The organism is Nocardiopsis suaedae (assembly GCF_027706745.1).
In the GTDB taxonomy this organism is placed as follows: Bacteria; Actinomycetota; Actinomycetes; order Streptosporangiales; family Streptosporangiaceae; genus Nocardiopsis_A; species Nocardiopsis_A suaedae.
In genome coordinates this window covers 1-55463 of record NZ_JAQFWP010000023.1, presented here as the reverse complement: position 1 = coordinate 55463, position 55463 = coordinate 1, and the positions used below count along the sequence as shown (strand labels likewise).

Here is a 55463-nt window from a genome sequence, read left to right as displayed (position 1 = left end):
CTCATCTCGTCCTCCTTGACCCTTCGGCCGACCCTTCGGTCCCTCCGGCTCCTTTGGGCGTACCCGGACCCGGGGGGCGCCATGTCCCCCGGCGGCCCCACCGGCCCCGGACCCCTGCCCTCCAGGCGTTCCGGCGCGAACCGTCGCACCCCGGCGATACGCTTCCGACGACCACGGGGAAAGCGAGGCCCGAGATGCGCAACAACTATGCGGGGACCTGTACCGCCTGCGGGTCCTCCGTCGCCGCCCGGGAGGGCGAGGCGCTCAAGGAGGACGGGCGCTGGCGCGTCTACTGCGCCGACCACGCACCGCGCCCGGCCGCGCCCCCGCGCGGGGACCACCCGGGCTGGCACTCCGGCGCCCTCGCCGGGTACGACTGCGAGACCTCCGCCCCCGACCCGCGCACCGCCTTCCTGGTCTCGGCGGCCCTGGTCGCCCCGGACGGGACGGCCCGCACCTGGCTGGTCGACCCGGGCCCGCGCGAGATCCCGCCGGAGGCGGTCGAGGTGCACGGCATCACCACCGAGCGCGCCCGCGCCGAGGGCCTGCCCGCGGAGAAGGTGCTGCCCGAGATCGCCGGTGCCCTCACCGGGCACCTGGCGGCCGGGCACGGCCTGGCCGTCTTCAACGCCCCCTTCGACCTGGGGGTGCTCTCCGCCGAGCTGCGCCGCCTGGGGCTGCCCACGCTCGCCGAGCGGCTGGCCGGGCGGGTCGGCCCGATCATCGACCCGCTGGTGATCGACCGCGGCGCCGACCCCTACCGCAAGGGCCGCCGCACCCTCGGCGACCTGTGCGCCTTCTACGAGGTGGAGCTGAACGGCGCGCACACCGCCGAGGGGGACGCGGCCGCCTGCCTGGCGCTGGCCCGCGAGATCGGCGCCCGCCGCCCGGCGGTCGCCGGACTCCCGCTGCCCGAGCTGCACGAGCGGCAGGTCGGCTGGGCCCAGGAGCACGCGCGGGGACTGCAGGAGTGGCTGGACCGCACCCGCCCCGGGCACGGCCGGACCATCGACGGCACCTGGCCCGAGAGCCTGTAGGGGGCCTCCGCCGGTCCGGGGCGGACGCCCCTGACCGGCGACGACTGTTCGAAAAGTAACAAACGCCTTCCCCGGGGCTTTATTTACCGTTCACCTCTGAGCCTGGTACGGGTGTGCCCGGCCGCACGGACCCGTGTCCGCCGGCCGCACCCGGCGTCAGCACCGCCCCCCCCCCGAAGGCGGGGCCGATTCGCCTGCCCTGAAGCCGTCAGAGTAAGGAGGCGGCGCGCCTGCTCCAGGAGCGTCGGATGGAACTGTGGCGATAGACAACGGCAACGGCCCCACCACGGGGGAGATCAGCACCGAGGACCTGCTCTGGGAGCCGCCGGAGCGCTCCCGGGCCGACCTCAAGCCCAAGACCGACCGGATCGTGTTCGGCGTCGCGGCGGTCCTCTCCATCGCGTTCCTCGTCTGGGGCGTGGTGAACAAGGACTCGCTGAAGGGCATCTCGGCCGGGGCGCTCCAGGCGCTCATGCACAACGGCGGCTGGGTCTTCGTCCTCGCCGCCTCGGTGTTCGTGGTGTTCGCCCTGTGGCTGGCGTTCAGCCGCTACGGCAACATCCGGCTGGGGCGCGACGACGAGGAGCCCGAGTTCCGGACGGTCTCCTGGATCTCCATGATGTTCGGCGCGGGCATGGGCATCGGCATGGTGTTCTACGGCGTCGGCGAGCCCTTGGGGCACTTCCTCACCTCTCCCCCGGGGACGGAGGGCGCCTCGACCGGCGCCGCGGTGGGGCACGCGATGTCCACCACCCTCTTCCACTGGACCCTGCACCCCTGGGCGATCTACGCGGTGGTGGGCCTGGCGATCGCCTACGGCACCTTCCGCCGCGGCCGCGGCCAGCTCATCAGCGCCGCCTTCACCCCGCTGATCGGCGAGCGGCACGCCAACGGCGCCCTGGGCCGCCTGATCGACGTCTTCGCCCTGTTCGCCACCCTCTTCGGCACCGCCGCCTCGCTGGGCCTGGGCACCCTGCAGATCGCCGAGGGCCTGCGCCAGATCGGCTGGATCGGAGAGCCGACCGAGCCCGTCCTGCTCGCCATCATCGGCGTGCTGCTGCTGTGCTTCCTGGCCTCGGCCGTGTCCGGCGTGGCCAAGGGCATCCAGTGGCTGTCCAACACCAACCTGGTGCTGGCGCTGGCCGTCCTGGTCTTCCTGCTGGCCACCGGGGCGACGGTGTTCGTGTTCAACCTGATCCCGACCTCCCTGGGCGCCTACTTCCAGGACTTCTTCGCCAACGCCGGGCGCACCGCCGACACCGCGAAGGGCGCCGAGGAGTGGCTGTCCGGGTGGACGATCTTCTACTGGGCCTGGTGGATCTCCTGGTCCCCGTTCGTGGGCATGTTCATCGCCCGGATCAGCCGCGGGCGCACCATCCGCGAGTTCGTCGGCGGCGTCATCCTGGTGCCCAGCGCCCTGAGCCTGGTCTGGTTCGCCGTGATGGGCGGCAACGCGCTCTTCCTGCAGATGAACGGCACCGACCTGTCGGCGGCCGGCGACACCGAGGCGCAGCTGTTCGGGCTGCTCAAGGAGTTCCCGGCGTTCACCTTCGTGGCCCTGGTGGTGATGGTGCTGATCGGCATCTTCTTCATCACCGGCGCCGACTCGGCGTCGATCATCATGGGCACCATGTCCCAGCGCGGCGCGATCCAGCCCCAGCGGCCGATCACCGTCTTCTGGGGCCTGATGATGGGCGGCGTGGCCGCGACCATGATGCTGGCCGGGGGCAGTGACGCGCTCAGCGGGCTGCAGACGCTCACGATCATCGTCGCCGCGCCGTTCACGCTGATCCTGCTGCTGCTGTGCGTGGCTCTCGTGCGCGACCTGCGGCGCGACCCGATGGTGCTGCGCTCGGCCAAGGCCGAGGAGGTGGTCACCGCCGCCGTGGTGGCCGGGGCCCAGGACCACGACGGCGACTTCCAGCTGGAGATCTCCGCCGCCGAGGACCCCTCCGCTCCGGAGGGCTCCGGGGACGGCGCCCCCGAGGGGGCGGGCCGCGCCTGACCCGCGCGGGTCAGGCGCGCAGGCCGATGGTCGCGCTGGCGCGGCGGCGGTCCGTGGGCATCCACTCCATGGGGACGAGCTCCGACAGGAACCCGTACCCCTGGCCCGCGGCGCCGCCGCGCACCCCGCCCCACCAGGCGGCCACGTCGGCCCAGCCGGGGGCGGACAGGGACCCGCCGGTGTGCTGGACCGACAGCGCGGCGCACAGGTTGGCGAAACGCAGCCGGCGCTCCAGCGGCCAGGCGGCCAGGGTGCCGACGATGAACGCGGCGCCGAACACGTCGCCCGCGCCGGTGGTGTCCACGCCCTCCAGCACCACGCCCTCGGCCTCCGCGGTCTCCCCGGTGGTCTGGTCCACCGCCAGCGCCCCGCGGGGCCCATCGGTGACCACCGCCACCGGCACCCGCTCGGCCAGCGCGGACAGCGCCGATGCGGGGCTTCCGGTGCGGGTGTAGGACATCGCCTCGATGGCGTTGGGCATGAACGCGTAGCACTGGTCGAGCTGGTCCAGCACCGACGAGCACCAGGTCTGGCTGTCGTCCCACCCGACGTCGGCGAAGATCCGGGCGCCGCCCTCGGCCTGGCGCGACGCCCACTCCGGCACCGGCCCGCCGGGGTTCAGCCCCACGAAGGCGGCCCGCGCCTGCGGCAGCGCCTCGGCCAGCCGCTCGACCGGCTCGGGCGGCGGGTGCTCGTGGGTGACCATGCCCCGGTCGCCCTTCCAGGCCAGCGACACCGTGAACGGCGAGTGCCAGTCGGGGAAGCGCTTGGACGCGCTCAGGTCCACCTTCTCCTGGCGCTCCAGGGTCTCCCAGGAGAAGTCGCCGTAGACGTCCTCCCCGAAGGCGGCGGCCACGGCCGTGCGCAGCCCCAGCCGCGAGGCGGCCACGGCCAGGTTGGCCACGCCGCCGGGGCACGACCCCATCCCCTGCGCCCCGACCTCGGTCCCCGGCGCGGGCGGGGCGGTCAACCCGGTCAGGACGATGTCGAAGAACACCGTCCCGCTCAGCGCGAGGTCGATCGCGGGGCCCTCCCCTTCGGGCCCCCGCTCTCCGGCCAGGACGTCCCTCCGCTCGCCGACGAGCGGCAGGGATTCGAGCGCGCGGCTCTGCTCCTCCATGTGCTCCTCCAATCGGCCATGGAGTGTGTGCCAGCAGGTTATGCACTCCGGGCCGAGGTGTCGCGCCGGAATCGGCCGCGCCGTTCGCGCCGGATCGGCGCCGGGTCCACGGGCCGTCGCACCTGATCCCCCTGTGGCGCCTGATCCCCCTGTGTCGGCCGTGTGGCGCCGATACGCTGGCGGCGTGCGTCTGACGATCCTCGGAGGGGGAGGATTCCGCGTCCCCCTCGTCTACCGTGCCCTGCTGGCCGACGTCCTGCGGGGCGACCCGGTCGTCACCGAGGTGGCGCTGCACGACACCGACCGCGGCCGCCTCGACGCGGTCTCGGCCGTGCTCGCCGCCCAGCGTGAGAAGTCCGGCGCCGACGTTCCGGTGCACACGACCACCGACCGCGCCGCCGCCCTGGACGGGGCGGGTACGGTGTTCTCGGCCATGCGGGTCGGCGGGATGCGGGGCCGCGTCCTGGACGAGCGCATCGCCCTCGACGCCGGTGTGCTGGGGCAGGAGACGGTCGGTGCGGGCGGGATCTCCTATGGGCTGCGCACCCTTCCCGAGGCGCTCGCCGCCGCGCACGACGTGGCCGAGCACGCCCCGGACGCCTGGCTGGTGAACTTCACCAACCCCGCGGGGCTGGTGACCGAGGCGATGGCGGGCGTCCTGGGCGACCGCGTGGTGGGCATCTGCGACTCCCCTGTGGGGCTGGGACGCCGCGCGGCCCGCGCGCTGGGGCTGGACCCGGCGGACGTGCACGTCGACTACGCCGGGCTGAACCACCTGGGGTGGGTGCGGGGCCTGCGTTCGGGAGGGCGCGACCTGCTGCCCGACCTGCTCGCCGACGCCCGCGCGCTGGAGTCCTTCGAGGAGGGGCGGCTCTTCGGCGCCGAATGGATCCGCGCCGTCGGTGCCCTGCCCAACGAATACCTGCACTACTACTACCTCGCCCGTGAGGCGCTCCAGGAGGCGAAGGCGGCCCCGCGCACCCGCGGGGAGCAGATCGTCGAACAGCAGCAGCGGTTCTACGACGAGGCTGGGGAGCGGCCTGCGGACGCCTACGAGCTGTGGGACCGCACCCGCCTGGAGCGGGAGCGCACCTACATGGCCGACAACCGCCGCGCCGCGGGCGGCTTCGAGCGCGAGACCGAGGACCTCGACGGCGGCGGCTACGAGGAGGTCGCCCTGGCCGTCATGCGCGCCGTCGCCCGGGACGAGCCCACCCGCCTGATCGTCAACACGCGCGGCCACGGCGCCCTGCCGGGGATCGCCCCCGACGCCGTGGTGGAGCTGCCCTGCATGGTCGACGGCTCGGGCGCCCACCCCCTCGCCGCCGCACCGCTCACCGGCCACCAGGAAGGGCTGGTCCGGTCGGTCAAGGCCGTCGAACGCGACGTGATCGAGGCGGTCCGCACGGGATCCCGCACGGCCGCCCTGCGCGCATTCGCCACCCACCCTCTGGTGGACTCGGTGGAGGCGGCCCGCACACTCCTGGAGGAATACACCCGGGCCTTCCCGGAGCTGCAGCGAGTGCTGGCGCACGACTGACAGCACCGCACCGCCACAGAGCCGCAGAGTGCCGCATACCTGGAAAGGCAGGCCGATGGACGAGGTCCGCATCGTTCGCTCGCTCGACGAGGAGGACGCCGAGCGCGTCCTGGCGCTGGCCGAAGAGGCCCACGCGCTGGACGGCGCCGAGGCGCTGTCCGAGCAGACGGTGCTGCGGGTGCGGCATGGGTCGCCCGAGGGCACCGCCCGCTTCCACCTGCTCGACGAGGAGGGCGACCTGGCGGGGTTCGCCTTCGCCGAGAAGTCCGCCGACGAGCCCGACTCGGCCGAGCTGCTGGTGGCGCCGGGACGCCGCCGCCGCGGCCACGGGACCGCCCTGGCCCGCTCGCTGCGCGCCGACGCGGGGGCCGCCGGGGTGCGGGTCTGGGCGCACGGCCGCCTGCCCGCCGCCCAGGGCCTGGCCGAGGCGCTGGGCTGGCACCGGGCGCGGGGCCTGCTCAAGATGCGGCTGCGGCTGCGCGGCGGGGACGGCGCCCCCGTCGGCCTGCCCGAGCCGAAGCCGTCCGGCGCCGTCGCCGACGGGGTGCGGGTGCGCGCCTTCCGCCCCGGTGAGGACGAGGCGGCGTTGGTGCGCAGCCACGCCGCGGCCTTCGCCGACCACCCCGAGCAGGGCGGGGTGACGCTGGAGGACCTGCGCCAGCGCCAGGCCGAACCGTGGTTCGACGCCGAGGGCTTCTTCGTCGCCGAGGAGACCGGCGGACCGGCGGCGCGGGGCGCGCAGGAGGCGCAGGACGCCGGAGAGGGCCGCATCGCCGGGTTCCACTGGACCAAGGTGCACGCCGACGGCGCGGGCCTGACCGACGGTGAACCGGTCGGCGAGGTGTACGTGGTCGGGGTCGCCCCCTCCTGGCAGGGCACCGGCCTCGGCCGCCTGCTGACCCTCGCCGGGGTCCGGTACCTGCGCGACCGCGGCCTGCCCTGGGTGCTGCTCTACGTCGACGAGGACAACCGGGCCGCCGTGCGCCTCTACGAGACCCTCGGATTCGAGGTCTGGGACGGCGACGTCATGTACGCCCCCGGCGACTGAGCGCACCGCCGCACTGGTCACCACGGCGCGCACAAGGGGGGCGCGCCGTGGTTAACCTCACGTCCACGCTATTTCCCACTGGCTTTCCGCCAGTCTCGTCCCCCCGTTCACCCTCTGTTCACCCTCGCTGGGACCGCTGGTCACCTCGCCTCCCTAACGTCGCATTTGGCGAGGTCAGCGGAGCTTTGAGCGTCGATCCGGACAATCCCCCCCGACGGACGACCGCGGAACTCGCCCACGGATGACGGTTCGGACGTCCAGAGGAAGGACACCGGGGCTGTGAAGCTCTTCAAGTACCGCCGGTTCGCGGGCTACACCGGCATCGCACTGGCCGGCACGATGGCCCTGGCCGCCTGCGGCAGTGACCAGGCCGTCGACCCCGAGAACGGCGGAGGGGCGGCCTCGGCCGGCTCCGCCGAGTGCGTCGACGGCGGCGGAACCCTCTCCGGAGCCGGCGCGAGCTCCCAGGAGAACGCGATGGCCACCTGGAAGGCGGCCTACGAGGGCGCCTGCGAGGGCACCACCGTCCAGTACGACTCGGTCGGCTCGGGCGCGGGCCGCTCCCAGTTCATCGACGGGGCCGTCTCCTTCGCCGGGTCCGACGCGGCGCTGGACGAGAAGGAGACCGAGCAGGCCGTCGAGCGGTGCAACGGCGCCGAGGTGGTCAACCTCCCCGCCTACATCTCCCCCATCGCCCTGATCTACAAGCTCGACGGGGTGGACAGCCTCAACCTGTCGCCGGAGACCATCGCCGGGATCTTCAACCAGGAGATCACCACCTGGAACGATGACGCGATCGCCGAGGACAACCCGGACGCGGACCTGCCCGACACCCCCATCGTCCCGGTGAACCGCTCCGACGAGTCCGGCACCACCGAGAACTTCGTCGCCTACCTCTCCGAGGCCGCCGGCGACGCCTGGCCGCACGAGGTCAGCGGCAACTGGCCGATCGAGCCGGGCGAGGCCGCCCAGGGCTCCTCCGGCGTGGTCTCGGCCGTGGAGGGCGGCCAGGGCACCATCGGCTACGTCGACGCCTCGCACGTCGGTGAGCTGAGCACCGCCGCGGTCGGCGTCGGCGACGGGTACGTCGAGTACAGCCCCGAGTCGGCCGCCGCCATCGTGGAGGCATCGCCGGAGCGCGAGGCCAACTCCGACAACGACCACGCGATCGAGCTGGACTACACCACCGACGACACCAGCGCCTACCCGATCGTGCTCGTCTCCTACGAGGTCGCCTGCATGGTCTACCCGGACCAGAGCGAGGCCGACCTGGTCAAGAGCTACCTGTCCTACGTGGTCAGCGAAGAGGGCCAGAACGCCGTCGCCGAGGAGGCCGGGTCCGCCCCGATCACCGAGGGCACCCGCGAGTCCCTCCAGGGAACGATCGACCAGATCTCCGCGGAGTCCTGATTCCGCAGAGCAGGGCCGCCTCAGGGTGGGGAGGGCGCCGCACCGGCGCCGTCCCCGCCCTTGGCGTGCGCGTACCCACCGATCCGGTCCGCACGGGTGTGCGGCGCGCCGCGTCGGGATGTGGTCGAAGCGCCCCCGGCGGCACCCCAGAATGTAGTCGGCCCTGTCATGGCATGTACCGAGGACAACCCATGTTCGCCCGGGGGCGGACCGTGACCCATTTCGACCGGAGTCTCACATGACCACCACGGACCCGTCAGCGACGGCGCCCCCGCAGAACCGGGGCAAGCGCCGTGTCGGCGACGTCGTCTTCGCCAATACCGCCCGCGGGTCGGGGATCCTGATCCTGGCGATCCTGGCGGGGGTGGCGGCCTTCCTGATCATCCAGTCCTCCGACTCGTTGGCCGCCAACACCGCCAACTTCTTCACCACCGAGTCCTGGGAAGCCAACACCCGTGAGAACCCGGCCTTCGGTGTCGCGGCACTGGCCTTCGGCACGGTGCTGGCGGCGACCATCGCGCTGGTGATCGCCACCCCGGTCGCGATCGGCATCGCGCTGTTCATCGTCTACTACGCGCCGCGCCGCATCGCCGCCGTCCTGGGGTACATGGTCGACCTGCTGGCGGCCATCCCCAGCGTGGTCTACGGCCTGTGGGGCATCGGCTACCTCGTCTTCGAGCTCCAGGGCTTCTACGACGGGCTCAACACCTACCTGGGCTGGATCCCGCTGTTCGCCGGGCCGGTCTCGACCACCGGCCGCACGATGCTCAGCGCCGGCATCGTGCTCGCGGTGATGATCCTGCCGATCATCACCGCCATGTCGCGCGACGTGTTCAAGCAGGTCCCCCAGGGGCACCAGGAGGCCGCCCTGGCGATGGGCGCCACCCGCTGGGAGATGATCCGCATGGCGGTGCTGCCCTTCGGCCGCCCCGGCGTCATCGGCGGCGCCATGCTGGGCCTGGGCCGCGCCCTGGGCGAGACCATGGCGGTGGCCATGATCCTCTCCCCTGCGCTGGTGATCTCGCCGTTCCTGCTGCAGAGCGGCAACCAGACCATCGCGGCGCACATCGCGCTGCAGTACCCCGAGGCCACCGGGTACGGCGTCTCCGCCCTGATCGCCGCGGGCCTGGTGCTGTTCGCCATCACCCTGGTCGTCAACATGGGCGCCCGGTTCGTCGTCGCGCGGCGCAAGGAGTTCTCCTAAATGACCACCACGACCCGACCGCAGTCCACCGGCTCGGCCGGTGACGGGCCGCAGGCCCAGCGCTCGATCCGCGGCGGCTCGCTGCCGCGCTACGCTCCCCCCGCGGTGCTGGCGGTCAGCGCGCTCGTCGCCTCCGGCGCCCTGTTCGCCCTCGGCTCCTTCCACCTGGTGACCGCCGGGCTGATCACCGCCGCGCTGTACGCCGTGGTGGTCGGCGCCGCCTCGGCCACCGTGGAGAACTCCCGCAAGGCCAAGGACCGCCTGGTCACCGCGGTGGTCTACATCTGCTTCGGCACCGCCATGCTGCCGCTGGTGTCGCTGCTGGCCACCGTGGTGCTGGAGGGGATCACCCGGCTCGACGGCTACTTCCTCACCGTCTCCATGAACGGCGTGACGCCGAGCATGGACGCCGGGGGCGTCTACCACGCCATCGTCGGCACCGTGGCCATCACCGGGCTGGCGGCGCTGATCTCCATCCCGATCGGCCTGTTCACCGCGATCTACCTGGTGGAGTACGGGCGGGGCAGGCTCGCCAAGGCGATCACCTTCTTCGTGGACGTGATGACCGGCATCCCCTCCATCGTGGCCGGCCTGTTCGTGGTCGCGCTGTGGATGGCGCTCTTCGGCCCCGGGGAGACCAACGGCGCGGCCGGCGCCGTCGCGCTGTCGGTGCTGATGATCCCGGTGGTGGTGCGCTCCAGCGAGGAGATGCTGCGGCTGGTGCCGCAGGAGCTGCGGGAGGCCTCCTACGCGCTGGGCGTGCCCAAGTGGCTGACCATCGTGAAGGTGGTCCTGCCCACCGCCGTGGCCGGTCTGACCACGGGAATCATGCTGGCCCTGGCCCGTGTTATCGGGGAGACGGCACCCCTGGTGCTCACCGCCGGGTCCTCGGCGGTGGCGATCAACTGGAACCTGTTCAACGGGCAGATGATGAGCCTGCCGGTGTTCATCTACTCGCAGGTGCGCATGGGAGGGGCGGTCAACATGGAGCGCGCCTGGGCCGCGGCGCTGACGCTGATCGCCATCGTCATGCTGCTGTTCCTGGCCGCGCGCCTGATCTCCCGGCTGTTCGCACCCAAACTCGGCCGCTGACCGGCACGACGACCCACCGACACCCGCTAGAGACACCTGAGGACTACCAGTGGCCAAACGAATCGACGTCTCCGGTCTGCACGTCTACTACGGCGACTTCCTCGCGGTCGAGGACGTCTCCATGACCATCGAGCCCCGGTCGGTGACGGCCTTCATCGGGTCGTCGGGCTGCGGCAAGTCGACGTTCCTGCGCACCCTCAACCGCATGCACGAGGTCACCCCCAACGCGCGCGTCGACGGCAAGGTGATGCTCGACGACATGGACATCTACGGCGCCGACGTGGACCCGGTCGAGGTCCGGCGCGAGGTGGGCATGGTCTTCCAGAAGGCCAACCCCTTCCCCACCATGTCCATCTACGACAACGTGATCGCCGGGGCCAAGCTCAACAACAAGCGCATGGGCAAGTCCGCCGCCGACGACCTGGTGGAGCGCTCGCTGCGCGGGGCCAACCTCTGGGAGGAGGTCAAGGACCGGCTCGGCAAGCCCGGGGCGGGCCTGTCCGGCGGCCAGCAGCAGCGGCTGTGCATCGCCCGGGCCACCGCGGTGGAGCCCAGCGTGCTGCTCATGGACGAGCCCTGCTCGGCCCTGGACCCCATCTCCACGCTGGCGATCGAGGACCTCATCCACAAGCTCAAGGAGGAGTACACGATCGTCATCGTCACCCACAACATGCAGCAGGCGGCGCGGGTGAGCGACCGGACGGCGTTCTTCAACCTGGCCGGCACCGGCAAGCCCGGCAGGCTGATCGAGATGGGCGAGACCAACAAGATCTTCACCAAGCCGGACGAGCAGGAGACCGAGAACTACATCACCGGCCGCTTCGGCTGAGCACCGGGCGCCCGGCGAGGGCGGCGGGGGCCGAGCCCCCGCCGCCCTTTTCTCATTCCGGAACCGGCGGGATCCCGTCCGCGTGAATGCGTTACCCAGGCGAAATAGGGCGGGGATATCTTCCCCGGCCCCACTCGGAGAAAACATCCCCACTTCACAGCCCCGGAACTCCGGTTCGGAACACCGTCGGCACGGAGTGTGAAGAAGGACACACCCATCGCACCGCCGGCCACCGCGGGCGCACCCTCACCCAGCACACCGCCCTGACCAGGTTGTTCACGGACCGCGACCGCCCGATAATTTAGTGCGACATTCAACGATCCGGGCGCCATACGGTAGACAATGACGGCACGCACGCCCGCCACCTGCCATCTTTACCGGATTTCAATGCACGCACACCGGCCGGCGGGCGCGTAATCGGGCCGTAATGCGAACACGGCCATTCGTTGCTACATTCTGCAGTGTTCCTCGCAATCACAAGTTGGAAGGGAACACCAATGAACCGCGTTATCCTCGCGGGTTCCGTCCTCGCCTGCGCGACCGCCTTCACGGCGCTCTTCCCGGCCACCGCCGGGGCCGCCGAGGCCGGAGCCGGCGATCCCTCCGGCGCCGTCCAGTGCCAGGGCGAGCAGTCCTGGCCCGAGCTGACGGGCGCCGACGCCCACACGGCCGAGCGCGTGATCGAGCGGGAGAACCCCCGCGTGAACGCCGTCCTCCTGCCGGAGGGCTCGTACGTGACCATGGACTTCCGGTGCGACCGGGTCCGCGTCTTCTACCTAGGCGAGGATCCCGCACCACTGATCGTCTCGCGCGCTCCGCAGGTCGGATAGCGCGCAGCAGAGCCGGACCGCCGGGCGCCGCCACCGGACGACCGCGCCCCACTCCCCGGGGCCGCGGGGATGGCGCCGAGGCGGTCCCGTCCCGCCGCACGGGGTGCGGGCCGTACGGCGGGACACGCGGCCCGCGCCGCGCGTGGACCTGTGGGAGCGTCCGCGCGGCGCGGGCCGCACTCCGTCGTCGGCCCCGGGAGGGGTCAGGACTTCTTGACCGCGATGGTCTCCACCGTGTTGGCCACGTGCTCGAAGGCGTCGGCGGCGGCCTCCAGCTCCTCCACCACGTCCTTGAGCTTCATCACCGTCAGCGCGTCGTATCCGCCGTCGAACAGGTGCGCCAGGAGCCGCCGGTAGATCTGGTCGGCCTGGTTCTCCAGCTGGTTGATCTCGATCCAGTAGCGCGCCAGGTCCTTCATGGTGCGCAGCCGGGGCATCGCCTCGGCGGTCAGCTCCGCCGCCCGCTCCAGCACCTCGACCTGGTCGATGATGCCCTTGGGCAGCCGCTCCAGCCGGTACAGGCCGATCAGGTCGACCGCGGCGTCCATCGCGTCCATCACGTCGTCCAGCGACGAGGCGAGCTTGTAGATGTCCTCCCGGTCGAAGGGCGTGGCGGAGCGGCCGTTGAGCCGCCGCATGATGGCGTGGGTGCGCTCATCCCCGGCGTGCTCGCAGGCGCGCATCTTCTCGCCGATCGCGTCGCGGTCGCCACCGTCGCCGATCAGCTCGGCCAGCAGCCGCGCCCCGATGACCAGGTTGTTCGCGGAGTCGGCGAACATCTCGTAGTAGCTGTCATCACGCGGTGTCAGGCGCAGGCGCACATTTGACTCCCGAAGTGCGGGTGGGTCGTCCGTAGGGATGGTACGGGGATCATTCGGACAAATTGGTCGCACTGTCGGCACGGGCACGTTCGCGGATCGCACGCCGGGCGACCCTCCCCGGCTGCGGGTTCATCCTAACCGCCCCGCTTCGCCCGTTACCTGGTCCGGGGCGGTGCCCGCCCCCGGCCGGTACCCGAACGGAAGATTCGCGAACAGGACATGAATCACAGGAGAACACCAGAGTGCGCACGGCCCGGCACCCCCTCTCCACTCGTGGGACGCCCGGTGTTCACCGGGGCGACGCGACGAGTTCCGCCACTGGACAGTTTCCAGGGAGGGCGCTGACAGGGCAACCACCCTGGCGAGGGCGATTACCCTTCCCCCATGCCCTCCCGCCCGACCGCCGCCCAGCGCCGCCAGGCCGCACTGCGCGAGGCGCTCGGCGCCCAGCGCGCCGCCCTCGGCCTGCCGCCCTACGACGGATCCGACCGCCCCGAGGCCACCTTGTGGGCCTGCATGGACGCGGTGCTGGAGGCCTACGCCCGGGGCGCGGCTCCGGTGCGGGCCGCCGTGCGGGCCGCCGTGCGCGGCACTCTGGACGAGCTCAGCGCCCGGGCGCCCGGGCACAGCCTGGAGGTGCGGGTGCCGCCGTTCGGCGCGGTCCAGGTCATCGAGGGGCCGCGGCACACCCGAGGGACGCCCCCGGGGGTCGTGGAGACCGGCCCGCGCACCTGGCTGGAGCTGGCCGCAGGGCTCCGGGAGTGGGACGCGGCGGTCGCCGGGCACGCGGTCGCGGCCAGCGGCGAACGCGCCGACCTGGCGGCGTTCCTGCCGCTGAGGGGCGCCGAATGAACCCCGGGTGGCACGTGGGGCCCAGGCAGGCACTAAGCTGAAAGCGTGTCGCAACCCGACGGCCGGCTCAGCATGGACCTCGACCCGTTCGAGCGCCCCGCACAGGACGAATGCGGTGTGTTCGGTGTCTGGGCACCCGGCGAAGAAGTCAGCAAGCTCACCTATTTCGGCCTCTACGCACTCCAGCACCGCGGCCAGGAGTCCGCGGGCATCGCCCTGAGCGACGGCGAGCGCATCGTCGTCTACAAGGACATGGGCCTGGTCTCCCAGGTCTTCGACGAGTCGACCCTGGAGTCGCTCAAGGGCCACCTCGCGATCGGGCACTGCCGGTACTCCACGACCGGCTCCCCCGTGTGGGAGAACGCCCAGCCGACGTTCTACACGGCCCGCGACGGCGGCCTGGCCCTGGGCCACAACGGCAACCTGATCAACACGCCCGAGCTGGCGGCCATGCTGCCGAACGACCGGCTCGGCGCCAGCACCGACACCGAGGTGCTCACCAACCTGCTCGCCCAGGGCGGGGGCCGCACCACCGAGGAGGCGGCGCTCGAGCTGCTCCCCACGGTCCAGGGCGCGTTCTCGCTGGTGTTCATGGACGAGAACACCCTGTACGCCGCCCGCGACCCGCAGGGCATCCGCCCCTTCGTGCTGGGACGCCTGGGCAACGGCTGGGCCGTGGCCAGCGAGACCGCCGCGCTCGACATCGTCGGCGCCACCTTCGTGCGCGAGATCGAGCCGGGCGAGATGCTCACCATCGACGAGCGGGGCGTGCGCTCCATGCGCTTCGCCTCCGCCGAGCCCAAGGGCTGCCTGTTCGAGTACGTCTACCTGGCCCGCCCGGACACCACCATCGCCGGGCGCAACGTCAACACCACCCGGGTGGAGGTCGGCCGCCGCCTGGCCGAGGAGCACCCGGCCGAGGCCGACCTGGTCATCCCCGTGCCCGAGTCGGGCACCCCCGCCGCGGTCGGCTACGCCCGCGGCAGCGGGATCCCCTTCGCCCAGGGGCTGGTGAAGAACTCCTACGTGGGCCGGACCTTCATCCAGCCCAGCCAGACCCTGCGCGAGCTCGGGATCCGCCTCAAGCTCAACCCCCTGCGCGACGTCATCGAGGGCAAGCGCCTGGTCGTGGTGGACGACTCCATCGTGCGCGGGAACACCCAGCGCGCGCTGGTGCGCATGCTGCGCGAGGCCGGGGCCGCCGAGGTGCACGTGCGCATCTCCAGTCCCCCGGTGATGTGGCCCTGCTACTACGGCGTGGACTTCGCCAGCAAGGCCGAGCTGATCGCGGGCAACCTGAGCACCGAGGAGATCCGCGCCTCGATCGGCGCCGACTCCCTGGGCTTCATCGGCCTGGACGAGCTGGTCGCCGCCACCGAGGTGGCCAAGGACCGGCTCTGCCGCGCCTGCTTCGACGGGGTGTACCCGATCGAGGTGGACGAGGCCTCCCGCGGCAAGTACCTGCTGGAGAAGGCCTGCGGCGCGCCCAAGGCGGGCTCGCCGGCCTGAGCGGCCGACCGCGCACGGGCCCGCGGCGGGTCCGGCGCGCACCGCCCCCGTTGACGACCTTGAGAGGTATTCCCGTGGCACAGGGCGCCGACCCCGCCGGGTCCCCGTCGGCCTACGCCGCCGCCGGCGTCGACATCGCCGCCGGAGAGCGCGCGGTCGACCTGATGAAGCGGCACGTGGCGCGCACGGCCCGGCCCGAGCAGATGGCCGACGCCAGCGGCTTCGCCGGGCTGTTCCGGCTGGACGTGTCCAAGTACACCGCCCCGGTGCTGGCCACCTCGACCGACGGCGTCGGCACGAAGGTGATGCTCGCCCAGGAGCTGGACGCACACGGCACCATCGGGCAGGACCTGGTGGCCATGGTGGTGGACGACCTGGTGGTCGCCGGGGCCGAACCGCTCTACATGACCGACTACATCGCCGTGGGCAAGGTGGTCCCCGAGCGCGTCGCCGAGATCGTCGGCGGCATCGCCGAGGGCTGCGCCCGGGCCGGGTGCGCGCTCATCGGCGGCGAGACCGCCGAGCACCCGGGGGCGATGGGGCCGGGCGAGTACGACCTGGCCGGGGCCGCCACCGGCGTGGTGGAGGCCGACGCCGTCCTGGGCCCGGACCGGGTGCGCCCGGGCGACGCCGTGATCGCGATGGCCTCCTCCGGCCCGCACTCCAACGGCTACTCGCTGATCCGCCGGGTGGTGGACACCGCCGGGCTGGACCTGCGCGCGCACGTCCCCGCGTTCGGCCGCACCCTCGGCGAGGAGCTGCTGGAGCCCACCCGCATCTACGCCAAGGACTGCCTGGAGCTGGCCGAGCGGGTCGGGGTGCACGCCTTCGCGCACATCACCGGCGGCGGGCTGGCCGCCAACCTGGAGCGCTCGCTTCCGCCCACCGCCGACGCCGACGTGGACCGCTCCACCTGGGCTCCGCAGCCGGTGTTCGGCCTGATCGCCGATGAGGGCGGCGTCGAGCGCGCGGACATGGAGTCCGCCTTCAACATGGGCGTGGGCATGGCGGCCCTGGTCGACGGCGCCGACGCCGACGCGGCGCTGGAGCTGCTGGCCGACCGGGGCGTGCCCGCCTGGCGCGCCGGGACCGTGACGGAGGGGTCGGGCCGGGTGCGCATGCACGGGTCCTACCGGGAGCACGCGTGAGGGGCGCTCCCCTCGGGGAGCGCCCCTCCTGCGCTTCCGCAGACAGGCATGGCCGGAACGACCCACCGGAGCGGCTCGGCCCGGCTATGCCTGTCTGCGCGCCCGTACGCCCGTGCGCGCGGGCTGCTAGCGGACGTCCTCTGAGCGGCCGGACCCCTCATCCGAGGGACCGTCGGGCGAGGAGTACCGCTCCGCCAGATCGGCGTAGCGCTCGACCAGGTCGTCGTAAGGCTCTTGATCCGGGCCCCCCGCCGAATCCGACGGCGCCCCGTTCTCGTCCTCAGCGACACCCAGCTCCGACCGCAGCCGATCGAGGTCGGTCCCGCCGGTGCTGTACTTCAGCCTCCGAGCGACCTTCTGCTGCTTGGCCTTGGCTCGGCCGCGCCCCATTGGCTCGACCCCCTCAACGAATGGGTAAACCCCAGATCACTAGCAAAACCGCAATGCCGGGCTGACGACCGTCAGCGCACTGACGACTGGCGCCAGCTTACGTACGGATACAACCGTACCCGGTTTACAACCGACCTGCCTACGCCGCCCACGCCTAACGGACGCGATACCGCACACGGGCCGCCCGGGGACGGGTGCCCCGCCGCCGTGTCGTATGCCAGGATGCGATCGTGCTGCCCTACACCGCCTATCTCCGCGTATACCAGCCCTTGGAGGCGTTTCCCAGCGCAGAGCGCGCGTACTGGAAGGAGTACGCCGATTCCGCGGACCGGCCGCGCAGGGTCGAGGCGCTGGCGGCCGAGCACCGGGACAGCCTGCGGCGGCTGGCGTCGGCGCCGCCGGTCCCCGCCCCCCGGGCCGAGAGCGGCGACGCCTACGTGCGGCGGATGGGCGGGCGCACCTACATCTGCCCGTGGCAGACCCGGCTGCGCTCCTGGCTGGGGCTGCGCGAGTTCCGCGACGCGACCCCGGCCCGGCTGCGCCCGGCCTATCTCCCCGACAGCGTGTGCGAGGACGCCGACGAGGCCTTCCGCCGCTGGCGCGAGCGCGGTGAACCGCTGCGCACCCGCATCCTGACGAGCACCTGGACGGTCCCGCTGCCGTGGTTCGCGCCGTTCGCCCCCGAGGAGCGGTGCCTGATGCTGGACCGGGGCGCGGACTCGGTCGCGGCGCCGCCGCGGGTCCTGCTGTACGTGACCGAGGTGGCGCGCGCCCGTGAGCGTCTGGAGCGCGTGGTGGGGGTGCTGCAGGAGCACGTGGGCGACAGCGCCCCGCTGGCCGGCGCCGAGCGGCTGGAGGACTGGCTGGCGGCGGTGGCGCACCCGGAGGCGCTGCTCGAGCTGGACTACGGCGGCCTGGTGTACCTGCTCGACGACGAGGCGCTGCGCGAGGACGAGTCGGTCGCCGAGATCGACGCCGCCGTGAACGGGCTGGACAACGGCGAGGACGAGCTGGCGGTGGCGATGTACCAGCGGGTCACCGGGCGCTGGAAGGCGGTCCAGGCCCTGGAGCACGCCAACTAGCCCCCGGCCCGAGCCGGACCCCCGTCGATCGCGGCGGACCGGGGGCATCGCGGAGGGCAACGGACGGTCACGTGTCGGCACGGTCCGCGTGTGATTCCGGCGCGTCCGAACATGAGATTCCCTCGCGTCCGGGACCCCGCGCCACGCCCGGGGGCAACCTGGTGTACCAGGTTTCTCACGCAGTGCCACTAATTTCTTCGCACGTCAGGCCAGGTCAAGCCGGGGCGAGCTTCCCAAGTCGGCATCATCGCCGACGAAAGTGGGCATACCAGTCGATAGACAACCACATAGACTGTGTCCAACCGGTCACCGAGCGCACTCTCGGTAACCGGGAGTCCGTGCCACGCGGAGGATCCGGGCATGCCGCAAGGGGGCGGTCGATGGGAGTAGACCTGGACACCGGTCACCGGCCCCTTCCCCGAGCCGACCCGGCCCCCAGGGCACGACCTGCGGACATCCCCCGCGGCGGCCCGACTCGGAGGGGTTAGCGCACGGTCCGCCGTAGCACTTTCGGTCCGCCGGATCGAGAAAAACAGGGCCGGAGAACGAAGTTTTGACCGAATACGCCACATGCCACTAAACGTGTCGCTAGAATCACTCAGCGTGACGCAGCACTTGGGCGACTTTGGGGCCTCCCATCAGACCAAGTCGCGTTAAGTGGCTGTGCAATCACCTCGGGTGATGCCAATATAGACCTAGAGGGCAATATTGGACATCCGGGCCAGGTGCCAGGATTAAGGCTCAGGATCGGCACACAGATCCAGGAGGAGAGGCCGTACACATGTCAACTCGCACGCCCGAGGCGGAGCCCCTGTTGACCCCTGCCGAGGTCGCCACCATGTTCCGCGTGGACCCCAAGACCGTCACGCGCTGGGCCAAGGCCGGCAAGCTGACCTCGATTCGGACGCTGGGCGGCCACCGCCGATACCGCGAGACGGAAGTGCGGGCGCTTCTGGCCGGGATCCCCAGCCAGCGCTCGGAGTGATCTCCCCGGCTCGTGCCGCATCCGGGGGGAGTAGGCCAGTCCCCGGGGAGGCGCACCGCCTCCCCGGACGACGCGTAGCGGGCCGCCGCCACGGCGGCCCGCTTCCGTGTTCCCCCGGCCCCTGATCCCGGGACGCCCTGGCCCGGCCCTCCCGGGATCAGGGGCCGGGTCACGGCGTCGCCGCGATCATCCCCGCCAGGACCGGGGCGCGCCGCTCGGCCTCCTCCAGGCCGATGGAGGCGGGCACATCGGCCGCCGGCCGCCCGTCCTCCAGCACCACCATCCGGTCGGCCATGCGCCGCGCCACCCGCAGGTCGTGGGTGACCATCACCAGGGTCCGGCCGTGCGCCTCGGCCTGCAGCAGGTCCAGGACGCGCTCCTGGGCCAGAACGTCCAGGCCGCTCGTGGGCTCGTCGGCCAGCAGCACCGACGGACGCACCGCCAGCGCCCGGGCCAGGGCCACCCGCTGCCGCTCGCCCCCGGAGAGGCCGGTGGGGCGCCGCCCGGCGAGAGCCGGGTCCAGGCCGACCCGCTCCAGCAGCTCGGCGACGCGTACGGCGGCCTCCCGCCGCCCCGTCCCGGCGGGGAGCGCGTCGGCGACCGCCCGCCCCGCCGTGTGCCGGGGGTCGAAGGAGCTGAGCGCGTCCTGGGGCACCCAGCCGAAGCGGCGGCGCAGCGCGCGCCGCTCCCGGTCGGGCAGGGCCCACACGTCGGGCACGCCGAACGCGCCCGCCCGCCCCTCCTGCGGCCGGTCGAGCAGCCCGGCCACCCCCACCAGGGTCGACTTGCCGGAGCCGCTGGGACCGACGACGGCCACCGCCTCCCCTTCCCCGACCACCAGGTCGACGCCGCTCAGCGCCTCGACACGGCGTCGGCGGGCCCCGAGGCGGCGCACCACCCCGGCCAACTCGATCGCGGCGCTCACCGGGCGCCTCCGGCCGCCCGGGAGGCCACCGCGGCGGGAGCACCGGCCGCCGGCCCGGAGGGGGCGGGGCGGGTCCCGTCGCGTCCGCCGGGCGCCGCGGCGCGGACCAGCTCTCGAGTGAAGGGGTGCCGCGGGGAGCGCAGCACCTCGTCCGCTGGACCCGCCTCGGCGATCCTGCCGCGGTCGAGCACCGCGACCCGGTCGGCCCAGCGCGCGGCCACCGCCAGGTCGTGGGTGATCAGAAGCAGCGACCCGCCCGCCCCGGTGCGGGCGCGCAGCACGTCCAGGACGGCGGCCTGGGTGAGGGGGTCGAGGGCCGAGGTGACCTCGTCGGCGATGAGCAGCCGCGGCTCCAGCACGCAGGCCAGGGCCAGGGCCACGCGCTGCGCCTGGCCGCCGGACAGCTCGAAGGGGTAGGCCCGCCACAGGCGTTCGGGATCCTCCAGCCCGGCTCCGCGCAGGGCGGCCAGGCCCCGCGCCCGCCGCCGGCTCCGCTCGGCGCCGTGCGCCTTGAGGGCCTCCTTCAGGTGCGCCCCGACGGTGACCGTCGGGTTGAGGCTGGCCTGCGCCTCCTGGAAGGCGTGGCCGATTCCGGGGCCGCGCAGGGCGCGCATCCGGCCGGGCGGCAGCGACAGCAGGTCGGCGGCGGTGCCGTCCCAGGAGGTGAACCGGGCGGCACCGGAGCGGGCGGCCCCCTCGGGGAGCAGGCCGGTCAGGGCGCGCGCGGTCAGGCTCTTGCCGCTGCCGCTGCGCCCCACCAGGGCCGTCGCCTCCCCGGCGCGCAGCACCAGGTCGAGGCCGTCGACGACGCGGCGGCCGCCGACGTCCACCCGCAGGCCGGACACGTCCAGGACGGGCGCGGTCACCAGGTCCTCCCCTCCCCGGCGCCGGGGCGCTCCAGGCCGGTGGAGACGGCGTTCACGGCGATGATCGTGGCCACGATGGCCCCGGCCGGCAGGGCGACCGTGTACCACTGGCCGGTGAGCAGCAGGGCGCGCGCGTCGGTGAGCATGTTCCCCCAGCTCGGGATGTTCGGCGGGATGCCGAGTCCGAGGAAGCTGAGCGTGGACTCGGTCAGGATGGCGTGGCCGACCTCGAAGGCGGCGACGGCGGCGACCGGCGGCAGGGCGTTGGGCACCAGGTGCCGCAGCAGGACGCGGGTGCGCGAGTGCCCCAGGGAGCGGGCGGCGCGCACGAACGGCCGCTCGCGCAGCGCCCGCACCTCGGCACGGGCGATGAGGGCGACCGGCATCCAGCCGGTGGCGGCGATCGCCAGCACCACGGTGGCCGGGGACGGCCCGGCGACGGCGGCGAGGGTCAGGGCGACCAGGATCATCGGCAGCGCCAGCAGGGCGTCGGCGACGCGGGTGACCAGCGCGTCGACCCAGCGGGGCGCGAGCGCCGCCGCGGCGCCGAGGGCCGTCCCGGCGACGACGGTCAGGAGGGCGGCGGACGCGCCGACGAGCAGCGAGTACCGGGCGCCGTACAGCATGCGGGAGAGCAGGTCCCGCCCGAGCTGGTCGGTGCCGAGCGGGTGCCCCGGGGATCCCGGCGGCAGGCCGGTGGCGGAGGTGTCGGTGGCCAGCGGGTCGTGCCCGGCCAGGAGGGGGGCGAGGGCGGCGGCCAGGACCATGGCCGCCAGCACCGCGAGCCCGGCGGCGAGCCCGCCGCGGCCCCGCACCCGGGGGGCGAGGAGCGCGGCGGGGGTGGCGGCCCGCGGGGCGAGCGGGGCGGTGGTCCGGCTCATGTCACGCCTCTCATGTCACGCCTCCCCGACGAGTCGGACCCGCGGGTCGAGGCGGGCCGCGGCGATGTCGGCCGCCAGGTTGGCCGCCACCACGATGGCGCCGGTGACCAGCACGACCGCCAGCAGCACCGGGTAGTCCTGCGTCTGCGCGGCCTCCAGGGCCAGCCGCCCCAGGCCCGGCCACGCGAACACCACCTCCACCGCGTAGGCCCCCGCGAGGAGCTGGGCGACCCCGACGCCGAAGCGCGCCGCGAACGGAACCAGCCCCGGCTTCAGCACGTGCCGCAGGCGCACCGCGCCCGGGGGCACCCCGCGCGCGTGCGCCGCGGCCACGTGCGGCGACGAGCGGACCCGGCGCACCCCGGTCTCCACCAGGCGCACGTAGACGCCGAAGTGGTGGCCGAGCGTCAGGGCGAGCGCCGGGAGCACCACCGACACCGCCACGGTCGCGGCGTCGGGCGGCTGCCCGGGGCGCCCGAGGCCGCCCGAGGGGAACCAGCCCAGCCACACCGACCCCGCGAAGAGCAGCAGCAGCGCGGCCACGAAGCCGGGTAGGCCCCCGAGGGCGAACACCGCCAGGCCGATGCCCCGGCGCACCGCCTCGGAGCGGGCCAGTCCGGCGGCCAGCCCCAGCGCGACGGCCCCGACGAGGCTGAACACGGTGGCGGCGGCCGCCAGCAGCAGCGTCCACGGCAGGGCGTCGGCCACCTGGTCGGCGACCGGGCGCCCGGTCATGTACGAGGAGCCGAGGTCGCCGGTGACGACCCCGCCGAGCCAGTCGGCGTACCGGACCGGGAGCGGGGCGTCCAGGCCCATGGCGGCGCGCGCGGCCGCCACGTCGGCGTCGGGCACGGGCCGCCCGCCCGACCGGGCCTCCAGCACCGACCGCGCGGGGTCGCCGGGGGCCAGGTCGAGCATGAGGAAGCAGAACACCGACAGCGCGGCGAGCACGGCCAGCGCCGTGCCCGCCCTGCGGAGCACGAATCCGGTGACGGCGGTCTCCTCTCACTCGTGGCGGGGCCGGGAGGGAGCCGGCCCCGCCAGGCCTGGCGGCCCCGGCGGCCCCGTCGGGCCTCAGCCGGAGTAGCTCCACTCCTCCGCGTTCCAGAAGAAGCCGTAGCCGTGGTGGGCCAGCGTCCGCTCCTCGGGGCCCACCAGGTTCTCGGGCACGGCGTTCACGGCGTCCAGGTAGGAGACGAAGACGTACGGCGGGTCCTGCGCGATCGCCTCCTGGAAGTCGGCGTAGGCGTCCGCGCGCTCATCCTCGTCGTTGGTGCTCCGCCCGGCCTCCAGGGCGGCGTCGGCGTCGTCGTCGGCGTAGCTCCCGTAGTTGGAGCCGCCGTCGGCCAGGGCCTCGCTGGAGTGGAAGGGCCCGAAGAGCGAGGTGTCCGGGTCGTAGGGGGTGCCCCAGCCGATGAGGAAGGCGTCCAGCTCGTCCCACTTGACGGCGTCGCGCGGCTGGGGGTCGGCGGTGACGTCGAAGCCCTGCTCGCGCAGCTGGGTGGCGAGGACCTCGATCATGGAGGCGCGCACGCCGTCCTCGGCGAAGGTGGTCAGGTCGAAGGCGTAGGGCTCGCCGTCCTTCTCCCAGACGCCGTCGCCGTTGAGCTCGTAGCCGTCGCCCTCCATGATCTCCTCCACCCGGTCGGGGTCGAAGGAGTACTCGGCGGCGTCGCTGTCGAACCGGGACTTGTCCAGTGGGCCGTCGGCCGGGGAGCCGAAGCCGTGCAGGACGCTGTCGATGACCGCGTCCCGGTCGACCGCGTAGTTCATGGCGGTGCGCGGCGCGGAGTCGGCGAACCGGTCGTCCGCCATGTTGAAGAGGATGCCCCGGTAGTCGGCCGTGGGGAAGCGCTCGGTGCGGTAGCCGTCGACGTCGAACCCGTCGGCCTGGCTGGGCTCCAGGTAGGCGGCGTCGACCTCGCCGTTCTGCAGGCGGATGAGCCGGGCGGCGGCGTCGGGCACATAGGCGATGGTGACAGCGTCCAGGCCGGGGGCGCCCCCGTAGTAGTCGCCGAAGGCGCTCAGGGTCGCGTACTCGCCGTGCTTCCACTCGTCCAGCTCGAACGGGCCGGTGCCGACCGGGTTCTCCCCGAACCCGGGGTCGTCGATGCCCTTATCGGCGAGCAGGTGCTCGGGGAGGATGCCGTTGGACAGGTTGTCCAGCAGGGCCGGGGTGGGCTCGCTGAGCCTCACGACGACGGTGTCGTCGCCCTCGGTCTCGACGTCCTCGACGTTGGCGTACTTGTTGCTGGTGGGCAGGTCGCCGTCGCGCACCGCCTCGATGGTGAACTCCACGTCGGCGGAGGTGAAGGGCTCGCCGTCGTGCCAGGTGACCCCGTCGCGCAGGGAGAAGGTGTAGGTCCGCCCGTCGTCGCCGACCTCCCAGCTCTCGGCCAGCGCCGGCACCACCTCGTTGTCGGCGTCGTGCGCGGTCAGGCCGCGGAAGACCATCTCGGTGACCGGGTCCAGGTGCTCGTCGACCAGGGCCGGGTTGAACGCGTCGGGCTCGTCGCCCAGGGCGTAGGTGAGCGTGTCGCCGTCGTCGGCGCCGCCGCTCTGCGCGGAGCACCCCGCGGCGGCGAGGGACACGGCGGCCCCGACGGCGGCCAGAGAACGCGAGCGGATCATGGTTCCCCACTTGTTGCGAATAATTTGCAACTACCAACAGTACGCTCCCGGCCCGCGCCGCACCCCGCCAGGGGGCCCACATCCCGCCGGACGCACCGCGGCCCCCGCCCATGACCTGGGCGGGGGCCGCTGCGGGGGGGGCGGCGGGCGCTCAGCCCACGACCCGCCCCTGGACGTACTCGTGCCCTTCCTGGCGCTCCCACTCCAGGAAGCGCTCGGTCTCCCCCATCAGCCCCGCGGCCAGCCACACCGCGACGAAGGCGTCGTCGGCGAGGCCGAACAGCGGGATGAACAGCTCGGGGACGAGGTCGACGGGGCTGACGACGTACACGAGCGCCGCCGCGAACATCAGCACACGGGAGACGGCCATCCCCGTGTAGCGCCCGGTCATCCGGGCACCCAGCATGCGGGGCACCGCCCCGGCGCGCGCCCACAGCGTCGGCTTCCCGGGCTCGATCCCCTCGTGGACCACCTGCCAGGCGGCGGCGCCCGCGGCGGCGCGGTTCGATCTGCGCATCCGACCCCCTCGGTCGTTCTCAGGGCGGGGGGCGTCCCGGCCCTCTACTCACGATATGACGCGAACGGGACGGAGTCTGTTCCCCCGGACGCCTCCGACAGGCGCTACGTTGGCCCAATGCCCCACTTCCGCCCGTTCGGTCCCACCGCCCTCGCCGCCGCTCTGCTCGTCCCCCTCGCCGGGTGCGCCTCGGTCGCGGACGGCGCCGAACCGCACCCGCACGCCCGGGTGCGCCCCGACGGGACGGCGGGGGACGGCGGCGGAACGGGGGACGGTGACAGCGGCGGCACTGACAGCGGGCACGGCGGGGACGGCGCCGACGGCGAGGACGACCGCGAAGACGGCGACGGCGGCGGCGACAAGCCCCTCAGCGGGTTCACCGTGGTCATCGACCCCGGGCACAACGGCGGCAACGCCGACGCCGCGGAGGAGATCTCCCGCATGGTCCCCGCAGGTCCGCACGACAAGGAGTGCGACACCGTCGGCGCCGAGAGCGAGAGCGGGTACGAGGAGCACGCCTTCAACCTGGACTTCTCCCGGCACATGCGCGACGAGCTGGAGAGCCGCGGGGCCGAGGTGGTGCTCACCCGCCAGGACGGCGACGGGGTCGGGCCGTGCATCGACGAGCGCGCCGAGATCGGCAACGAGGCCGGCGCCGACGCGGCCGTGTCGGTGCACGCCGACGGCGGCCCGGAGAGCGGCCGCGGGTTCCACGTGATCGCGCCCGGTGAGCTGGACGGCTTCACCGACGACATCGCCGGGCCGTCGATGCGCCTGGCCGAGGAGCTGCGCGACACCTTCGAGGCGGACGCGGGCGTGCCGACCGCCGACTACCTCGCCGAGGACGGCCTGGACGAGCGCACCGACCTGGGCGGGCTGAACATGTCGGACGTGCCGAAGGTGTTCCTGGAGGCGGGGAACATGCGCAACGCCGACGACGCCGAACTGCTGGAGGACGCCCGGTGGCGGGAGGAGGCCGCGGCGGTCGCGGCGGACGGGGTCGCCGCGTTCCTCCTCGCCGAAGAGGGCTGACCGGAGCCCGCGGCCGGGGCGGCCGGGGCGCGGCCAGGGCCGCACGGCCGGGAGGAGCGGCCGGGACCGGCCGCCCACCGCCCCGGGTGCACCGCTCCCCCGATCCGGCATGATTCGGTACATGTCTGATCTTCCCCCACAGCTCTCCCAGCTCTTCGGGCCCGAGCGCCCCACCTTCGACGTCACCCTCCGCGGCTACCACCGCGGCCAGGTCGACGCGCTCGTCGAGCGCCTGTGGTCCGGCCCGGCCGCGACCGCGCGGGAGGTGCGCGGCGCCGCGTTCGACGTCGCTCTGCGCGGTTACGACCAGGCGCAGGTCGACGCCTTCACCGAGCAGGCCGCGGCCCGCCTGGAGGAGGGCGCCCCCGACGACACCGGAGCCGCCTCCTCGGCCGACCCCTCGGCCGAACCGTCCGCCGCCCCCGACGAGACGCCCGAGTTCGACATCGCCATGCGCGGATACGACCGCTTCCAGGTGCAGGAGCTCATCGAGCGCTACCTCCGGAGCGACCCCGCACTGACCGCCGAGGACCTGGCCTCGCCCCGCCTCGGCACGGTCCTGCGCGGGTACCACCGCGACCAGGTGGACGCCTACCTGGCTGCCGCCGCGGAGCGCCTGCAGGGCCGCTGAGCAGCCGCTCGACACCGCGCACCCCGGGGTGGAGCAGGCGAACCGACCGATGGGTCGGCACAATGGGGACATGCCTCTGACACCCGCCGACATCAGGAACAAGCGCTTCACCCTGGTGCGCTTGCGCCCCGGATACAACGAGGACGACGTCGACGCGCTCCTGGACCGGATCGAGGAAGCCTTCGCCGTGCTGCAGCGCGGCCGCGCCGAGGAGCCGGTGATCACCGCCTCGGAGGTGGAGGAGTCGGTCTTCCGCGGCACCCGGCTGACGCCCGGTTACAAGGAGGACGAGGTCGACGACTTCCTCGACCAGGTCGTGTCCGAACTGCGCGCGGCAGGGCTGTCGCGGCCGGGCGACACGCCGCGGTCCGGCACGGGCGCGACGGCCGCTCCGATGGACGCGGGTGCGCCGGTCGCGCCGCCGGAGCCGCCGCGTCCCGACGGTGCCGGGGCCGGGGCCGGTGTCGGCGGCGCCCCTCAGGCCCCGCACGGGGCGCCGCAGGGGGCGATGACGCCCGAGCACGTCCGCAACAAGCGGTTCGCCACCACGCGCCTGACCACGGGTTACAACGAGGACGAGGTGGACGCGTTCCTGGACAGCGCCGAAGTCACCGTGGGGGCGCTGCTCAACGGCCGCCCGGACCGGGCCCTGCTCGCCGCGTCCGACGTGGAGCGGGTCCGCTTCTCGACCACACGCGCGCGCCCCGGCTACGACCCCGCCCAGGTCGACGCGTTCCTCGACGAACTCGCCACCGAACTCCGCCGATACGAGCCGGGAGGCCACTGAGCACCGCCCGCGCGGCGGACCTCACGGTCCTTCCCCGGCGGAGACGGGTCCCCGTAATGTAAGGAACGCCGGACATCGTCACTACTCGCTGCCACCTTCCTGCCTCAGGAGGTGGCGCAGCATGGGAAGCGCTTTGATCGAGCAGAAGCCCGAGGAGCAGAAGGCCGAGAAGAAGTCCCCGCGCACCACGACTCCGCGCGCGAAGGCCCCCGAGCCGTCCGAGCCCCCTGAGTCCCCTCAGACCCAGGAAGCCCAGGAGGCCGTAGAGGCCCCCTCGCCCACGCCTTCGCGGGCCGAGTCACGGTGGGAGCTCCTGCTGCGCACCTGGCAGGAAATCGACATGCCCGACGGTTGGCGGGCTGAGATCCGTGAGGCAGGAATCGTCTTGGTCCCCCCACCCGCCCCGGCGCACAACGACATAGCCGCTCTCATCAGCGCCCAGCTCCACGACGTGCTTCCCAGGCACATCGCCGTCCATCAGGGAACCCCTGTCGCCATCCCCGACCAGGAACGAATGCGCGCCCCCGACCTCATGGCCTTCCCCCGGAGCGCGCTCCCCCAGAGGCGCGGGGAAGGTGTCGACCCCGCGGAGGTCCTGCTCGTCGTCGAGATCGCCTCCAAGAGCAACGCCGACGATGACCGAACCGCCAAACGGTACGAGTACGCAGGAGCCGGGGTCCCGCTCTACCTGCTCATCGACGGCTACGACAAGCGCGGCTCATCCATCTCGCTCTTCTCCACACCCCGTGACGGCGACTACGACGCCCGTACGACCGTCGAGTGGGGGAAGCCGATCGAGCTGCCCGAGCCGTTCGCGTGCTCCTTGGAGTCCTCCGAGTTCCGGGTGCCGCTGGACTGAAACGCCCGGAGCCCCTCTGCCGCGACACGCCCGGGACGCCGTCGTTCCGGATCGGTTCGTGCGTCGCCGAGCAGCGCCGATATCGCCGCCGACGCCCCGACTCCGCCCGCACCGGCGCGTTCGCGGGGCCGTTGCCCCTAGGGTGAGCCCCGGCGCGGACCACTGCGAATGCGAACATCCGTTCGATACTCTGCCCCGGTGAGTCTCTTCAACGAACGGATCGACGTCCGCACGACCTCTTCCGGCCGCCCCTCGCTCTTCGCCTGGCGGGGGCGCCTCTACCGGGTTCAGCGCGTCATCGGCCACTGGGAGGGCGCGGTCGACCTCGTCCGCGTCGCCGCCGAGTCCGATCAGGGCGAGCCCAGCATCGCCGACATCTCGGTCGACCGCGCCACCGAAGACTGGACGATGCGCCACCACTGGAGCTGACCGGGGCGAACGGGGACCGTTCCGCCGGAACGGGCCTACGATGGTCCGCGATGCGCATACTCGTGGTCGAGGACGACGACCGGGTCGCGCGCGGGCTGGTGACGGCGCTGCGCAACGCCCGGTACGACGTCGAGCGCGCGGCGACCGCCCAGCGCGCGCTGCAGGCGGGCCCCGCCGACGTCGTCCTGCTCGACCTCGGACTGCCCGACGCCGACGGCATCGACCTGCTGCGGCGGCTGCGCGAGCGGCCCGGCACGGCGATCATCGCCGTCACCGCCCGTGCCGAGGAGCGCGAACGGGTGCGCGGTCTGCGCGCCGGCGCCGACGACTACGTGGTCAAGCCCTTCGGTATCGCCGAACTGCTCGCCCGGGTGGAAGCGGTCCTGCGCCGCACCCGGGCCGAGCGGGCCTCCGCACCGCCCGGCGACCGGCTGCGGGTGGGGGCGCTCGCCGTGGACCCGGGGCTGCGCCTCGCCGAGCTGGACGGCGCGCCGCTGTCGCTCACCCGAAAGGAGTTCGACGTGCTCGCGCTGCTGACGGCGCGGGCCCCGGCGGTGGTCGGCCGGGACGCCATCCTCGACCAGGTGTGGGGGACCTCCTGGGAGTCGTCCTCGCGCACCCTGGACACGCACATCGCCGCACTGCGCGGCAAGCTCGCCGGGGCGGTGCTGATCCGCACCGTGCGCGGGGTCGGCTACCGGCTGGCCCCCGCCGGCGAGGGCGACTGAGCGGGGCCGCGCCGTGCTGCGCCGCCTCCTCGCCCTGCTGGTGCCGATCGCCTTCCTGATCACCGCGTCGCTCGCGGTGCCGCTGGGCGCGGTCACCGCGCAGCGGCAGACCCAGGAGATGTACGTGGACCGGCTCAATGACGCGGGCCGGTTCGCGTCGCTGGGCTCCACCGCGCTGCGCACCGGCCGGGTGGAGGGGCTGCGCGGCGAGCTGGAGCGGTACGAGGACCTGTACGGCGCGCGGGTGGCCGTGGTCGACCCGTCGGGGCGGCCGGTGCTGGCCTCGTCCCCGGACGCGGCGCGCGCGGCCCGGGGCCAGGAGGAGGCCCACCGGGCGCTGGGCGGGTTCCGCCCGGCGCCGCCGACGGCGGTGTGGCCGTGGTCCACGGAGGACCTGGTGATCGCCGAACCCATCGGCCGTGACAGCGGGGTGGAGGGGGCGGTGCTGATCTCCGCGCCCACGGGAGAGCTGCGGGAGCGGATCCTGGGCTCGTGGGCGCTGCTGGGGGCGTTGTCCATGGTGCCGCTGGGGGTGCTGTCGGCGGTGGCGTGGCCGCTGTCGCGGTGGGTGCTCCGGCCGGTGCGGCGGCTGGACGAGGCGACCGCGGCGATCTCCGAGGGCGACCTGTCGGTACGCGCCGACCGGGTGGGCGGGCCGCCGGAGCTGCGCCGCCTGGCGGCGTCGTTCAACGCCATGGTGGACGCGGTGGAGCGGGCGCTGCACCGGCAGCGGGCGTTCGTCTCCGACGCCTCCCACCAGCTGCGCAACCCGCTGGCGAGCCTGCGGCTGGCGGTGGAGAACCTGGAGCCGCACGTGAGCGGCGAGGAGGCGCGCCAGGCGCACGCCGACGCGGTCGAGGAGGCCAAGGCGATGCACCGGCTGCTGAACTCGCTGACGGCGGCGACCCGGATGGAGAGCTTCCGCGCGTCCGAGCCGGTCGAGCTGGACGAGGTGCTGGCGACGCGGCTGACGCGGTGGCGGGCGCTGGCCGAGGTGGAGGGCATCGGCCTGGAGACCCGCGTGCCGGAGGGACTGCGCGCGCTGGCGCCCCCGGGCGGGCTGGGCAGTGTTCTGGACGAGCTGATGAGCAACGCGATCCGGTTGTCCGGCGGCGGCCGGATCCGCCTGAGCGCGTCCGCCGGGGACGGCGAAGCCGACGCGGGCGCCGACGGCGACCGCGGGGACGGGGCCCGCGGGAAGGGGTCGGTGGTGCTGCACGTGGCCGACGACGGAACCGGCCTCACCCCGGAGGAGCGCCAGAAGGCCCTGCAACGCTTCTGGCGGGGCCCACGCCACCAGAACGTGGAGGGCACGGGTCTGGGCCTGGCGATCTGCGCCGACCTGGTGGAGTCGTCCGGCGGGTCTTTGCGCCTGCTCCCCGGCCTTCCCCGCCCCGACGGGGGCTTCGGGCTGGACGTGGAGGTGCGTCTCCCGAAGGCATGACACCGCCGCCCGCCGCCCGCCGCCTCAGAGCTTCTGTTCACGGAACCAGCGCGCGGCGCCCGGGTGGAGGGGGACGTTCCCGGTCGCGATGCCCGTGCGGATGTTGATCTGGGCCGCCTCCGGGCGGCGGGCGGCCAGTTCCGAGGAGCGGGTGAACACCGTCGCGGTGACCGTCGCCGCCACGTCGTCGGGGAGGTCCGCACGGGCCAGCAGGATGTTCGGCAGGGTCAGCGTCGGCGTGGCCGCCACCCCCTCGTAGCCGCTCGCCGGGAGGATCGCGGGCAGGTACACCCCCGGCACCTCCCCCGCCATCGTGTCCGCCGCCTCACCCAGGTCCACCGCGCGCAGGCGGACCCGCCCGGCCAAGTCGGTGATGGCGGGGGTGGGGATTCCGGTGAGCGAGAACATCGCGTCGATCCGCCCCTCCTCCAGCGCCCGCGCCGACTCGGCCTGGTTCATCAGGACGCCGTCCATGCGCGCCCCGGTCGCCTCGACCAGGCGGCCCACCGTGTACTCGGTGCCCGACTCGTCGGCGCCGAACGACACCCGCCGCCCGTCCAGGTCGGCGAGCCCCTCCACATCGGAGTCGGCCCGCACCATCAGGTGCAGGTAGCTGTCGTAGAGGCGGCACAGCGCGGCCATCCCCCCGCTCCGCCCGCGCGCCGAGTCGAGGCTGACCGGCGCGATCTGCGCCGCCCCCTCCCCCAGCAGCCGCAGGTTCTCCGTCGACGCGCTGGTGCCGCGCACCTCGATCCGCGTACCGGGCAGGGTCGTGCGCAGCTCGTCGGCCAGGGCCGCGCCGATCTCCCGGTAGACGGCGCCGGGTGGCCCGGTCGCCAGCACCAGGCGCGGATAGGGCTCGGGGTCCGGGCCGGCGCAGCCTCCGGACACCGGTGCCAGCGCGCCCGCGGCCACGGCGGCCAAGGCGCCGCGCAGCACCGTGCGCCGCTCGATCGGTCCCGGTCCGGTTCCCATGTGAGCAGGATAGACATCGCCGAACGCCGACCCCCGACCGGCCGCGCCACTCACTGTGCGTTCCGGCACGAACACGGACGGCCGGGGCAATGTCAGAGGAATCCCAAGTTTTTCCGCGATGTTTGCGTGGCCCCCGCCACAGTGACCACGCTCACCCTGTGACCGCGGAGAGAGCGGGGCGTTCCCCGCGGCCACGCGCATCCCCCGTATCCGCACGATCACCGCCCCGCCATCAGAGGAGGCGCGCCCCATGTCGAGCGCCCAGGGATCCGACACCCCTGAAGCACCTGCGGCCACATCCGCCGCGAGCACGGACCCCGGAAAGCCGGGCTCCAACGGTTCGTTCACCACCAAGGCCGCCGGCCTGGCCGCCGGAGTCGCGGTGCTGGGCCTGTTCATCCTGCTGTTGCCGGACTCGCTGTCCACCGAGGGCAAGGTGACCGCCGGCATCGCCGGGCTGATGGCCGTCTGGTGGGCGACCGAGGCGATCCCGCTGGCCGCCACCGCACTGGTGCCGCTGGTGCTGTTCCCGGTGCTGCTCGGCGCGGACATCGAAGACGTCGCCGCGCCCTACGCCGACGACATCATCTTCCTGTTCATGGGCGGGTTCATGCTGGCCCTGGCCATGCAGAAGTGGAACCTGCACCGGCGGATCGCGCTGAGCATCGTCGCCGCGATGGGCAGCAGCCCGGCCATGCTGATCGCGGGCTTCATGGCGGCCACCGGCGCCATCACGATGTGGGTGAGCAACACCTCCACCACGGTCATGATGATGCCGATCGGCGTGGCCGTGATCGGCATGGTGGCGCAGCTGCGCGACGGGCGCACCGACCCCAACTTCGCGACCGCGCTGATGCTGGGCATCGCCTACTCCTCCTCCATCGGCTCGGTGGCCACGCTCATCGGCACCCCGCCCAACGCGTTCATGGTCGGCTACCTGGCCGAGAGCCACGACATCCACGTCGGCTTCGGCCAGTGGATGCTGGTCGGCCTGCCGCTGGCCGCGGTCTTCCTGGTGCTGGCCTGGCTGGTCCTGACCCGCCTGGTGTTCCCGCCGAAGATCAAGGACCTGAACGGCGGCCGCGAGCTGATCCGCGAAGAGCTGCGGGCGATGGGGCCCATGTCGCTCCAGGAGAAGATGGTCCTGGCGATGTTCCTGCTGGCCGCCGCCTCCTGGGTGAGCATCCCGCTGCTGGCCGACTCGCCCGTCGGCGAGGCCGCCCCGTGGCTGGGCTCGATCAGCGACGCCGGGATCGCGATGACCGTCGCGGTGCTGCTCTTCCTCATCCCCGCCGGCCGGGGCGACGGCTCCCGGCTGCTGGACTGGGACTCCGCCGCGCAGCTCCCCTGGGGCATCCTGCTGCTGTTCGGGGGCGGGCTGACCCTGGCCCGGCAGTTCGACGGCAGCGGCCTGAGCGCCTGGATCGGTGAGCAGGTCGGCGGCCTGCCGGTGCCGATGTGGGTGCTGGTGCTCCTCGTCGCCGCCGCGGTGCTGCTGCTGACCGAGCTGACCAGCAACACCGCCACCACCGCGACCTTCGTCCCGGTGATGGCCGGGGTGGCGGCCGGTGTGGGCGCCGACGTGATGACCCTGGTCGTCCCGGCGGTCCTGGCCGCGTCGCTGGCCTTCATGCTCCCGGTGGCCACCCCGCCCAACGCGATCGTGTTCGGCTCGGGCCACATCACCATCCGCCAGATGATGCGCGGCGGCCTCGTGCTCAACGGGATCGCCCTCGTGCTGGTCATGGTGGTGATGTACACGATCGCCGGCCGGGTCCTGGGCTTCGCCCTCTAGGGCGGCCGCGAGACGGGCCGTCCCCTCCGGACCGTCTCGCCCCGGGCGGTGTCCCGTGCGCGCATCCCCTCCCAGCGCGCGGGGCACCGCCCTCTTTCGCGCCGTGGCCGGGGCGGGCGGGGTCGGGAGCCGGGAACGGGGCCGGGGGGCGCGGTCAGCCGATGTTGAGCCAGACCGCCACGGCCGTCTCGGTGCCCTGGTTGGAGATCCGGTGCGGCGTCGTGGAGGGGTACATGATCGAGTCGCCCGGGCGCAGCTCGTGCGTCTCGAAGCCCACGTCCACGGTGAGCACGCCGCTGACCACGTTGCCGATCTCCTGGCCGCGGTGGCGCACGTACTCGGCGTTCTGGCTGGAGAACGCCCCGGGCGGGTACACCGACTCGAAATAGTTCAGTCCGGGAACACCCGCGGGGGACAGGCGCCGGTACCGCACCCCGTGGTCCAGTTCCAGGACGGCGGCCTCGTCCCGCCGGATGAGCTGCACTCCGTCGGCGGCGCCGGTGCCGCCGGGGTCCTCGGGGAACTGCGGGAACCCGGGCGCCGCGGTGTCGTCGCCGTCCCCGGCGCCCGTCGGATCCTCGCCGAAGGCCGAGGACATGGGCGCGTCCAGCTCGGTGAGGATCTGGTAGAGCCGGGTGACCGACGGGCGCATCTTGCCGCGCTCGATCTGGGAGAGGGCACTGGCGCTGATGCCGAGCCGCTTGGCCAGCACCCGCAGGGACAGGCCCCGTCGGGTGCGGAGTTCGCGGATCCGCTCGCCGAAGCGCTGTTCATCGAAACCCGCGCGGGCGAGGGCGGTGGCGGCGTTGGTGGCTTCCGGGGAGTCGTCCATGGCGCTGTTAAGTATAGATGTCGATCACGTGAAGCTATTGCTTTATAGCTCGTGAAGTTATAACTTCACATCACGTGGCGGGCATCACATGCCCCGCCCGTCCGCCCAGTACAGGCCGCCACGCCCGGACGGAAGGACCCCATGCGCATCCTGTTGGTCAACGTCAACACCTCCGAGCGCGTGACCCGCGCGCTGGCCGACGAGGCCCGGGCCGCCGCGCGCCCGGGGACCGAGGTCGTTGCGCTGACCCCCCGCTTCGGCCCCGAGTCGGTCGAGGGGAACTTCGAGAGCTACCTGTCGGCCGTGGCGGTGATGGACCGGGTCGCCACCTACGACGGCCCCTACGACGCGGTCGTCCAGGCCGGGTTCGGTGAACACGGCCGGGAGGGCCTGCAGGAGCTGTGCCCGGTGCCCGTCGTCGACATCACCGAGGCCGCCGCCCAGCTCGCCTGCCTGGTGGGCGGGGAGTACTCGGTGGTCACCAGCCTGCGGCGGACCGTCCCGCAGATCCGCGCCCGGCTCCGCCAGGCCGGCCTGGACACGCGGTGCGCCTCGGTGCGCGCCAGCGGCCTGGCCGTGCTGGAGCTGGAGCGCGACCACGGCGCCGCACTGCGCGCCATCGCCGCGCAGGCCGAGCGCGCCGTCGAGGAGGACGGCGCGGACAGCATCGTGCTCGGCTGCGCCGGAATGGCCGGGCTGTCCGAAGCGGTGCGCGAGGCCACCGGTGTCCCGGTGGTCGACGGTGTGGCCGCCGGCGTCGCGCTGGCCGAGTCCCTCGTCGGACTGGGCCTGTCCACCGGACGCAGGGGCGCCTTCGCGCCGCCCCTGCCGAAGGAGATCACCCACTGGCCGCTGAGCCCCGCCCTGGAGGGGGCCGCCCACGGCCCGTCCCGCCCCGCCGCCGCCGACGCCGCCGACGGCCTGACCGCCTCGTGCCCCGCACGCACGAGATAGCCCCGGCCCGCCCGGAGATTGCGAGGATCCCCCATGGAAGCGCCGGTCCCTGGTAGCCGCACCGGCGGCGCCCCGCCGCCGGGCGGCGGTCCCGCACCCGACGGCGACGTCCCCCGAAGCGGCCACGGCCGTGTGAACCACCTGCTCGAAGAGGCCATCCTGCCCACCTGGCTGACCCAGCGCCCCATCTCGGTGTGGGGGTTCGCCTGGATCTGGGTGGGCCTGGCGGTGGTCATCGTGACCTTCCAGTACGGCGCCAACGGCGTCGAGGGCGGGGTCCCGCTGGCCCAGGTGATGGCGGTGGTCTTCGCCGCGACCGCCGCGCTCGCCGTCATCATGACCCTGACCGCCGACATCGGCACCGAGCACGGGCTCTCCTTCGCCGTCTACCTGCGCGCCCCGTTCGGCACCGTCGGCACCCACTTCCCGTCGGTCTCCCGCGGCGTCGTCGCCGCCTGCTGGTTCGGCATCCAGACCTACCTGGGCGCCCTGGCCATCAACGGGCTGGTCGAGTACTGGACCGGGTTCGCCTTCTGGCCCCTGTGGTACGCGGTGTTCCTGGCCGTGCAGGTGGTCAACGTGGCGCTGGGCATCAAGGCGGTGGAGCGGCTGGCGTCGCTGGCGGCCCCCTGCATCCTGGCGATCTCGCTGTGGATGTACCTGACCCTGAACGGCATCGCCGACCTGGAGGGGACCAACATCTGGACGTTCGCCGGCGAGGGCGACACCACCCTGGTCGCCCTGTTCCTGGTGAACATGGTGGTGTGGGCGCCGCTGGCGGTGGACATCCCCAACATCACCCGCTTCGTGGCCACCTCGCCCGGACAGCGCGGCTTCGTGCGCCGCAACCGCAACGTCATCGTGGCCCAGTTCGCGGTGCTGCCGGTGATGCAGACCTGGATCGCCTTCATCGGCGCGGTCTCCTTCGTCGTCACCGGGAACTGGAACCCCATCGACGTCATCCGCGAGCAGAGCACCGGGGCCGTGCTGGGGGTGCTGCTGGTCATGGTGCTGCTCGCCCAGTGGTCCACCAACACCGCCGCCAACGTGGTCCCGGCGGCGCTGAACTTCGTCAACGCGGCCGCGCCCCGGCTGTCCTACCGGATGGGGGTGGTGCTGGCGGGCGTCGTCGGCACCGCGGTGATGCCCTGGCTGCTGCTGGACAACCTGTTCACGTTCCTGAGCTACTACGGCGGGTTCATCGCCGCCATCGCCGGGATCATGATCGCCGACTACTACGTGCTGCGCCGGCGCCGGGTGAACGTGCCCGAGCTGTACCGCCCCGACGGGCAGTACCGGTACGCCCGCGGGTTCAACCCGGCGGCGCTGATCGCCTGGTTCTCCGCCTCCGCGATCGCGCTGTGGCAGCCCGACTACGCCTACATCATCGGCTTCCCGGTCGCCTTCGCCGTCTACCTCGTCCTCATGAAGGCGTGGATCCTGCCGCGCCACCCGCAGGCCGAGATCGGTGCCGAGCGGCCGGACGACTACCTGGCCACCAGCGTCGGGGCGAGCTGGGTCTACGACTCGGCGACCGACCGCTTCTCCCGTCCCGCGGTCGCCGACCTTCCCCGGGACCGGGCCCGCTCCGACATCTGAGGCGGCGGGGGCGCGGACGCCCGCCCCCCCCCCGCCCGACCCGGAACCTCCGCCTCACCCGTCCGTCCACACGGCTCGACCGCCTCCGAGCCCGCCCATATCCGAGGACCCGCCATGACCGACCCGACGACAGCGGCCCCAGCGGCCGCCAACGAACCGGCCTCCGCCGCGGGCGCCACCGAACCGGTGGCCGCCCCGCTCGTCCCCGGCGCCGACCCGGCGCTGTACAACGAGGACATCGCTCCGCTCCCGGAGAAGAAGCGCACCTGGGGCTGGTTCGAGATCTTCAACGTGTGGTCGAACGACATCCAGAGCCTGTTCGGCTACACCCTGGCCGCCACCCTCTTCGTGTCCTACGGGCTGAACGGGTGGGCGGTGTTCGCGGGCATCATGCTCGCGGGCGTCATCATCATGTTCCTGTGCAACCTGGTCGGCCGCCCCAGCGTCCGGTACGGCATCCCCTACGCGGTGGTGGCCCGGGCCTCTCTGGGGGTCTACGGCACCCAGTTCCCGACGATGCTGCGGGCGATCACCGCGGTGTTCTGGTACGGCGCCCAGACCTACTTCGCCTCAACGGCGGTGGCGCTGATGATCACCGCCGTGTTCGGCCCCGGCCCGGACGCGACGTTCCTGGGGATGTCGGCGGTGGGCTGGCTGTCCTACGCGATCGTCGCGGTGTTCCAGCTCGCCCTGTTCGCGCGCGGCATGCAGTGGATCGGCACCTTCCTGAACTGGGCGGGGCCGGCGGTCTACGTGGTGATGATCGCCCTGATGGCGGTGATCTGGTGGCGCGCCGGAGGCGGGCTGCTCGCCGAGATCGGCACCGTCTTCTCCGGCTCCGAGGCCCAGGCCACCGAGGCGAACGGCGGCGTGGGCGCGTTCTTCGCGGTCGTGGGCACGATGGTGGCCTACTTCGCGGCGGTCGTGGTGAACTACGGCGACTTCTCGCGGTTCGTCCGCTCGGAGCGGTCCATGAAGCTGGGCAACCTGCTGGGGCTGCCGGTGAGCCTGGCCGTGTTCTCGTTCCTGGCGCTGGTCATCACCGCCGGGACCGGGGTGCTGTACGGCGAGGCGCTGACCAACCCCTCCGACATCGTGGAGCAGGTGGACAACACCGCGCTGACCGTGGTGGCGGCGCTGACCTTCTTCGTGGCGACGGTGGGGATCAACCTGGTCGCCAACTTCATCCCGCCGGTGTACGCGCTGGCCAACCTGGCGCCGCGGAAGATCAACGCCCTCACCGGCGGCCTGATCACGGCGGCGGTGGGCTTCGTGGTCGGCGGCCTGTGGGTGGCCTTCATCGAGGGCATCGGGATCGCGGCGTTCGTGGACACCCTGGGGGCGGTGCTGGCGCCGCTGTTCGGGATCATCGTCGCCGACTACTACCTGCTGCGGCGGCAGCGGTTCGACGTGAAGGCCCTGTACTCCTCGGCGCCGGACGGCCCCTACCACTACACGCGCGGGTGGAACCTGCGGGCGATGGCGGTGTTCGGCGCGGCGTCGGTGTTCTCCATCGCCGCCGTCTGGGTGCCCGCGCTGGAGTTCCTGTCCGGCTTCGCCTGGATCCTGGGAGCCGCCCTGGGCGCCGTCCTGCACTGGGCGATCATGCGCGGAAAGGTGCGGGAGGCCGTCTCGGCCGAGTGACGCGCGGCCGAGGCCGCCCGGCCCGCGCACGGGCCCGGCCCGGTGCTCCGGCACCGGGCCGGGCCCGTTCCGGTCGAGTGGGCACGAATCCTTCGATCCTCCGGACACGGCGCGCATACCCGAGGAGGCTGAAAGCATGGCCGACACCACGCGCATCACGGTGACACTCCCGACCGATCAGGTCGAGGAGCTGCGCCGAGTGACCGACAACATCTCCGGATACGTAGCAGAAGCGGTTTCCAGAAAGATCCGACACCAACTCCTCGCCGAGGACCTGCGGCGGTACGAGGAGGAGCACGGAGAGTTCACCGAAGAGGAGCTCGAAGAGGCCCGCGAACGGCTGTATGCAGCGTTCGCCGACAAGCCCGACAAGGAAGCGGCGTGACCCGACCGTACGAGACCGCTGTGCTGGATTCACAGGGCCTGTCCGGCTGGGTGGACGGCGACCGGAAGACCACGGCGATGCTGAAGGAGCTGAACGACACCGGGAGCGAGATCGTCATCAGCGCCCACACCATCGTAGAAGTCACCCATGAGCGGATCAGGCTCCCCAGGCTCGAGTGGGCTCTGCCGCGGATGAAGATCGAGCCTGTGGCGGAGGTCGCCCTGCGTCAGCCGGGGCCGGTCGCCCTTCTCACCTCTGAGCCGGTCCTCGGCGACAAAGGCACACACGGCCGACCCGGTGCACGCCCTCTCAGGGGGCCATCAGGTCGCCCCCTCCTGCCCGCTCCCCTTAGCCGGGACGAACCAGGCCCGGCCGTTCTCGTGGGCGCGGAGGACGCGGTCGAGGACGCGGTCGGCCATGGGCGGCAGGCCGTCCATCGGGAACCACGCCACCTCCAGCGACTCGTCCTCGTCCAGCCGGATCCGCCCGCCCACGGGGCGGCACCGGAAGGCGACGTCGACGATCTGCACCACGTCCCCGTTGGCGTAGGTGAACGGGTCCCCGGTGACCACGCTCGCCACCCGCTCGGGGACCGCGACGATCCCCGTCTCCTCCTCCACCTCGCGGACCAGCGCCTCGGCGGGCTGCTCACCCGGCTCCAGGATGCCGCCCGGCGGCGACCAGGCCCCGTCGTCGGCCCGGCGGTGGAGCAGCACCGCGCCCTCGTCGCCGACGGCGCCGTCGCCGATGACGACCCCCGTCACACCGGTGAGGAACAGCTTCTCGTGGCCGACGTGCTTGCGCAGCCGCAGGATGAAGTCGGGTGTGGCCATGCGGCGACACTATCGCCGGAGCGGCCCCCGGGGCCCCAGGCGCGGCCGGCGTCAGTGCCGGGTATAGAACAGGCGGTACCGCCAGAACAGCAGCCGCCGCACCCGCACGCCGGGCAGGACCCGGCCCGCCTCCGCGGCGATGCGGCGCAGGCCCATCTCCGGCTCGGCGACCGGCATCCCCGGCTCGGCCGGGTCGGGCACCCCGGCCAGGGCGCGGCCGGCGGCCAGCGCCCCGCCCACCGCCCACTGCGGCACCAGCACGGCGGCCGAGGCCGCCCGGTCGTTCGCGGTCTCCTCCCGGTACAGGCCCAGCACCGCGAGCACGCCGCCGGGCGCCAGCGCCGCCTCCAGGCGGCGCAGCGCGTCGCCGAACTCGGCGGCCGGGAGGTGGTGCAGGGAGGAGATCGCCGACACGAACCCGTAGGCGCCGGGTTCGAGGTCGATCTCGCCCAGCGCCGCCTTGGTGAAGCGCACGTCGAGCCGGTCGGGGGTCCGGGAGCGGGCGGCGTCCACCATCCGGGGGTCCGGGTCGATCGCGTCCACCTGGCCGGCCGCCCCGGCCAGCAGGCGCGCGAAACGCCCGTCCCCGCAGCCCACGTCGAGGGCGCGGGCGCACGGACGGGGGACCCGGTCCAGCAGCAGGCCGTGGTAGTGCGCGTTGTGGTTCCAGGACAGGTCCACGGGGCGTGCCTCGATCGGGGGTCAGCCGGCCTGCTTGGCCTCCAGCGCCTTCATCGCGCTCACGGCCACCGGCACGGTGCGGTGCACCGGCACCTGCCGGTGCAGTCCGACCAGCCGGACCACCTTGGTCACACGGTCGTTGGGCGCGGCGAGCGCGAGGCTTCCGCCCCGCTCCTTGACCGCGCGGTAGATGTGGATGACGGCGTTCAGCCCGCTGGAGTCCATGAACTCCAGCGCGCTCAGATCCAGGATCAGCCACGGCCCGTGCTCGCCCACGGCCTCCGTCACATGCTCCTGGAGATCCCCGGCCGTCGCGATGTCGAGATCGCCCTCCACCGTGACGATCACGGTGTGGTTCTCGACCCGGGTGCCGAGCCCAAGCCTGTGCACGTTCACTCCTCCCAGCCTCACTGATGGTGAGGGGTCCCCATACCGCCCGACCGCGCGGCCGAGGCCGCCCGACCCGTCACGCCGGGTGGGCGCCCGGCTCCCCTCGCCGGTCGCGCGCGCATCCCTGACCACCCACGGTATTAGCCGATCGGCCCGACGGGAATGCCGATTCGGAAGTTATTTTCGTCCGCGCACGGCCCGGTGAACCCCGTGTGCGCTGTGGCCTGCGTCATCCTCCGCCGCCCGGTGGGCCGCCGGAGCCCCGGGAGAACCGCTCCAGGAGGCGCTCGGCGGCCTGTGTCGCGGTCCGCTCGCCCGAGCGCACCGCCTCCTCCAGGCCGGGCACCTCCGCGGCGACGCCGGGGTCGTGCACCAGGCGGTCCATCAGCCGGTCGCGCACCTGTGACCACATCCACTCCACCTGCTGGCGGCTGCGCTGCTCGGCGAACTCCCCGGACTCCTCCAGGGCGGCGCGCTGGTCCAGCACCGCCCGCCACACGTCGTCCAGGCCGTCGCCGGTCATCCCGCTGCAGGTGAGCACCCGGGGCCGCCACACCTCGTGCACCGGGCGCAGCATGCGCAGCGCCCGCCCCAGCTCGCGGGCGGCCTTGCGGGCGTCGCCGGCGTGCGGCCCGTCGGCCTTGTTCACCGCGACCACGTCGACCAGCTCCAGCACGCCCTTCTTGATGCCCTGGAGCTGGTCCCCGGTGCGGGCCAGGGTCAGCAGGCAGAAGCAGTCGACCATCCCGGCGACCGCCACCTCCGACTGGCCTACGCCCACCGTCTCGACCAGCACCACGTCGAACCCGGCGGCCTCCATGAGCACCATGGTCTCCCGGGTGGCGCGGGCCACCCCGCCCAGCGTCCCGGCGGTGGGCGAGGGCCGCACGAACGCGTCCGGGTCCACCGCCAGCCGGGCCATCCGGGTCTTGTCCCCGAGGATGCTGCCCCCGGTGCGGGTGGAGGAGGGGTCCACCGCCAGCACCGCGACCCGGTGGCCGCGCCCGGTCAGCGCGGTGCCGAGCCCGTCGATGAAGGTCGACTTGCCGACGCCGGGCACCCCGGTGATGCCCACCCGGTGCGCCTTCCCGCCGTGCGGGAGCAGCCGCACGAGCAGCTCCTGGGCGCGCTCGGCGTGGTCCGGCCGCCGCGACTCCACCAGGGTGATCGCCCGCGCCAGGGTGGGCCGGTGGCCCGCCAGGACGCCCTCGGCCAGCGCGCCGACGTCGATCCGGCGCCCGCTCACCCGTGCCCCAGCTCGTCGGCGAGCCGGTCGAGCAGTCCCCCCGCCGCCTCGGCGATCACCGTCCCGGGCCCGAAGACGGCGGCCGCGCCCATCTCGGCGAGGGCGGCGTGGTCGGCCGGGGGGATCACCCCGCCGACGACGACCATGATGTCCTCCCGCCCGTGCGCGGCCAGGGCCTCGCGCAGCGCCGGGACCAGCGTCAGGTGCCCCGCCGCCAGCGACGACACCCCGACGACGTGCACGTCGGCCTCGGCGGCCTGGGCGGCCACCTCCCCGGGGGTCTGGAACAGCGGGCCCACGTCCACGTCGAAGCCCAGGTCGGCGAAGGCGGTGGCGATCACCTTCTGCCCCCGGTCGTGGCCGTCCTGGCCCATCTTGGCGACGAGGATGCGGGGGCGGCGCCCCTCCCGCTCCTCGAACGCCGCGACCTTGTCCGCCACGCTCTCCATCGCCTCAGCGGCCCCCTTCGCCGACGACGCCTCCTCCCGGTACACGCCCTGGATGGTGCGGATCTGCCCGGAGTGGCGCCCGAACACCCGCTCCATGGCGTCGGAGATCTCCCCCACGGTCGCCTTGGCCCGCGCCGCGTCCACCGCCGCCGCCAGCAGGTTGTTCTCCAGTGTCCCGCCGCCCGGCTCCTTGGCCGCGGCCTCGGCGAGCCGCTCCAGGGCGGCGCGGGTCGCGTCCTCGTCGCGCTCCTCGCGCAGCCGCCGCAGCTTCTCCAGCTGCTCGGCCCGCACCCGGCTGTTGTCGACCTTGAGGACCTCGATCTCGTCGGGGGTGTCCGGCAGGTACTTGTTGACCCCGACGACCGGCTGGCGGCCCGAGTCGATGCGCGCCTGGGTGCGGGCGGCCGCCTCCTCGATGCGCATCTTGGGGATGCCGGCGTCGATGGCGGCGGCCATGCCCCCCGCCTCCTCCACCTCCCGGATGTGCGCGCGGGCGCGGCGCGCCAGGTCCGCGGTGAGGCGCTCGACGTAGTGGCTGCCGCCCCACGGGTCGATGCTGCGGGTGGTGCCCGACTCCTGCTGCAGCACGAGCTGGGTGTTGCGGGCGATGCGCGCCGAGAAGTCGGTGGGCAGCGCCAGCGCCTCGTCCAGGGCGTTGGTGTGCAGGGACTGGGTGTGCCCCTGGGTGGCGGCCATCGCCTCCACACAGGTGCGCACCACGTTGTTGAACACGTCCTGGGCCGTCAGCGACCAGCCCGAGGTCTGCGAGTGCGTGCGCAGCGACAGCGACTTGGGGTTCTGCGCGCCGAATCCCCGCACCAGGTCGGCCCAGAGCAGCCGGGCCGCCCGCAGCTTGGCCACCTCCATGAAGAAGTTCATGCCGATGGCCCAGAAGAACGACAGCCGGGGCGCGAACGCGTCCACCTCCAGCCCGGCGCCGCGCCCGGCGCGGATGTACTCGGCCCCGTCGGCCAGGGTGTAGGCCAGCTCCAGGTCGGCGGTGGCCCCCGCCTCCTGCATGTGGTAGCCGGAGATGGAGATGGAGTTGAACCGGGGCATCCGGTTCGAGGTGTAGGCGAAGATGTCGGAGATGATCCGCATCGACGGCGCGGGCGGGTAGATGTAGGTGTTGCGGACCATGAACTCTTTGAGGATGTCGTTCTGGATGGTCCCCGCCAGCTTCTCCGGCGGCACCCCCTGCTCCTCGGCGGCGACGATGTACAGGGCCATCACCGGCAGCACCGCGCCGTTCATGGTCATCGACACGCTCATCCGGTCCAGCGGGATGCCGTCGAAGAGCTGCCGCATGTCGTAGATGGAGTCGATCGCCACCCCGGCCATGCCCACGTCGCCGGACACGCGCGGGTGGTCGGAGTCGTAGCCGCGGTGGGTGGCCAGGTCGAAGGCGACCGACAGCCCCTTCTGCCCGGCGGCCAGGTTGCGCCGGTAGAAGGCGTTGGACTCCTCGGCGGTGGAGAAGCCCGCGTACTGGCGCACCGTCCACGGCTGGTTGACGTACATGGTCGGGTAGGGGCCGCGCAGGTAGGGGGCGATGCCCGGGTAGCCGGACACGAAGCCCAGCCCCTCGGTGTCGGCCGGGGTGTACAGCGGCCGCACCCCGATGCCCTCGGGGGTCTCCCACACGAACGCGTCCGGGCCCTTCCCGGTGGCCTCGGCCAGGGCGGCCCGCCAGTCCTCCGGGCCGTAGGCGCCCGCGGCCGGGGCCGTGGAGCCCGGCGGGACCGTGCTGAAGTCGGGGATGGCCTCCCGGCCGCCGCCCGCACCCGTGCTCATCGCCCCACCCCCAGCGTCTCGTGCAGTTCCTTGAGCAGGCCCAGGGCGTCGGCCCCGGCGTGGAGGAAGCCGTCCGCACCGGCCGCCCGGTGCTCCCCGTCCGGCCTCCCGGCCAGCAGCACGCGGTGGGCCCCGGCCCGGTGCAGGGCCTCGACCGCCTCGGCGGCGTGCTCGTCGTAGAGCGCGTCGCTGCCGCACAGGCAGGCCACCTGGGCCCCGGAGCCGGCGAACGCCTCGGCCGCCTCGGCCGGGCCGCCCGTCGTGCCGCCGCCCACCGGCTCGATCCCCCCGGCCTGCAGCAGGTTGGCGGCGAACGCGGCGCGGGCGGTGTGCGCGGCCACCGGACCCAGGGTGGCCAGGAAGACCGCGGGGCGGGCGCCGGTGGCGTCCCGGTACGCGTCGGCGGCGTCCCGCAGCTCCTCGAACTCCTCGGCGTAGCGGCGGGCGGGCAGCACCGACCGCTCGGCCTCGTCGGCGCGCGGCGCCGGGACGGGTTCGCGCTCCAGCAGCTCCTCGGAGAGCAGCGGGAACTCGCTGACGCCGGTGACGGGATCGGCGCGGTGGGCCACGGCGTCGCGGCGGCGCTCCCACACCTCGTCGACCCGGTCCCGCAGCAGTCCCGAGTCCAGCGCCCGGGGCAGGCCGCCGCCGGCCTCCAGCTCCTGGAAGAACGCCCACCCCCTGTCGTACAGGTCGGCGGTGAGCCGCTCGACGAAGAACGACCCCCCGGCCGGGTCGATCACCCGCGCCAGGCCGGCCTCCTCCACCAGCAGGGCCTGGGTGTTGCGGGCGATGCGCCGGGCGAACCCGTCGGGCAGCCCCAGGGCGGAGTCGAAGGGGCGCACGGTGACCGCGTCGGCGCCGCCGACCCCGGCGCCGAAGCAGGCCAGGGTGGTGCGGAGCAGGTTCACGTACGGATCGCGGCGGGTCATCATCGCCGCCGAGGTGACCGCGTGCAGCCGCATCGACCGGTGCTGCTCGGCCAGGCCGCAGGCCTCGCCCACCCGCGCCCACATGGCGCGGGCGGCGCGCAGCTTGGCGATGGTGAGGAACTGGTCGGCGGAGGCGGCCAGGCGGAACTCGATGCGCGCGGCCGCCTCCGCCAGGCCCATCCCGGCCTCGGTGAGGGCGCGCAGGTAGGCGGCGCCGACCGCCATGGCGGTGCCCAGCTCCTGGGCCTCGGAGCCGCCCGCGTCGTGCACCGGGGTGGCGTCGGCGGCCATCAGCAGCAGGCGGGGGTGGCGGTCGGCGTGCGCGCGGGCGGTGGCGGCCGCGTCGGCGAGGTCGGCGCGGACCCCGCGCATCCGGATGCCCAAGGGGTCGATGCCCAGCCCGCCGACGGCTCCGGAGTCGGCGCCCGCGTCGGCCCACACCTGCAGGAGGGCGTCGGCGGCGGCCCGGTGGTCGGCGCCGGGCTCCAGGTGGACCGGGGCCATGTCCAGGTACACGTCGGTGAGGGCCTCGCGCAGGGCCGAGGGGGACAGGCCGCCGTCGCCGACCCGCAGCCACAGGGCGCCGACCCCGTTCTCCAGGTCGGCGAGCACGGCGGTGCGGGCCCGCGCGGGGTCGGGGTCGACGTGCATCTGGCGCACCTCCCACCCGGAGGCGGCGGCGCCCTCGGGGCGCCCGCCCCGGGTGAAGGGGGACAGGCCGGGAAAGCCCGAGTCGAAGGCGTCGTCGGGGGTGTAGAGGGGGCTGAGGGTGATGCCGTCGTAGGTGGCCGAGGCCAGCATCGCCTCGGGCTCGGAGGCCTCCGGTCCGATTTCGACGCCGCTCTTCTTCAGCACCCCGGCCACGAGCGACCGCCATTGCTCACGCGACGCGTGGGGGAACGCGGATCCCGGGACCGGGTCGCCGCCCGTCTGACTGTCCGGCATGTCCATACTCCGAGATGCTATAGAACGGGGTTCTGCGGCTGGCAGAGCGGGGTGCGCAGAGTGTGTCGGGGACCACGTGCCCGGAGAACGCGGGTTCAGTCCTCACGGCCCGCCGGATGCGGGGCTCACTCCCCGTCCGGCGCGTCCGCCGGAGCGAAGACGAAGCGCTGCCGGTCGTGCACGACCACCGCGTAGCCGTCGGCGCTGACCGCCTCGACGGAGGAGTCGAGGCCTTCGGCGGCCTCGTCCTTGGAGCGCGCCTCCAGGACGACCTGGGTGGTGTCATCGGCGCCGCGCGCGTCCGCGTAAGCGAACCCGCCCGCGGCGAAGGCGACGGACAGGGCGCGCTCGTCCTCGCCCTCGAACTCCCACAGGAGGTCGCCGGTGGCCGTGTCGAGCGCGGCCACCGGGGTCCGGCCGCCGGCCTGCGGGAGCAGGAGGGTGCCGGTCTCGGGGTCGGAGACGGCCCCGGCGAGCGGGTCGGGGGCGAAGTCGGGGTCGGCGGGGTTGGTGCCGGGTTCCTGGAGGGTCCAGACGACCTCGCCGGTGTGCAGGTCGTGCATGGAGAGGAGGGACGGCTCCTCGGGGCGGGTCCAGCGGACGAGGACCCCGCGCACGGCCGCGTCGGGGCCGTCGTCGGCGGTCCCCTCGTCCGGGGAGGGGGACTCCCCGCCCTCGTCCGAGGCGCCGTCCCCGGGTGAGGCGTCCTCGGGTGACGCGTCCCCGGCTGAGCCCTCCTCGGGGGCGGGCAGCGGGTAGTGGCCGACGACCCGCGGCGTCGGGCGGGGGACCGCGCCGTCGCCCAAGAGGTCGGCATCGTCCCCGGTCACACTCCACAGGGGCTCGTCGGGCTCCTCAGGGTCGCGCGCCTGGAGCAGCCCGGCGCCGTCGTCCAAGAGGAGGACTCCGTCGTCGGCGGCGACGGGCACGCCCATCCGCTCGGGGTCCGGAGCAGAGGAGCCCGCGGAGTCGTCCCCCTCGGCCACTCCATCCCCTCCGTCTCCTCCGGTGTCCTCGTCGCCCTCTCCGTCACCGGCGCCGTCCGCGTCCTCCTCGTCGCCGGCGCCGTCCGGCGCCTCGAACGTGTACTCCCACAGGGGCTCGCCGCCGCCGGGGCCGCTCACCGCGAACGCGCCGTAGGGGTCGTCGGGCGACCACTCCTCAGGGCGGCGGACCGAGAAGCCGGGCACGTACACCTCGCGGCCGCCGCCCTCCCAGACGGTCTCGCCTTCGTCGTCGACCACGCTCGCGCCGCCCTCGCCGGTCAGCCGGAGCGCCGGGCGGCCTTCTGCGGTGCGGGTGAGGCCGTCCACCCGCTGCCCGCCCTGCCAGAGGGTCGTGCCGTCGGACGCGCGCTGGAGCAGGTGGCGCTCCTCGCTGTTGGAGCTGATCAGGAACGCGTCGCCGAGGGCCTGGATGCGCACGCCCATGTCGTCGTCGAGGATGTCGGGGCCGTCGGCGCCGGGGCCGTGCATGTGCCGCACCGGGTCGCCCATGACGCCCGGCGGCCGCTCGCCGTCGAAGGCGGTGGGAAGGGGCTGGGGCGAGGCGTCCGGCGGGTCGGGCTCGTCCGGGGTGCACGCGGTGCTCCCCAGGAGCACGGCCGCCGTGAAGGACACGGCGCCCGCGGTGGCCGCCCGCGGGGCCCACCGCGTGGTGCGCATTGCCCACTCCCTAGGACGACGTTCCGTAGACCGAATCCTAGAACGCGGGAAGCGCGGGGAACACGCCCCCTTAGCGCACGGATAGGCGGACGTGCCGCAGGGAGCCGGGCCTCGCGCCCCGCCACCGATCGCTGCCCCTGCCTCGTTGATCTCGGGAAAAGCGCCTCTAAAAGTGGACCGGTAGCGTCGTTTCTCCCGAGATCAACACGGGGTCCGCGGGCCTATCCGCGCGGGCTCCTACTCGGTGCGGGGCTCCGGCGGGACCTCCACGACGGTGCTTCCCTCGACCTCGCAGACCGCCTGCCCTGCGGTGGCCTCGGCCAGCCAGGCGCGGAAGCCGTCCAGTTCCTCCTCGCTCAGCGCGACGTCGATGCGCACGTCGGCGCCGTACTCCACGGACCGCACCGTGTAGGGGGAGGAGCGCAGCTCGCTCTCCAGGCGCCCGGCCTGCAGGTAGTCGGCCATCACCGCGACCACGAGGAGGGTGCGGCGCTCCAGCAGGCCGAGGGTGTCGAGCGTGGCGGACACGGCGCCGCCGTAGGCCCGGATCAGGCCGCCCGCGCCCAGCTTGACGCCGCCGAAGTAGCGGGTGACCACGGCGACCGCGTCGGTCACACCGCGGTGCCGCAGGACCTCCAGCATGGGGACCCCGGCGGTGCCGGAGGGTTCGCCGTCGTCGCTGGAGCGCTGGATTCCGCCGTCGTCGCCCAGGATGTAGGCGCTGCAGTTGTGGTTGGCGCTCCAGTGGGCCTTGCGCCGCTGGGCGATGAAGGCGCGCGCCCCGTCTTCTGAGCCGACGCGCGCCATCGCGCAGAGGAAGCGGGACTTCTTGATGTCGAGTTCGTGCTCGCCGTCGCGGCTGATGGTTCTCATAGGCGCTCCGATCGTACGCGTCCGTGAAGGACACGCCGGGTGCGCCCGGCCCCCCGGGCTGCGGCGCGACGCACGTCCCCTCGCCCTGCGCAGGGCGGTGCCTCAAAGGGGCGCGGATTCTACATTCGGGTCCGCAGGCGGTATACGGGGCGTACGAGATTCCATACGATCTCTTAACGCCCGTCCGTACGCCGCACCGCCCGCACCGCCGCGGAGCGGTCACCGGCCGCGCGGGGACGGCGGCCCCGGCGCCCCGCCCAGGGCGGCAGGCGACCGGAAGGGAGGGGGGACATGGAAGCCGCGTTCATCGGCGCCGCCTTCGCAGGGGGCCTCGCCGCCACCGCCGTACGGCTGCCGCCGCTCGTCGGGTTCCTCGCCGCCGGGTTCGCGCTCAACGGCCTGGGATACGGGCTCACCCCCGAGCTGGAGGCCGTCGCCGACCTGGGCGTGACGCTGCTGCTGTTCACGATCGGCCTGAAACTGGACGTGCGGAGCCTGCTCCGCCCCGAGGTGTGGGGCGCGGCGGGCGCCCACATGGTGGTCTCGGTCCCGCTGGCCGCGATCGCCCTCGGCGCGCTCAGGCTGGCCGGCCTGCCCCTGCTCCAGGGAACGGCGTGGTCCGGCCTGCTGCTCCTCGGGTTCGCCCTGTCCTTCTCCAGCACGGTGTTCGCGGTCAAAGTGCTGCAGGACCGCAGCGAGATGGGGTCGCTCTACGGCCGCCTGGCCATCAGCGTGCTGATCATGCAAGACCTGTTCGCCGTCGTGTTCATCACCGCCTCCACCGACACCCGGCCCAGCCCGTGGGCACTGCTGCTGCCGCTGCTGATCCCCGCCGCCCCGCTGCTGCGGCGGCTGCTGGACCGCATCGGCCACGGAGAGATGCAGGCGCTGTTCGGGGTGGCGGCCGCGCTGGTGCTCGGGTACGGCCTGTTCGACCTGGTGGGGGTCAAAGGCGACCTGGGGGCGCTGGTCCTGGGCGTCCTGCTGGCCCCGGCCGCCAACGCCCCGGCCCTGGCCAAGACGCTGTTCTCGCTCAAGGAGCTGTTCCTCGTCGGGTTCTTCCTGAGCATCGGGCTGACCGGAGTGCCCGCCTGGGAGACGGTGGGCCTGGCGGTCGGCCTGCTGCTCCTGCTGCCCGTCAAGGGGGCGCTGTTCACCGCGCTGTTCCTGGGGCTGCGCCTGCGCGGGCGCACCTCCCTGCTGGCGGGAGCCACGCTCGGCACGTACTCGGAGTTCGGGCTGGTGGTGGTGGCGTCGGCGGCGGCGCAGGGGTGGCTGTCGGACGACTGGCTGTCGGCGCTGGCGCTGGCCGTCGCGCTGAGCTTCCTGGTCGCGGCCCCGCTGAACACGCACGGGGAAGAGGTCTACCGCTCCGCCGCACCATGGCTGCGCCGCCGCGAACGGGCCGATCTGCTGCCCAGCGACCGGCCCATCGACCTGTCCGGGGCGCGCGCCGTCGTGCTGGGCATGGGCCGGGTCGGGCGCGGCGCCTACGACCGGCTGCGCGAGGCGCACGGGGTCGCCGCCGTCGGCGTCGAGCACGACCCGGCCACCGTGGAGCGGCTGCGCGAGGCGGGCTACCGGGTCGTGGAGGGCGACGCCACCGACTCCGACTTCTGGGACCGGCTCTCCCTGTCCGAGGAGGTCGGGCTGGTCATCCTGGCCATGCCGCACCAGCGGGGCAACCTCGCCGCGCTGGAGAGCCTGGACGCCACCGGCCACCGACCCGTGGTGGCGGGGGTGGTCTCCCACGCCGAGGAGATCGGGCAGCTCCGTGCGCGCGGCGCCGACGAGGTGCACCACCTGTACGGCGAGGCGGGGCGCGCCCTCGCCGACGACGCGGTGCGCCGCACAATGGGGGGATGACGCAGGACGCCGCGGACGGCCGCGCGGGAATGACGGCCGAGGAAGCCCCCGGAGACCCGGCGATCGGCGCGGCGGGGGCGCTGGCGGACCCCGTGCGCCGCAGGCTCTACCGGTACGTGTGCGAGCGGGGCGAGGCGGGGCGGGCCGACGCCGCCGAGGCCCTGGGGGTCGCCCGCACACTGGCCGCGTTCCACCTGGACCGGCTGGCCGAGGCCGGGCTGCTGGAGGTGGAGCGGCGGCGGCTGACCGGGCGGCAGGGGCCGGGTGCGGGGCGCCCGGCGAAGGTGTACCGGCGCTCGGGGCGGGAGGTGAGCCTGCACCTTCCGCCGCGCGACTACGAGGCGGCGGCACGCCTGCTCGCCGAGGCCGTCGAGCGGGCGGGGGCCGAGGAGGCGCTGTACGCGGTCGCGCGCGAGGAGGGGCGGCGGCGCGCGGCGGCGGCCGAGGGGGCCGAGGGGCCCACCCGGCTGGAGGAGGTCGCGGCGGCGCTCGCCGCGTGCGGGTACGAGCCGGTCGTCCCGGCCGCCGGGGAGGAGAACGGCAGGGAGGAGAACGGCGGGGAGAGCGGCGGCCAGGGCTGCGGTCAAGGCGGCGAGGTCCGCCTGCGCAACTGCCCGTTCCGGTCGCTGGCCTCCGATTTCCCGCCGCTGACCTGCGGGATGAACCTGGAGCTGGTGCGCGGGATGATCGAACGGTGGGGCGGGTTCACCGCGCGGACGGCCCCGTCGCCGAAGGGGTGCTGTGTCGCCATCTCTAAAAACAAAAATGATTGACTTAGAAACCGCGGCCGTGCTGTGCTGTCCCCCATGAGCGCCCCCCACCTCGCCCAGCTGAACATCGCCCTCCTGAAGGCCCCCCTGGACGATCCCTCGATGGCGGATTTCGCCGCCGCCTTGGACCCGATCAACGCCCTCGCCGACGCCTCCCCCGGTTTCGTCTGGCGCTACACCGACGAAGGGGCCAACGACGCCAGCGCCAGCCGCCCTTTCGGCCCGGACCTGCTCGTCAACCTGTCGGTCTGGGAGGACGTGGAGTCGCTGCGCTCCTACACCTACGGAAACAGCGGCCACCTCGACTACCTGCGACGGCGCCGCGAATGGTTCGCGCCGCTGGGACGCCCCGGGCTGGTCCTGTGGTGGGTGCCCGCGGGAACGCTTCCGACCCTGTCCGAGGCCGGCGAGCGGCTCGAACGGCTGACGGCGAACGGCCCGGGGCCCAAAGCGTTCACCTTCCGGTCCCCGTTCCCCGCCCCTGGGGCCGGAGCCGGGCTGGAGCACGCCTCCGACCCCGGATAGCCCGCGCAGCACCACCCCGACCGGCGCTCAGCGTGTCACGACCCGCACTCAGGGTAGCTACCATCGGCGACAGCGACTCGGCTCTTCCAGGGGTGGACGACATGGACCTGACGCGGCATCTGACCCGGACGATCGCCGGCCTCGCGCTGCTCCCGCTGCTCGCGGCGGGTTGCGCCGGGGACGACATCGACCGCGGAGGCGGGGGCACCTACGGCCAGGGAGAGGGGTCGTCCCCCGACGCCAGCGAACACGATGACGGCGGCACGGCGGACGCGCAGGCGAAGCTGGCGGACGTGAAGGAGGAGTTCGAGCCCTACTCCGACGGAGCGGCCGCGGTGACCTACGACGAGGACGCGGTCCCGGCGGGCGCGCAGGTGGAGCTGGCGGTCTCCTCGGAGGGCGCGGACGGGGACGCCGACGACCAGGACGGCGGGGACGGCGACGACCAGGACGGCGGGGACGGCGACGACCAGGACGGCGGGGACGGGGGCACCGAGTTCTCGCTCCGCGTCGTCGGGCTGATGCCCGACCGCGACTACGGGGCGCACATGCACACCGGGGCCTGCGGGGAGAAGCCCGGCGACTCCGGTCCGCACTACCAGGACGAGAAGGACCCCGAGCAGCCCTCGACCGACCCGAAGTACGCCAACGACGACAACGAGGTGTGGCTGGACTTCACCACCGACTCCGACGGCAACGCCGACTCCGACGCGGACGTGGACTGGGCGCCGCGGCCCGGGGAGATGAAGTCGCTGGTGATCCACGACGAGCACACCAAGACCGGCGAGGGCGAGGCGGGCTCCGCCGGAGACCGCCTGGCCTGCGTGAACGTGAAGCTTTGAAGGCTCCCGTGCCTGTAGGCGGGGAACTCCCGCCTCCATGGCGTGCGCGGGGGATTCACGGCTCAGGCAGCCGCCCGGGCCGACGGCCCGGGCGGTCTTAGGCCATCGACACCGTCCGGGCTCCAACCCGCCCGGACCAGCATCACACGCGCGGAGTTCTTGTCCCTGGGGGACACCGCCCCCACTCCTTGATCAGGGCGCGCCGCGCGGTGTTCGACAGACGCGGACGGTAGGTGTACCGGGCGTGACCGGCATCCTGTTCCGTCGCGTGTGCACTCATGCGCGCCAAGCTAACGGCAGGGTGCGACATTCGCGGGATCGGGCTCCCGACCGCCCAGCGGCGGTCCGTGCCCACTGTCCCGCTACGGGGGAACCGGAGTGCTTTCCCGCCCTGAAGGACGGGGCTTCCTCCGGCAGGACCGGTGACCCGACCGGCGCCCACCCCGCCCGGCGCCGCGAGGGGCCATCCGTCACGCCTTGACCAGGCGCCTGAGCAGCAGGCGCTCCCCCACCGTCCACGCGGTACTGGTCGCCAGGTACAGCCCGGCGGCCAGCGGGACCACCGCGGCGGCGGCGACCGTCATGAACGGCAGGTAGGTCATCAGCTCCCTACCCGGGAGCGCCGGTGCGCCGCCCCGCCCCTCGCCGTCCGCTCCCTGGCCGTTCTGCCGCATCGCGGGCAGGGTCAGCCATCTGCGCGTGGCCCACGCGGCGGCCGCGACCACGGCGATGAGCACGGCGAACACCGCCACCGCCCCGGGACCGGAGGCCACGGCGTCGGCGAGGGTGGAGCCCAGCGGTACGGGGCCCAGGGCGTGCTCCAGCAGGCCGTTGGGGCCGCCGGAGACCTCGGGGCTGATGAACAGGCCGTAGAGGACGAGGAACACCGGGGTCTGGGCGAGCATCGGCAGGCACCCGGCCAGCGGCGAGGTGCCCTCCTCGGCGTAGACGCGCTGCTGCTCCTCGACGAGGCGCTGCGGGTTCTTGCCGTGCTCGCGCTGGAGCTCCCGGATGCGCGGGGCCAGGCGGGCGCGCTGCTTCTCGGCGCGCACCTGGGCGCGGGACAGCGGCAGCAGGGCCAGGCGGACGAGAACGGTCAGGGCGATGACCGCGGCGGCGGCCGCGGCGCCCCCGAAGAGGGGGGCGAGCAGGGCGGTGATGGCGGAGACGGCGGTGGAGGCCGCGGCGATGGCGGCCGCGATCGGTCCGAACGTGTACATGGGAGAACCCCTCGGCGGCGGGTCGGCTGGTGGTCGCCGGACGCGGCCGCGCGCCGCCGCGGGGGCGGCGGTCAGGCGGCCGCGGGGACCGCGCCGGGAGCCCTCGGACGGGGCTTGCCCGCGGCGTCGGGATCGCGCTGCGGGGGGACGGGGGCGGCGTCGGAGCGGCGCCGCATGGAGCCGCGGCGCGCCTCGCCGGAGTCGGGGAGGATCCAGGCGGCGAGCCCGCGCACGACGGCGCAGACCAGCGCGGTGCTCACGGTGACGACGGCGAGCAGGGCGAACGCGCCGAATACGGGGGCCGAACCGTCGGCGAGCGGGGCGGCGGCGTCGGCGGACCACCCGGCCGGACCGAGGAGGAGCGCGGTGAACAGCGCGTAGATGAAGGCCATGCCCGCGCCCCCTCCTCTCAGCGCCGCCGGTGGTCACGTTTCCTTCCGACGTTACGCCCCCTGAGACGTAAAACGGACGCGCGGAGTTCCCGGCACTTCGCCCGATCGGACGACACACCTCCCATGGAGGGCGACTGGGCACGCACGGCGACCGATAATCACAGCAAGTGATCATCACCCCCGCCGCTCCGAAGGGACCGCCGTGCCGATCCGCTCCGCGAACCTCGCCACCATGTCCGCCACCATCGCCGGCGCGAAGGCCGGGACGCGGGGCGGACCGGGCCGCGCGGTGGTGGTGTTCGAGTCCGGCCACCGCCAGGAGGTGGAGGGCGGCGGCTGTCGCCGCCTGGACGCCGAACAGGGCGGCGTGGTGTCGGTGGAGACGGAGAAGGCGACCAGGTTCGCCCTGTTCAAGGGCACGAGCTGCCAAGGCGGCAAGGCCGACGCCACCGGCACGGGCCCGGTGACCTTCGGCGTCCCGGTACTGGCGGGCGCCATCGTCTTGGGGTGAGGCGGCGGCACAGCAGGTCCCCCGCTCCCGGGCCCCGGCCGGGCGGCGAACCCCGGAAGTGCCAGGCGAAGGGCGGCGACGACGAAGGTCAGCGCCCCTACCTGCAGGGCAGTCGGCCGCGCGGCGTGTGCGTGGTCACCGTGGTTGGCGGCGACGGGGTGAGCGGGGTGGTTGCCCGGGCCTGCTTGCCGGGCGGCGGGTTCCTCGCGGTGCGGGTGGGTGGCACGCGCGTGCGTGGCACGCGCGTGGGTGGCACGCGCGTGGGTGCGTGGTCGCCCGTGTTCGTGGCGTCCGACGGGCCGGTACGCCCTCCCTGCGATGATCTCGACGAAAGTGCTGCCATTCCGGCGATTTTGGCAGCACTATCGTCGAGATCATCGCAGGGAGGGGGCGGCAGGGCGCCGGGGGTGGGGATGGCGGGAGCGGGGCAGGGCTTTTGGCCACCTGGTGTGGTGGATGAACCGTTTGGGAGCAGGCGGGGTGGCGGAACCGCCACCCTCGATGGCCCCGGGGGGCTGGGTGGAGCTCCGGGCCCCCGGGGGGGTGGGGTGCCCTTTCGGCTCATTCTCGGGGGGTGTGGTTGGGGTGGCTTATGCGGCCCGGGGTGGGGAGGAGTCCCCGTCGTCCCCATCGGAGCCCCCGCCCGGGTCCTTGCCCTGGTCGTGTTTTCCGGTGCGGGCGTGGTGGCGGCGGGCCCGGTAGTGGGCCTCCAGG

53 protein-coding genes (1 of these 53 running past the window's edge) are annotated in these 55463 nt (G+C 73.5%); 31 read left to right on the top strand and 22 right to left on the bottom strand.

All coding sequences use genetic code 11. From position 1 onward, the window contains the following. Window positions 1–5, bottom strand: partial view of a hypothetical protein gene (locus O4U47_RS13980; RefSeq protein WP_270678278.1) — the start only. The gene continues 205 nt to the left of window position 1, outside the view; 5 of the gene's 210 nt are visible here — the first part of the coding sequence; it begins with the start codon at window positions 3–5; the stop codon falls past the left edge of the window. Between the two features lie 189 nt (window positions 6–194). Here O4U47_RS13980 and O4U47_RS13975 point away from each other — a divergent pair, with 189 nt between their 5' ends. Continuing rightward, complete coding sequence (locus O4U47_RS13975; RefSeq protein WP_270678277.1) at window positions 195–1037, top strand: exonuclease domain-containing protein; 843 nt, start codon at window positions 195–197, stop codon at window positions 1035–1037. Between the two features lie 256 nt (window positions 1038–1293). After that, on the top strand, window positions 1294–3042 hold the full coding sequence (locus tag O4U47_RS13970; RefSeq protein WP_270678276.1) for a BCCT family transporter: 1749 nt from the start codon (window positions 1294–1296) through the stop codon (window positions 3040–3042). Between the two features lie 10 nt (window positions 3043–3052). On the opposite strand, the gene O4U47_RS13965 is transcribed toward O4U47_RS13970, so the two are convergent. Then, entirely contained in the window at window positions 3053–4162 is a 1110-nt protein-coding gene (locus O4U47_RS13965; RefSeq protein ID WP_270678275.1) for a carbohydrate kinase family protein, read from the bottom strand. A gap of 184 nt (window positions 4163–4346) precedes the next feature. On the opposite strand from O4U47_RS13965, the gene O4U47_RS13960 reads away from it, so the two are divergent. From O4U47_RS13960 to O4U47_RS13930, 7 genes are all read left to right on the top strand, one after another. Beyond that, window positions 4347–5702, top strand: a complete 1356-nt coding sequence (locus tag O4U47_RS13960; RefSeq protein ID WP_270678274.1) for a 6-phospho-beta-glucosidase — start codon at window positions 4347–4349, stop codon at window positions 5700–5702. A gap of 55 nt (window positions 5703–5757) precedes the next feature. Then, a complete protein-coding gene (gene mshD / locus O4U47_RS13955) occupies window positions 5758–6750 on the top strand; it encodes a mycothiol synthase (RefSeq protein WP_270678273.1) in 993 nt (330 codons plus the stop codon). 279 nt (window positions 6751–7029) lie between these two features. Continuing rightward, window positions 7030–8160, top strand: coding sequence for a phosphate ABC transporter substrate-binding protein PstS (gene pstS, locus O4U47_RS13950; protein ID WP_270678272.1), 1131 nt, complete (start codon window positions 7030–7032; stop codon window positions 8158–8160). Window positions 8161–8398: 238 nt separating this feature from the next. Continuing rightward, window positions 8399–9364, top strand: coding sequence for a phosphate ABC transporter permease subunit PstC (gene pstC, locus O4U47_RS13945; RefSeq protein ID WP_270678271.1), 966 nt, complete (start codon window positions 8399–8401; stop codon window positions 9362–9364). Further along, on the top strand, window positions 9365–10456 hold the full coding sequence (gene pstA, locus O4U47_RS13940) for a phosphate ABC transporter permease PstA (RefSeq protein WP_270678270.1): 1092 nt from the start codon (window positions 9365–9367) through the stop codon (window positions 10454–10456). A 49-nt stretch (window positions 10457–10505) separates the two neighbouring features. Continuing rightward, entirely contained in the window at window positions 10506–11285 is a 780-nt protein-coding gene (gene pstB / locus O4U47_RS13935; RefSeq protein WP_270678269.1) for a phosphate ABC transporter ATP-binding protein PstB, read from the top strand. A 497-nt stretch (window positions 11286–11782) separates the two neighbouring features. After that, window positions 11783–12115, top strand: coding sequence for a serine protease inhibitor (locus O4U47_RS13930; RefSeq protein ID WP_270678268.1), 333 nt, complete (start codon window positions 11783–11785; stop codon window positions 12113–12115). Between the two features lie 203 nt (window positions 12116–12318). Here the strand turns inward: O4U47_RS13930 and O4U47_RS13925 are convergent, their stop codons facing one another. Then, window positions 12319–12936, bottom strand: coding sequence for a DUF47 domain-containing protein (locus tag O4U47_RS13925; RefSeq protein WP_270678267.1), 618 nt, complete (start codon window positions 12934–12936; stop codon window positions 12319–12321). A 384-nt stretch (window positions 12937–13320) separates the two neighbouring features. Here O4U47_RS13925 and O4U47_RS13920 point away from each other — a divergent pair, with 384 nt between their 5' ends. From O4U47_RS13920 to purM, 3 genes are all read left to right on the top strand, one after another. Next, window positions 13321–13788, top strand: a complete 468-nt coding sequence (locus tag O4U47_RS13920; RefSeq protein WP_270678266.1) for a sterol carrier family protein — start codon at window positions 13321–13323, stop codon at window positions 13786–13788. Window positions 13789–13860: 72 nt separating this feature from the next. Next, window positions 13861–15297 carry an amidophosphoribosyltransferase gene (gene purF, locus O4U47_RS13915; protein ID WP_408638972.1) on the top strand — a complete coding sequence of 479 codons (1437 nt, stop codon included), beginning with the start codon at window positions 13861–13863 and terminating at the stop codon, window positions 15295–15297. A gap of 74 nt (window positions 15298–15371) precedes the next feature. Next, complete coding sequence (gene purM / locus O4U47_RS13910) at window positions 15372–16445, top strand: phosphoribosylformylglycinamidine cyclo-ligase (protein WP_270678264.1); 1074 nt, start codon at window positions 15372–15374, stop codon at window positions 16443–16445. A 126-nt stretch (window positions 16446–16571) separates the two neighbouring features. On the opposite strand, the gene O4U47_RS13905 is transcribed toward purM, so the two are convergent. Continuing rightward, window positions 16572–16835, bottom strand: a complete 264-nt coding sequence (locus tag O4U47_RS13905) for a DUF3073 domain-containing protein (RefSeq protein ID WP_270678263.1) — start codon at window positions 16833–16835, stop codon at window positions 16572–16574. 230 nt (window positions 16836–17065) lie between these two features. Between O4U47_RS13905 and O4U47_RS13900 the strand changes: the two genes are divergently transcribed. Together O4U47_RS13900 and bldC are read left to right on the top strand one after the other, a co-directional pair. Further along, window positions 17066–17917 (top strand): hypothetical protein, encoded by an 852-nt coding sequence (locus O4U47_RS13900; protein WP_270678262.1) that lies wholly within the window; start codon window positions 17066–17068, stop codon window positions 17915–17917. 781 nt (window positions 17918–18698) lie between these two features. Further along, window positions 18699–18902, top strand: a complete 204-nt coding sequence (bldC, locus tag O4U47_RS13895; RefSeq protein ID WP_011293174.1) for a developmental transcriptional regulator BldC — start codon at window positions 18699–18701, stop codon at window positions 18900–18902. A gap of 169 nt (window positions 18903–19071) precedes the next feature. Here the strand turns inward: bldC and O4U47_RS13890 are convergent, their stop codons facing one another. From O4U47_RS13890 to O4U47_RS13865, 6 genes are all read right to left on the bottom strand, one after another. Then, entirely contained in the window at window positions 19072–19827 is a 756-nt protein-coding gene (locus tag O4U47_RS13890; protein ID WP_270678261.1) for an ABC transporter ATP-binding protein, read from the bottom strand. Further along, window positions 19824–20693 (bottom strand): ABC transporter ATP-binding protein, encoded by an 870-nt coding sequence (locus O4U47_RS13885; RefSeq protein ID WP_270678260.1) that lies wholly within the window; start codon window positions 20691–20693, stop codon window positions 19824–19826. The genes O4U47_RS13890 and O4U47_RS13885 overlap by 4 nt, the downstream gene beginning before the upstream one ends. Then, window positions 20690–21574: an ABC transporter permease gene (locus tag O4U47_RS13880; RefSeq protein ID WP_270678259.1), complete on the bottom strand. Its 885-nt coding sequence runs from the start codon at window positions 21572–21574 to the stop codon at window positions 20690–20692. Before O4U47_RS13880 ends, O4U47_RS13885 begins: the two co-directional genes overlap by 4 nt. A 15-nt stretch (window positions 21575–21589) precedes the next feature. After that, on the bottom strand, window positions 21590–22555 hold the full coding sequence (locus O4U47_RS13875) for an ABC transporter permease (protein ID WP_270678258.1): 966 nt from the start codon (window positions 22553–22555) through the stop codon (window positions 21590–21592). A gap of 93 nt (window positions 22556–22648) precedes the next feature. Then, a complete protein-coding gene (locus O4U47_RS13870; RefSeq protein WP_270678257.1) occupies window positions 22649–24205 on the bottom strand; it encodes an ABC transporter substrate-binding protein in 1557 nt (518 codons plus the stop codon). A gap of 151 nt (window positions 24206–24356) precedes the next feature. Further along, complete coding sequence (locus O4U47_RS13865; RefSeq protein ID WP_270678256.1) at window positions 24357–24722, bottom strand: YkvA family protein; 366 nt, start codon at window positions 24720–24722, stop codon at window positions 24357–24359. A gap of 117 nt (window positions 24723–24839) precedes the next feature. Between O4U47_RS13865 and O4U47_RS13860 the strand changes: the two genes are divergently transcribed. The 7 genes from O4U47_RS13860 (at window position 24840) to O4U47_RS13830 (ending at window position 30632) form a co-directional block, all read left to right on the top strand. Continuing rightward, complete coding sequence (locus tag O4U47_RS13860) at window positions 24840–25754, top strand: N-acetylmuramoyl-L-alanine amidase (RefSeq protein WP_270678255.1); 915 nt, start codon at window positions 24840–24842, stop codon at window positions 25752–25754. A gap of 121 nt (window positions 25755–25875) precedes the next feature. Further along, complete coding sequence (locus tag O4U47_RS13855; protein WP_270678254.1) at window positions 25876–26385, top strand: DivIVA domain-containing protein; 510 nt, start codon at window positions 25876–25878, stop codon at window positions 26383–26385. 70 nt (window positions 26386–26455) lie between these two features. Continuing rightward, entirely contained in the window at window positions 26456–27172 is a 717-nt protein-coding gene (locus O4U47_RS13850; RefSeq protein WP_270678253.1) for a DivIVA domain-containing protein, read from the top strand. Between the two features lie 121 nt (window positions 27173–27293). Next, window positions 27294–28031, top strand: a complete 738-nt coding sequence (locus O4U47_RS13845; RefSeq protein ID WP_270678252.1) for a Uma2 family endonuclease — start codon at window positions 27294–27296, stop codon at window positions 28029–28031. A gap of 198 nt (window positions 28032–28229) precedes the next feature. After that, window positions 28230–28460, top strand: coding sequence for a DUF6504 family protein (locus tag O4U47_RS13840; RefSeq protein WP_270678251.1), 231 nt, complete (start codon window positions 28230–28232; stop codon window positions 28458–28460). Between the two features lie 50 nt (window positions 28461–28510). Further along, entirely contained in the window at window positions 28511–29188 is a 678-nt protein-coding gene (locus O4U47_RS13835) for a response regulator transcription factor (protein ID WP_270678250.1), read from the top strand. Between the two features lie 13 nt (window positions 29189–29201). Continuing rightward, window positions 29202–30632 (top strand): HAMP domain-containing sensor histidine kinase, encoded by a 1431-nt coding sequence (locus O4U47_RS13830; protein WP_270678249.1) that lies wholly within the window; start codon window positions 29202–29204, stop codon window positions 30630–30632. 24 nt (window positions 30633–30656) lie between these two features. Here the strand turns inward: O4U47_RS13830 and O4U47_RS13825 are convergent, their stop codons facing one another. Further along, window positions 30657–31607 carry a TAXI family TRAP transporter solute-binding subunit gene (locus tag O4U47_RS13825; protein WP_270678248.1) on the bottom strand — a complete coding sequence of 317 codons (951 nt, stop codon included), beginning with the start codon at window positions 31605–31607 and terminating at the stop codon, window positions 30657–30659. Window positions 31608–31857: 250 nt separating this feature from the next. On the opposite strand from O4U47_RS13825, the gene O4U47_RS13820 reads away from it, so the two are divergent. Then, window positions 31858–33402, top strand: coding sequence for an SLC13 family permease (locus O4U47_RS13820; RefSeq protein ID WP_270678247.1), 1545 nt, complete (start codon window positions 31858–31860; stop codon window positions 33400–33402). Window positions 33403–33556: 154 nt separating this feature from the next. Here the strand turns inward: O4U47_RS13820 and O4U47_RS13815 are convergent, their stop codons facing one another. Beyond that, on the bottom strand, window positions 33557–34234 hold the full coding sequence (locus tag O4U47_RS13815) for a helix-turn-helix domain-containing protein (RefSeq protein ID WP_270678246.1): 678 nt from the start codon (window positions 34232–34234) through the stop codon (window positions 33557–33559). A 141-nt stretch (window positions 34235–34375) separates the two neighbouring features. Between O4U47_RS13815 and O4U47_RS13810 the strand changes: the two genes are divergently transcribed. The 4 genes from O4U47_RS13810 to O4U47_RS13795 all read left to right on the top strand — a co-directional run bounded on the left by O4U47_RS13810 (window position 34376) and on the right by O4U47_RS13795 (window position 38816). Further along, complete coding sequence (locus O4U47_RS13810) at window positions 34376–35188, top strand: aspartate/glutamate racemase family protein (RefSeq protein WP_270678245.1); 813 nt, start codon at window positions 34376–34378, stop codon at window positions 35186–35188. Between the two features lie 33 nt (window positions 35189–35221). After that, window positions 35222–36787 (top strand): NCS1 family transporter, encoded by a 1566-nt coding sequence (locus O4U47_RS13805; RefSeq protein WP_270678244.1) that lies wholly within the window; start codon window positions 35222–35224, stop codon window positions 36785–36787. A 114-nt stretch (window positions 36788–36901) separates the two neighbouring features. Next, a complete protein-coding gene (locus tag O4U47_RS13800) occupies window positions 36902–38431 on the top strand; it encodes an NCS1 family nucleobase:cation symporter-1 (RefSeq protein ID WP_270678243.1) in 1530 nt (509 codons plus the stop codon). Between the two features lie 136 nt (window positions 38432–38567). After that, window positions 38568–38816: a type II toxin-antitoxin system CcdA family antitoxin gene (locus tag O4U47_RS13795; protein ID WP_270678242.1), complete on the top strand. Its 249-nt coding sequence runs from the start codon at window positions 38568–38570 to the stop codon at window positions 38814–38816. A gap of 320 nt (window positions 38817–39136) precedes the next feature. Here O4U47_RS13795 and O4U47_RS13790 read toward each other — a convergent pair whose 3' ends face one another. From O4U47_RS13790 to O4U47_RS13755, 8 genes are all read right to left on the bottom strand, one after another. After that, window positions 39137–39649, bottom strand: coding sequence for an NUDIX hydrolase (locus O4U47_RS13790; RefSeq protein ID WP_270678241.1), 513 nt, complete (start codon window positions 39647–39649; stop codon window positions 39137–39139). A gap of 51 nt (window positions 39650–39700) precedes the next feature. Further along, on the bottom strand, window positions 39701–40330 hold the full coding sequence (locus O4U47_RS13785) for a class I SAM-dependent methyltransferase (protein ID WP_270678240.1): 630 nt from the start codon (window positions 40328–40330) through the stop codon (window positions 39701–39703). A gap of 21 nt (window positions 40331–40351) precedes the next feature. Beyond that, on the bottom strand, window positions 40352–40720 hold the full coding sequence (locus tag O4U47_RS13780) for an STAS domain-containing protein (protein WP_017626093.1): 369 nt from the start codon (window positions 40718–40720) through the stop codon (window positions 40352–40354). 229 nt (window positions 40721–40949) lie between these two features. Next, the gene (meaB, locus tag O4U47_RS13775) at window positions 40950–41966 is read right to left on the bottom strand and encodes a methylmalonyl Co-A mutase-associated GTPase MeaB (RefSeq protein WP_270678239.1); all 1017 of its coding nucleotides are present in this window, start codon (window positions 41964–41966) and stop codon (window positions 40950–40952) included. Next, window positions 41963–44209 carry a methylmalonyl-CoA mutase gene (scpA, locus tag O4U47_RS13770; RefSeq protein WP_270678238.1) on the bottom strand — a complete coding sequence of 749 codons (2247 nt, stop codon included), beginning with the start codon at window positions 44207–44209 and terminating at the stop codon, window positions 41963–41965. Before scpA ends, meaB begins: the two co-directional genes overlap by 4 nt. Further along, window positions 44206–46092 (bottom strand): methylmalonyl-CoA mutase family protein, encoded by a 1887-nt coding sequence (locus O4U47_RS13765; RefSeq protein ID WP_270678237.1) that lies wholly within the window; start codon window positions 46090–46092, stop codon window positions 44206–44208. The genes scpA and O4U47_RS13765 overlap by 4 nt, the downstream gene beginning before the upstream one ends. 119 nt (window positions 46093–46211) lie before the next feature. Continuing rightward, complete coding sequence (locus O4U47_RS13760; protein WP_270678236.1) at window positions 46212–47750, bottom strand: hypothetical protein; 1539 nt, start codon at window positions 47748–47750, stop codon at window positions 46212–46214. A gap of 237 nt (window positions 47751–47987) precedes the next feature. Beyond that, window positions 47988–48623 carry a YigZ family protein gene (locus tag O4U47_RS13755; protein ID WP_270678235.1) on the bottom strand — a complete coding sequence of 212 codons (636 nt, stop codon included), beginning with the start codon at window positions 48621–48623 and terminating at the stop codon, window positions 47988–47990. A gap of 291 nt (window positions 48624–48914) precedes the next feature. Here O4U47_RS13755 and O4U47_RS13750 point away from each other — a divergent pair, with 291 nt between their 5' ends. The 4 genes from O4U47_RS13750 (at window position 48915) to O4U47_RS13735 (ending at window position 52626) form a co-directional block, all read left to right on the top strand. After that, a complete protein-coding gene (locus O4U47_RS13750) occupies window positions 48915–50489 on the top strand; it encodes a cation:proton antiporter family protein (protein ID WP_270678234.1) in 1575 nt (524 codons plus the stop codon). Beyond that, window positions 50486–51262 carry a helix-turn-helix transcriptional regulator gene (locus O4U47_RS13745; RefSeq protein ID WP_270678233.1) on the top strand — a complete coding sequence of 259 codons (777 nt, stop codon included), beginning with the start codon at window positions 50486–50488 and terminating at the stop codon, window positions 51260–51262. The genes O4U47_RS13750 and O4U47_RS13745 overlap by 4 nt, the downstream gene beginning before the upstream one ends. Window positions 51263–51295: 33 nt before the next feature. After that, window positions 51296–51784 (top strand): DUF3291 domain-containing protein, encoded by a 489-nt coding sequence (locus O4U47_RS13740; RefSeq protein WP_270678232.1) that lies wholly within the window; start codon window positions 51296–51298, stop codon window positions 51782–51784. Window positions 51785–51885: 101 nt separating this feature from the next. After that, entirely contained in the window at window positions 51886–52626 is a 741-nt protein-coding gene (locus O4U47_RS13735; RefSeq protein ID WP_270678231.1) for a superoxide dismutase family protein, read from the top strand. A 470-nt stretch (window positions 52627–53096) separates the two neighbouring features. Here the strand turns inward: O4U47_RS13735 and O4U47_RS13730 are convergent, their stop codons facing one another. Then, window positions 53097–53846 carry a YidC/Oxa1 family membrane protein insertase gene (locus tag O4U47_RS13730; protein WP_270678230.1) on the bottom strand — a complete coding sequence of 250 codons (750 nt, stop codon included), beginning with the start codon at window positions 53844–53846 and terminating at the stop codon, window positions 53097–53099. Window positions 53847–53917: 71 nt separating this feature from the next. After that, window positions 53918–54238, bottom strand: a complete 321-nt coding sequence (locus tag O4U47_RS13725) for a DUF6412 domain-containing protein (protein ID WP_270678229.1) — start codon at window positions 54236–54238, stop codon at window positions 53918–53920. A 202-nt stretch (window positions 54239–54440) separates the two neighbouring features. On the opposite strand from O4U47_RS13725, the gene O4U47_RS13720 reads away from it, so the two are divergent. After that, window positions 54441–54749 carry a phosphatase gene (locus O4U47_RS13720; protein ID WP_270678228.1) on the top strand — a complete coding sequence of 103 codons (309 nt, stop codon included), beginning with the start codon at window positions 54441–54443 and terminating at the stop codon, window positions 54747–54749. Window positions 54750–55463: the final 714 nt, after the last annotated feature.

What these genes read in the sequence shown, in the direction of transcription:
- O4U47_RS13975 (WP_270678277.1), top strand. Translation starts at nt 195, where the DNA reads ATGCGCAACAACTATGCGGGGACCTGTACCGCCTGCGGGTCCTCCGTC.
- O4U47_RS13965 (WP_270678275.1), bottom strand. Translation starts at nt 4,162, where the DNA reads ATGGAGGAGCAGAGCCGCGCGCTCGAATCCCTGCCGCTCGTCGGCGAG.
- mshD (WP_270678273.1), top strand. Translation starts at nt 5,758, where the DNA reads ATGGACGAGGTCCGCATCGTTCGCTCGCTCGACGAGGAGGACGCCGAG.
- pstC (WP_270678271.1), top strand. Translation starts at nt 8,399, where the DNA reads ATGACCACCACGGACCCGTCAGCGACGGCGCCCCCGCAGAACCGGGGC.
- pstA (WP_270678270.1), top strand. Translation starts at nt 9,365, where the DNA reads ATGACCACCACGACCCGACCGCAGTCCACCGGCTCGGCCGGTGACGGG.
- O4U47_RS13930 (WP_270678268.1), top strand. Translation starts at nt 11,783, where the DNA reads ATGAACCGCGTTATCCTCGCGGGTTCCGTCCTCGCCTGCGCGACCGCC.
- O4U47_RS13920 (WP_270678266.1), top strand. Translation starts at nt 13,321, where the DNA reads ATGCCCTCCCGCCCGACCGCCGCCCAGCGCCGCCAGGCCGCACTGCGC.
- purF (WP_408638972.1), top strand. Translation starts at nt 13,861, where the DNA reads ATGGACCTCGACCCGTTCGAGCGCCCCGCACAGGACGAATGCGGTGTG.
- O4U47_RS13905 (WP_270678263.1), bottom strand. Translation starts at nt 16,835, where the DNA reads ATGGGGCGCGGCCGAGCCAAGGCCAAGCAGCAGAAGGTCGCTCGGAGG.
- bldC (WP_011293174.1), top strand. Translation starts at nt 18,699, where the DNA reads ATGTCAACTCGCACGCCCGAGGCGGAGCCCCTGTTGACCCCTGCCGAG.
- O4U47_RS13880 (WP_270678259.1), bottom strand. Translation starts at nt 21,574, where the DNA reads ATGAGCCGGACCACCGCCCCGCTCGCCCCGCGGGCCGCCACCCCCGCC.
- O4U47_RS13870 (WP_270678257.1), bottom strand. Translation starts at nt 24,205, where the DNA reads ATGATCCGCTCGCGTTCTCTGGCCGCCGTCGGGGCCGCCGTGTCCCTC.
- O4U47_RS13865 (WP_270678256.1), bottom strand. Translation starts at nt 24,722, where the DNA reads ATGCGCAGATCGAACCGCGCCGCCGCGGGCGCCGCCGCCTGGCAGGTG.
- O4U47_RS13860 (WP_270678255.1), top strand. Translation starts at nt 24,840, where the DNA reads ATGCCCCACTTCCGCCCGTTCGGTCCCACCGCCCTCGCCGCCGCTCTG.
- O4U47_RS13855 (WP_270678254.1), top strand. Translation starts at nt 25,876, where the DNA reads ATGTCTGATCTTCCCCCACAGCTCTCCCAGCTCTTCGGGCCCGAGCGC.
- O4U47_RS13850 (WP_270678253.1), top strand. Translation starts at nt 26,456, where the DNA reads ATGCCTCTGACACCCGCCGACATCAGGAACAAGCGCTTCACCCTGGTG.
- O4U47_RS13845 (WP_270678252.1), top strand. Translation starts at nt 27,294, where the DNA reads ATGGGAAGCGCTTTGATCGAGCAGAAGCCCGAGGAGCAGAAGGCCGAG.
- O4U47_RS13835 (WP_270678250.1), top strand. Translation starts at nt 28,511, where the DNA reads ATGCGCATACTCGTGGTCGAGGACGACGACCGGGTCGCGCGCGGGCTG.
- O4U47_RS13825 (WP_270678248.1), bottom strand. Translation starts at nt 31,607, where the DNA reads ATGGGAACCGGACCGGGACCGATCGAGCGGCGCACGGTGCTGCGCGGC.
- O4U47_RS13820 (WP_270678247.1), top strand. Translation starts at nt 31,858, where the DNA reads ATGTCGAGCGCCCAGGGATCCGACACCCCTGAAGCACCTGCGGCCACA.
- O4U47_RS13815 (WP_270678246.1), bottom strand. Translation starts at nt 34,234, where the DNA reads ATGGACGACTCCCCGGAAGCCACCAACGCCGCCACCGCCCTCGCCCGC.
- O4U47_RS13810 (WP_270678245.1), top strand. Translation starts at nt 34,376, where the DNA reads ATGCGCATCCTGTTGGTCAACGTCAACACCTCCGAGCGCGTGACCCGC.
- O4U47_RS13805 (WP_270678244.1), top strand. Translation starts at nt 35,222, where the DNA reads ATGGAAGCGCCGGTCCCTGGTAGCCGCACCGGCGGCGCCCCGCCGCCG.
- O4U47_RS13800 (WP_270678243.1), top strand. Translation starts at nt 36,902, where the DNA reads ATGACCGACCCGACGACAGCGGCCCCAGCGGCCGCCAACGAACCGGCC.
- O4U47_RS13795 (WP_270678242.1), top strand. Translation starts at nt 38,568, where the DNA reads ATGGCCGACACCACGCGCATCACGGTGACACTCCCGACCGATCAGGTC.
- O4U47_RS13790 (WP_270678241.1), bottom strand. Translation starts at nt 39,649, where the DNA reads ATGGCCACACCCGACTTCATCCTGCGGCTGCGCAAGCACGTCGGCCAC.
- scpA (WP_270678238.1), bottom strand. Translation starts at nt 44,209, where the DNA reads ATGAGCACGGGTGCGGGCGGCGGCCGGGAGGCCATCCCCGACTTCAGC.
- O4U47_RS13765 (WP_270678237.1), bottom strand. Translation starts at nt 46,092, where the DNA reads ATGGACATGCCGGACAGTCAGACGGGCGGCGACCCGGTCCCGGGATCC.
- O4U47_RS13760 (WP_270678236.1), bottom strand. Translation starts at nt 47,750, where the DNA reads ATGCGCACCACGCGGTGGGCCCCGCGGGCGGCCACCGCGGGCGCCGTG.
- O4U47_RS13755 (WP_270678235.1), bottom strand. Translation starts at nt 48,623, where the DNA reads ATGAGAACCATCAGCCGCGACGGCGAGCACGAACTCGACATCAAGAAG.
- O4U47_RS13750 (WP_270678234.1), top strand. Translation starts at nt 48,915, where the DNA reads ATGGAAGCCGCGTTCATCGGCGCCGCCTTCGCAGGGGGCCTCGCCGCC.
- O4U47_RS13745 (WP_270678233.1), top strand. Translation starts at nt 50,486, where the DNA reads ATGACGCAGGACGCCGCGGACGGCCGCGCGGGAATGACGGCCGAGGAA.
- O4U47_RS13740 (WP_270678232.1), top strand. Translation starts at nt 51,296, where the DNA reads ATGAGCGCCCCCCACCTCGCCCAGCTGAACATCGCCCTCCTGAAGGCC.
- O4U47_RS13735 (WP_270678231.1), top strand. Translation starts at nt 51,886, where the DNA reads ATGGACCTGACGCGGCATCTGACCCGGACGATCGCCGGCCTCGCGCTG.
- O4U47_RS13730 (WP_270678230.1), bottom strand. Translation starts at nt 53,846, where the DNA reads ATGTACACGTTCGGACCGATCGCGGCCGCCATCGCCGCGGCCTCCACC.
- O4U47_RS13725 (WP_270678229.1), bottom strand. Translation starts at nt 54,238, where the DNA reads ATGGCCTTCATCTACGCGCTGTTCACCGCGCTCCTCCTCGGTCCGGCC.